The organism is Streptomyces sp. NPDC052225, from assembly GCF_040679615.1.
GTDB lineage: Bacteria > Actinomycetota > Actinomycetes > Streptomycetales > Streptomycetaceae > Streptomyces.
Genome location: NZ_JBFAVD010000040.1, coordinates 1 through 55,155, shown reverse-complemented (window position 1 = coordinate 55,155; position 55,155 = coordinate 1). Strand labels below are relative to the sequence as shown.

The window sequence follows — 55,155 nt, the reverse complement described above, 5'->3', positions numbered from 1 at the left end:
TTCACGCCGAGCGTCCCGCTCTCCGTCGGTACCTGCGCCTCGCTGCGCGAACTGGCGCACCTGCCCTCGTGCACGGACGGCGACGTCTTCCGGGTGACCGGGAGCGACGACCCCGAACTCGACGCCCGGCTGAAGAAACTCGCCCCGGCCGGCGCCCGCCTCAGCGTCGACGACGCGAGCGACTACGACCCCGACGCCCCGGCCCCGACCCGGTGGACGCTCCCCGAGAACGCCCGGCACGCCGAGGCGCGGCGCGACCCGGGCGGCACGTTCTTCGGCGGCATCCTGGCCACGCCCGCCGCGTTCGACGTGAAGACGGTGCACAACGCGTCGACGTCGACGCAGATCCAGGTCGACGAGAGCGTGCCGGACGCCTTCGAGCACGTACGCAACACCGCCTACCGGATCGATCCGAGCATGCGCGTGTGGACGTACCGGGCCACCGAGCGCGACACCGAGTACGCGAGCATCCGCCGGGGCCTGTTCACCGCCGCGGCCCTGACCATGGCGCTCATCGCGGCGTCCATGCTCGTCTCGCAGATCGAGCAACTCCGTGAGCGCAGGCGCCTGTTGTCGGTCCTCGTCGCTTACGGGACCCGCCGCTCGACGCTGGCCTGGTCGGTGCTGTGGCAGACGGCGATCCCGGTCGCCCTCGGACTCGCGGTCGCGATCACGGGCGGACTCGGCCTCGGCTGGCTGATGCTGCGCATGGTCCACAAGCCGGTGACCGACTGGCTGCTGTTCCTGCCGCTGACCGGGGTGGGCGCGGCGGCGATCGCGGCCGTCACCCTGCTGAGCCTGCCGCCGCTGTACCGCCTGATGCGGCCGGAGGGCCTGCGCACGGAGTAGCGCGGGCTCCCCGGCCGGTTCACGGGTGACGGGTCACGGATCAGAGGCTGTACTCCCGTACGACACGGCGCACCTGGGCGACCAGCATGCCCACGTTCACCGACTTGCGGCACACCGTCACGGCGACGATGTCCTGCTGCTCGGTCAGGCGGACGAACAAGTGGGTGATGTTGTCGCTGTTGACGAGGATCTCCTGGAAGAAGTGGTTCTCGTGCTCCTGGCCGCGCCGCTCCTTCCAGACGTCCTCGATCATCAGGACGGTGCGGCCCTGGAAGAGGTCCAGGGTCGCGCCGGCCAGCAGGTCGAGGACCTCGGCCGGATGGTTGTCGACGGTCTCGTAGGCGAGGAGCATGCCGGTCGACATGTCGACGACACCGGAGGCGACGCAGTCGGGGGCCTCGGTGCGCAAGGACTTGACCATGCTGACGACCTGGTCGGAGAAGCTGGCGTTCAGGCGCTTGGTGGCCATGCGGTCACACTCCCTCGGGGGTCTTCGCGGCGAGGATCGCCTCGATCCGGTCGAGGGCGGGGCGGGCCGCCGCGTGCAGGCGCTCCACGTCCAGGCCCTCGTCGCCGAGCACGACCATGAGGGCGGTGTCGCCGACCGCGTAGAAGGCGGCGCAGCCCTGGCTGCCGTACGTCACCGTCCGGCGCAGCGAGCCGCGGGAGGTCAGCTCGGCGGTGCGCCGGGCGAGGCCGAGCCCGGCCGCGGCGACGGCGGCGAGGCCTTCCTGGTCGATGGAGTCGGCGGTGTCGGCCGCGATGAGCAGCCCGTCCGCCGCCGCCACCGCGGTGTCGGTGATACCGGGCACCTGCTCGCGCAGGCCGCGCATTTCGAGCGCGAGTGCGTTGTGGTCCATGAGCTCAACCCCCCGGATGCGCGAGGCATCCGATCGTCACTGTGTGTTCGGACTCTTGTGCTCAACTCGCCCGGCCGGGGCGCGTGTTGAGGGTGTCGTTGATGCCACTGGCGCCGGGGCTCCGGCGCGGCAGGTCGTCCGGTTCCTCCCTGGGCACGGGCAGCGCCCGCAGGCGGCGCCGCACCACCCCGGGACGTACGCCCGGCAGCCGGACCGGCGCGGGCGCGGGAGCGCACTCCAGGAGCCCCTCGGCCAGCATCCGGGCCATCTCGACCGTGACGGCGTACACGCCGCGTCCGGTGCGGAAGGCGAGGTCGCGGGCGGTGCGGCGGCCGTCGGCGTGGGCGAGCAGTTCGCGCCGCAGCGGGGTGAGCCCGGCGGCGCCCGCGACCGGCCGCGGGCGCTCCCGGTCGGGGCGGACGGAGTACGGGAGTTCGGTGAGGGCGAGCACCTGCCCCGCCGCGTCCTGCAACAGGCGTCCGGGCACCTCGCCCACCGGCGACGGGGCGGCGGGGTCGGCCGCGCCGGCGCGCTCGCAGTCCGCGACGCGGCCCGCGATGATCGCGAACGCCGCGTCCCGCATCGCGAGCAGGCAGACCACCCGCAGTTGTGCGGCCCCGGCGTACCCGTGGGCGATCAGTTCGGCGGCCGGCCAGCGCGATCCACCGGCCTCACCGACGAGTCCGGCCCACTGCCCGTCGCTCACCCGGCCGGAGCGCAGCAGCAGCGTCTCGGGCCCGGGGGCGCCCGGGCTCTCCACCGCGACGACCAGTCCGCCGCGCAGATACAGGGTGCCGCCGGGACTCCCGGCGACCCGTACCCGCCCGGTGAACTCCTCGTGCCCGCAGGCGATCAGGGTCTGGGCCAGCAGATCGCAGCCGGCCTGGCCGAGCGGCCCCCATCCGTCCCACCGCATGCCCGGCATCGCACCCCCCGGCATTTCGTACTGACGCCTGATGCGTCGCACTCAAGGGGCATGTTGTATCAGCCACGGCACGCGGTTTCGTGGCGCATTTCCTACCTGCCTCTACCTGACGCGAGTTGTCTCTCCGCACAGCACAACTGCCAGTGTCCGGGGCATATTTGACCGCTTGTCAGATGCTCGCCGAGCCGCCGGACAGCACCCGCACGGGCAGCGGCCGCAACGCCTCGCGCAGCGCCTCGGCCAGCTCTTCGTACTCCGTGGCCCGCGCGGCGCCGGTCCGCATGGCGAGGGCGACCCGGCGCGTGGGCGCGGGCTCGGCGAAGGAACCGGTGAGCAGCTGGGAGCTGCGGGCCGTCTCGACACGCAGCGCCGTACGGGGCAGCAGCGTGCACCCGAGCCCGCCCGCGACGAGCTGCACCAGCGTGGAGAGCCCGGCCGCGGTCGTCGTCACGTCGACGTCGTCGCGCCCCGCCTCGCGGCAGATGTCGAGCGCCTGGTCGCGCAGGCAGTGCCCCTCGTCGAGGAGCAGCAGGTTCAGCTCGCGCAGCGCCTCGCGCGGGATGCCCTCCCGGCCGCCGAGCCAGTGGTCGAGCGGCGTGACGAGCACGAAGTCCTCGTCGAACAAAGGGAGTTCGGTGACGCCGGGCACCCCGAGCGGCACCGCGAGCAGCAGCAGGTCGAGCCGTCCGGCGCCGAGCCCCTCGATCAGCGACGAGGTCTGCTCCTCGTGCACCTGGAGATCCAGATCGGGGTACTTCTCGTGGACGAGGCGCAGCACGGTCGGCAGCAGATACGGCGCGACGGTCGGGATCACCCCGAGCCGCAGCGCCCCGGTGAACGGCGCGCGCACCGCCTCGGCCTCGTCCATGAGCGCGCCGACCTCGCCGAGCACGGCCTTGGCCCGCACCGCGATCCTGGCCCCGGCGGGCGAGAGCAGCACTTTTCTCGTCGTACGCTCGACAAGGGTCACCCCGAGCGCGTCCTCCAGGGCCGAGACGGCGCCCGACAGGGCGGGCTGGCTCATCCCGATCGCGGCGGCGGCATCGCGGAAGTGCAGATGCTCCGCGACCGCGGCGAACGCCCGCAACTGCGCCAGGCTCGGCTGCCTGCGCCGCCCGCCTGCGGGCTTCCCACTCTGTACGGCCACTGATAGCCACCTCCGATCAACACGACCGAGTCTAGCTATTTCCGTAATCAATGCACTCTGTGCCACGATCACTCACAGTCCAACCCAAGGAAAGACCCCCCAAAAGGGGATGTTTCCAAGCTGCAAGGAGTGCGTGTGCTCACTGTCGGTGACAAGTTCCCCGAGTTCGACCTGACTGCCTGTGTCTCGCTGGAGAAGGGCAAGGAGTTCGAGCAGATCAACCACAAGACCTACGAGGGCAAGTGGAAGATCGTCTTCGCGTGGCCCAAGGACTTCACCTTCGTGTGCCCCACCGAGATCGCCGCGTTCGGCAAGCTGAACGAGGAGTTCGCCGACCGTGACGCGCAGATCCTCGGCTTCTCCGGCGACTCCGAGTTCGTGCACCACGCCTGGCGCAAGGACCACCCGGACCTGACCGACCTGCCCTTCCCGATGCTGGCCGACTCGAAGCACGAGCTCATGCGTGACCTCGGCATCGAGGGCGAGGACGGCTTCGCGCAGCGCGCCGTCTTCATCGTCGACCAGAACAACGAGATCCAGTTCACGATGGTGACCGCCGGCTCCGTCGGCCGTAACCCCAAGGAGGTCCTCCGGGTCCTCGACGCGCTGCAGACGGACGAGCTCTGCCCGTGCAACTGGAGCAAGGGCGACGAGACCCTCGACCCGGTCGCGCTGCTCTCCGGCGAGTGAACGGAGCCTTCTGACATGGCACTTGACGAACTGAAGTCCGCGATACCGGACTACGCCAAGGACCTGAAGCTCAACCTGGGCTCGGTCATCGGCAACTCGGACCTCCCGGCGCAGCAGCTGTGGGGCACGGTCCTCGCGACCGCCATCGCCTCCCGCTCGCCGCGCGTCCTGCGCGAGCTGGCGCCCGAGGCCGAGGCGAACCTGTCGCCGGAGGCGTTCAAGGCCGCGAAGTCGGCCGCCGCCATCATGTCGATGAACAACGTCTTCTACCGCACGCGTCACCTGCTCTCCGACGAGGAGTACGGGACGATGCGCGCGGGTCTGCGGATGAACGTCATCGGCAACCCGGGCGTCGACAAGGTCGACTTCGAGCTGTGGTCGTTCGCGGTCTCCGCGATCAACGGCTGCGGGATGTGCCTCGACTCGCACGAGCAGGTGCTCCGCAAGGCCGGCGTCGAGCGTGACGTCGTCCAGGAGGCGTTCAAGATCGCCTCCGTCATCCAGGCCGTCGCCGTCACGGTCGACGCGGAGGATGTCCTGGCGTAAGCCGCACATGCGAAAGCCGGGGCCGATTCGTTCGGCCCCGGCTTTCGCATGTCCCCAGGGCTTTGCCCCGGACCCCGCTCCTCAATCTCCGGAGGGGCTTGAGTGTGGATCCACCGGCGCCACGTCCACGGCGGTCGCCCCCCGAGGGGCCGGCGCCTGCCTGATGGACGCCTCCCGCGACCAGGCCCGCAGATACACGACCACCGTGTTGGTCACGGCGACGAGCGGCACCGCCACCACCGCCCCGCCGATCCCCGACACCATCCCGCCCGCGGCGACGGACAGGACCACCGCGAGCGGATGCACCCGCACCGCGCGGCCGAGGATGAACGGCTGGAGGATGTGCCCCTCGATCTGCTGCACGGCGAGCACGACGACGAGCACCATGACCGCCGCGAACACCCCCTGCGTCACCAGCGCGACGACGACGGCGAGCGCCCCGGAGACCACGGCACCGACCAGCGGGATGAACGCGAACAGGAAGATGAAGACGGCCAGCGGTACGGCCATGGGGACACCGAGGAAGAAGATCCCGAGCCCGATGAAGATGGCGTCGATCAGCGCCACTATCACCGTCCCCCGGACGTACGCCGTCAGCGTGCGCCAGGCCCGCGGCCCCGCGCCCGCGATGCCCGGACGGGCCTGCGCGGGGACGAGCTTGAGCGTCCACTCCCAGATGCGCCGGCCGTCGTAGAGCAGGAAGAGGGTCGAGAACATCGTCAGGAGGATGCCCGTCATCGCCTCGACGATGACGGTGACGCCCTCCAGGCCCGCGGACGTGATCGAGTCCGTGTTGGCGCCGATCGCCTCGCGCAGCGACTTCGCGATGTCGTTGATCTGGTTGTCGGTGACGTGGAACGGGCTGTTGAGGAGCCACTTCCTGAGCTCGTCGATGCCGTCCTGGACCTGGTCGGAGAGGTTGTCGATGTTCTCCTGGACCTGCCAGACGACGAACCAGCCGACGAGCCCCATGATGACGAAGCCGAGGATGGCGGTCAGTGCCGTCGCGAGGCCCCGGGGCACACCGCGGCGGCGCAGCCTGGCCACCGTCGGCTGCAACAGCGCGGTGATGAGCAGCGCCGCGACGAACGCGAACACCACCAGCTGCACCGAGCTGATGATTTTCATCAGGACCCAGACGGTGCCCGCGAGGACGAGCAGACGCCAGCCGGCCTCGGCGGCGACCCGAAGTCCCCACGGCACGGCGGCGACCGGCTCGGGCCGGGGCGCCACGGCCGGTGCGTACGCGGGCGGCGCCGGCACGTGGTCCTGCGCCGACTCGTCCGAACTCATCCGGCCCGCCTCCACGTCGGACTCGTCGTCCTCTGCGCGGCGCTCCTCGAGGCGCTCGCCCACCTTGCTGATCCCGGCGCCGACTCGGCCGAGCCAGCCTGGAACACGCGACATGATCCGTCCTCTTCGTTCCCCCGTGCGCACTCACCACTCCCCCCGGAGCCGTGGACAAGACCGTACATCGAGAAGCGGCGAAAGCCCCCCACCGTAGGACGGTGAGGGGCTTCGCAAGGTTGAGAACCGAGCCGGCTCAGTACCAGTGGTTGGCCTGCCAGAAGGACCAGGCCTCGCACGGGCTGCCGTAGCGGCTGTCCATGTAGTTGAGGCCCCACTTGATCTGGGTGGCCGGGTTGGTCTGCCAGTCGGCGCCCGCCGTCGAGTACTTGGAGGCGGGCAGTGCCTGGAAGAGACCGTACGCACCGGAGGAGGCGTTGACCGCCTTGTAGTTCCAGCTGGACTCGTGGTCCACGATGTTGCTGAAGCACTGGAACTGACCGGACGGCACCATCTGGCGCGCCATCGCCTGGATCTGCGAGACGGAGTACGAGGACTGCGTCGAGAAGCTGGAGGCGTCGCGCGTCGCGGAACGGCTCGCGGCTTCCTTCTTCGCCTCTGCGCGCTCCTTGGCCTCACGCTCCGCCTTCTCCTTGGCGGCCTGCGCGTCCTTCTGCTTGGCGATCGCGTCCTCGGCGGCCTTCTTACGGGCTGCTTCCTCGGCGGACTTCTGGGCCGCGTTGTCGGCCGCGATGGCCTGCGTCTGTGCCTGCTGAGTCAGCGACGCGGTCTGAACCTGCGCCTGCTGACCGGCAGGTATGTCGGCGAGGAGGGTCGCGTCGCCTGCCGTGGCCTCTGCCTCGTTCGAGGGCTGAGCGGTGCTGCCCGAGGCAACACCCACGACGGCGCCGACTGTGGTGACCGCGGTGGCCGAAGCCACTGCGAATCCCCGGACCGAAATCCGGCTCACACGGTTTCCTTCCAGCATCGCCCGCTCTGGTGTGACCCCTCGCGGACGCAATCGTGCCCCTGACACTGGCCTCCCAACTGACGGGTCACGGGAGGCACGGGCCCGGTGGGCAACTCCCGCTGGGAGAGCGCCGCGTGGTGCTCGGGCGGCATACGACGACCTCTATGAAGTTCAGATGCAACCGGGGCTGCGGTGGTGCATGTCCGCTGAGGGGACACAAGTGTCGTATGCGGGGCCTGACAGGACCGTGACTCTGCCGCATGCGAACGCCGCAAGGCAATTCTGCGCTGCGTGGGATACGTCACACCCCGTTTGCCCCAAGGGATTTGAGGAAACGAGCACGCGCCAAGACGCCGCCCGGCTAAGCTCTCTCGCTTTGCCGGACGGCGCCAATTCGGATGAAACGGCCTAGATTTGGCCGTCTTCCAGCATTTCGGTCACCAGGGCCGCGATCTGCGACCGCTCCGACCGCGTGAGCGTGACGTGCGCGAACAGCGGATGCCCCTTCAGCTTCTCGACGACCGCGACGACACCGTCGTAGCGGCCGACCCGAAGGTTGTCGCGCTGGGCGACGTCATGGGTGAGGACAACCCGGGAGTTCGCCCCGATACGGGACAGAACGGTCAACAGGACGTTCCGCTCCAGGGATTGGGCCTCGTCCACGATCACGAAGGCGTCGTGCAGCGAACGCCCCCGGATGTGCGTGAGGGGCAGCACCTCCAGCATCCCGCGCGCGGTGATCTCCTCGATCACCTCGCGCGACGTGACGGACGACAGGGTGTCGAAGACCGCCTGCGCCCACGGCCCCATCTTCTCGGCCTCGCTGCCCGGCAGATAGCCGAGCTCCTGCCCGCCCACCGCGTACAGCGGACGGAAGACCATCACCTTCTGGTGCTGGCGTCGCTCCAACACCGCTTCCAGGCCCGCGCAGAGCGCGAGCGCGGACTTTCCGGTGCCGGCCCTGCCGCCCATCGAGATGATGCCGACGTCCGGGTCGAGGAGCAGATCCAGCGCGATCCGCTGCTCGGCGCTGCGCCCCTTGAGGCCGAACGCCTCCCGATCGCCGCGCACCAGGCGGACGTTGCCCTCCGGCGTGACACGGCCGAGGGCCTTGCCGCGCTCGGAGTGGATCGTCAGGCCCGTGTGCACGGGAAGCTCGGCGGCCTCCGGTACGTACACGCTGTCTTCCTCGAAGAGGAGGTCGACCTGTTCGGCGGGGAGGGTCAGTTCGGACATTCCGGTCCAGCCGGAGTCCGTGATGGCCAGTTCGGCGCGGTACTCCTCGGCGAGGAGACCGACCGACGAGGCCTTGATCCTGAGCGGCAGATCCTTCGACACGACGGTGACGTCGTATCCCTCGGCCTGCAGATTGCGCGCGACCGCGAGGATGCGCGAATCGTTGTCGCCCAGGCGGTAACCCGAGGGCAGGACGCTGGGGTCGGAGTGGTTGAGCTCGACGCGCAGCGTGCCACCCAGCTCCCCGGTGGGGATCGGGGCGTCCAGACGTCCGAAGCGGATGCGGTAGTCGTCGAGCAGGCGCAGGGCCTGCCGGGCGAAGTACCCCAGCTCCGGATGATGCCGCTTGGCCTCCAACTCCGTGACGACGACGACAGGAAGGACCACTTCGTGTTCGTCGAATCGGGTCATGGCGTTCGGATCGGCCAGCAGGACGCTGGTGTCGAGAACATAGGTGCGCCGGTCGGGCTGGCGCTTGTTGCTGGTCACCACGGAAGGACGTACCCCCTCGGATGAGGTCGGGGAGCGACGGAGGGTTCTGGGCCGGTCAACGGCCCCCGTGCGCGGGCCGAGAACCGGCCCTCCAAGTCGTCATCCGTACCCGTCGGCGTACGGTCGTCCTGGTGCAAAGGGCCTCCCGGGCGGACGGCCCCGAGCCGCCCGCTGAGATCCGGCATCCGTGGTTCGGACACCGGCCTGGAAGGCTTATTCCCTCGAACACGCGCAGCCATGCCAGGGCATATGACGACGCGTGCGTTAACTCCTGATGACCAGTGTTCCGCGGTGACTCGGCGTCAGCCGCTCGTCAGCCGCCGAATCTGCGGCCGCGGGCCGCGTAGTCGCGCAGCGCGCGCAGGAAGTCGACCTTCCGGAAGGCCGGCCAGAAGACGTCGCAGAAGTAGTACTCGGAGTGGGCCGTCTGCCACAGCATGAAGCCCGAGAGGCGCTGCTCGCCGCTGGTGCGGATGACGAGGTCCGGGTCCGGCTGCGCGCTGGTGTAGAGGTGCTTGCCGATGAGGTCGATGTCGACGGCCTCGGCGACCGCTTCGAGGGACTCGCCCTTGTCGGCGGCGTCGAGGAGCATCGAGCGGACGGCGTCGGCGATCTCCTGGCGGCCGCCGTAGCCGATCGCGACGTTGACGAGTATCCCGTCGACGTGGGCGGTGGCCTCGTCGGCCTCCTTGAGGACGGTCTGGAGCCCCGACGGGAGGATGTCGGTGGCGCCGACGTGGTGCACGCGCCAGCGGCCGTCGGCGGCCAGCGAGCGGACGGTGTCCTCGATGATGCGCAGCAGCGGGACCAGCTCCTCCTGGGGCCGATCGAAGTTGTCCGTCGAGAGCAGCCAGAGCGTGACGACCTCGACGTCCGTCTCGCTGCACCAGCCGAGGAACTCCTCGATCTTGTCCGCGCCCGCCTGGTGGCCCTGGGCGGTGGTGGATCCGGCGGCCTTCGCCCAGCGCCGGTTGCCATCCATGATGACCCCGATGTGCTTGGGCACCTGGTCATGGTCCAGGTGGCCTTCCACCCGGCGCGCGTACAGCCTGACCAGCAGGCCGCGCAGCCTGTCGCGCAGGTTCACGGTCTTTTTGCCCCTCCGTGCAGATGGCGGTCCCCGAAGGCGAAAGCCTACCGCCGTGAGACGGGGCCTCGGCTGTGGGGTGTCAGTGCACTGACGTAGCTTCGTACCCATGAACGACACCTCTCCTTATGTCGCCGCCTCCGACCGGTACGACTCCATGGAGTACCGGCGCACCGGCCGCAGCGGCCTGAAGCTGCCCGCGATCTCGCTCGGCCTGTGGCACAACTTCGGGGACGACCGCACCCTCGGCTCCCAGCGCGCGATCCTGCGCCGCGCCTTCGACCTGGGCGTCACCCACTTCGACCTGGCGAACAACTACGGACCGCCGCCCGGTTCGGCCGAGTTGAACTTCGGCAAGATCTTCGCCCAGGACTTCGCCCCGTACCGGGACGAGCTGATCCTCTCGACGAAGGCCGGCTACCTGATGCACCCCGGCCCGTACGGCGAGTGGGGCAGCCGCAAGTACCTGATGTCGTCGCTCGACGCGTCGCTGAAGCGCATGGGTGTGGACTACGTCGACATCTTCTACTCGCACCGCTTCGACCCCGAGACGCCGCTCGAGGAGACGATGGGAGCGCTCGCATCGGCGGTCCAGCAGGGCAAGGCGCTGTACGTGGGTGTGTCCTCGTACACCAGTGAGCAGACGGCCGAGGCGGCCCGCCTGCTGAAGGAGATGGGCGTTCCGGCCCTCATCCACCAGCCCTCGTACTCGATGATCAACCGCTGGACCGAGGACGACGGGCTGCTCGACACCCTGGAGGCGGCCGGCATGGGCTGCATCTCCTTCGTGCCGCTCGCGCAGGGCCTGCTCACGGGCAAGTACCTGAAGGGCATCCCGGAGGGCTCGCGCGCGACGCAGGGCAAGTCCCTCGACCCCAACCTGCTGAGCGACGAGGTCGTGCGCCGGCTGAACGGCCTGAACGACATCGCCGAGCGGCGCGGCCAGTCCCTCGCGCAGCTCGCGCTCACCTGGGTGCTGCGGGACGAGCGGATGACGTCGGCCCTGATCGGCGCCTCCAGCGTGCAGCAGCTGGAGGAGAACGTGGCGGCGCTCGCGGCCCCGAAGCTGACCGCCGATGAGCTGACCGAAATCGACTCGTTCGCCGTCTCGACGCCCGGCACGAACATCTGGGCCGGGCGGAGCTGATCCACAGATCAGGCGGCAGCCCCGCGACCGGGGCTTTGTACGGACAAAAAAACGGGCCGGTCCGTGGGGGGGAGACGGACCGGCCCGAGGGGGGGTTTCCACCATAACCCTTCGTAAGTGATGCTGCGCGCATCGGCGTGCCACAACTACTCTCCGGAATCGCCCGGCGACTCCGGGAGGTAGGTTTCCGGCCGCCTCACAGCGGGCCCACAGGCAGCTTCGGCCTCGTGTTCACGGCGGCGCCGCCGGGGGTCCGGCATCCCTCTCCCGTGTCATGCACGCGGTTGACGCACCGCTTCACCCGTGCGGCGCGGCCGCAGATATGGCGCATTCGATTCGGGCCCGAACGGGCGGGACGGCGTGCGGCACCGCGCAGCCCCCTCCACTGCGCGGTACCGCCGCGCAGCTTTGCTCACGCGAATTGCCGTTGGTCTGAACTTACGTGAGGTTTACGTGCGGATCGAGTGCGCATCGATAACGATGCGGAATCGGTTGCCCAGGGCTGCCACCCGGGTGCGGGCGGTCACCCCGTCCAGGCGCGCTCGCGCAGCAGCCGCAGGCCGTTGAGGCCCACCAGGACGGTGGAGCCCTCGTGCCCGGCGACGCCAAGCGGCAGCGGAAGGTGTCCGGCCAGGTCCCAGACCACCAGGCCGGCGATGAAGACCCCGGCGATGACGAGGTTCTGCACGACGAGCCTGCGGGCCCGGCGGGAGAGGGCGACCGTCCGCTCCAGGGCGGGCAGTTCGTCGCGCACGAGGACGGCGTCCGCGGTCTCCAGGGCCAGGTCGGAGCCGCCGCGGCCCATGGCCACACCGGTGTGCGCCGCGGCGAGCGCGGGGGCGTCGTTGACCCCGTCGCCGACCAGCAGGACGTGGTGGCCGCGAGCGGCGAGACCTTGGACGAGCTCGGCCTTGTCGTGGGGCAGCAGGCCCGCGTGGACGTCGCCGGGGGCGATGCCGGTGGCCCGGGCGACGGCGTGCGCGGCCGGTGCGTTGTCGCCGGTCAGCAGGAGCGGGGCCGTGGTGGTGAGGGACGTGAGGGCGCGGGTCGCCTCGGCCGCCGTCGGGCGGAGGCGGTCGGTGAGGGTGAGGTGGCCGGCGGGGACGCCGTCGACCGTGACGGCCACGTGGGTGCCGGGGGCGTCCGGGGCGGGAAGTCCCAGCTGGTGCGGGGAGCCCGCCGTGACCTCGTACGCCGTGTCGCCGTCGGCCAGGACGGTCGCGGTGACGCCCTTGCCGGGGAGCGACGCGAAGGTCTTCACGGGGTGCGGGGCGAGGCCCCGCTCCCCCGCCGCCGCCAGGATCGCCCGGCCCACGGGGTGCTCGCTGCGCTGTTCCGCCGAGGCGGCCAGGGTCAGCAACTCGGTCTCGCCGTACGGGGATTGCGGGGCGACCGTCGCCACGCGCGGGGCGCCCTCGGTCAGGGTGCCCGTCTTGTCGAAGGCGACGGTGTCGGTGCGGCCGATGCGTTCCATCACCACGGCCGACTTGATCAGGACTCCGTGGCGGCCCGCGTTCGCGATCGCCGACAGCAACGGCGGCATCGTCGCGAGCACGACGGCGCACGGCGAGGCCACGATCATGAAGGTCATCGCGCGCAGCAGGGCGTCCGTGAGCGCGTCGCCGAGGGCGAGCGGGACGAGGAAGACGGCGAGGGTGGCGGCGACCATGCCGAGGGCGTAGCGCTGCTCGATCCGCTCGATGAAGAGCTGGGTCGGCGCCTTGGTGCGGGTCGCCTCCTCGACGAGGGCGACGATGCGGGCGATGACGGTGTCGGCGGGGTCGCGCTCGACGCGGACGCGCAGCGCGCCGGTGCCGTTGAGCGTGCCGGCGAAGACCTCGTCGCCCTCGGCCTTGGGTACGGGCAGGGGTTCGCCGGTGATCGTGGCCTGGTCGACGTCGCCGGCACCGTCGAGGACGCGGGCATCCGCGCCGACGCGCTCGCCGGGGCGGATCAACAGGACGTCGCCGATGGCGAGTTCGGACGTGTCGACCGTCTCCTCGGAGCCGTCGGGGCGCAGCCGGACGGCCGTCGGCGGGGCCAGGTCGAGCAGTCCGCGGACGCTGTCCTCGGTGCGGGCGGTGGCGAGGGCCTCCAGGGCGCCGGAGGTCGCGAAGATCACGATGAGCAGGGCGCCGTCCATGACCTGGCCGATGGCGGCGGCGCCGAGGGCGGCCACGATCATCAGCAGGTCGACGTCGAGGGTCTTCTCGCGCAGCGCCTTCAGGCCTTCGAGGGCGGGCTCCCAGCCGCCGGCCGCGTACGCGATCACGTACAGCGGGCCCCACAACCAGGCGGTGGCGCCGAGGAGTTGGAGCGGGAGCGCCAGGAGGAAGGCGACTGTCGCGGCCGCCGCCCAGCGGGCTTCGGGGAGGGCGAGCAGCGGGGTGCGGGCGCGGCGCGCGGGAGTCGCGGGCGCCTGGACCTGCGGGGCGGACGGGGCGGGCGGGGTGACAGGCGTGCGGACGGACATGCGGCCACGATACAGGAACACATGAAGACCTCTTCATGCATGCCATGAGAGAGGGGTCCGTGCTGGCTACGATGGGGTCATGGGTCACGGGATCGACGAGAAGAGCAGCACCCGCGAGCGGCTCGAGGCCGTGGGCGCGGCCGACGTCGCCGCCACACTCCAGGCGCTCGCCACGCCGTCGCGGCTGCGGATCCTGGCCCGGCTCCAGGAAGGCCCCTGCGCGGTCGGCGAACTCGCCGAGGCCGCCGGGCTCGAACAGTCCGCGTGCTCGCACCAGCTGCGGCTGCTGCGCAACCTCGGCCTGGTCAGCGGTGAGCGCAAGGGCCGCTCGATCGTCTACGCGCTGTACGACCACCACGTCGCGCAACTCCTCGACCAGGCACTGTTCCATGTGGAGCACCTGCGGCTCGGGCTGCGCGACGACACGTAGTTCCCTCTTCCGCGTTCTACGAGAGGGGCTTGCGGGCCTCGATCAGGTGGCGGGTGCTGTGCGCCACGAACGGGCCCTCCTTCTCCATCTGCGCGTGCAGGGCGCGGAGTTGGGGCTCGTACGCCTCGACGGTGAAGCCCGGGACCATCCAGACGACCTTGCGCAGGAAGTGGACGACGGCCCCGATGTCGTAGAACTCGATGCGCAGCCGCTCGGCGCGCAGGTCGACGATCTCCAGGCCCGCCTCCTCGGCCCTCGCGCGCTCGGCCCGCGGGTCGCGGCCGCGGCGCACCTCCTCCGGCTGCGGGCCGAGGAAGTACTCGACGACCTCGAACACGCTGCTGGGGCCCACGTGTTGGGCGACGTACGTGCCGCCGGGGCGCAGCACGCGCGCGATCTCCGGGAACGGGGGCTTGACCGGGTGGCGGGCCGTGACCAGGTCGAAGGCGCCCTCGGCGAAGGGCAGCGGGGCGTCGGACGGGGACGCGACGACGACCACGCCGCGCGGGGCGAGCAGACGCGTGGCCTTCTCGACGTTCGGGGGCCAGCCCTCGGTCGCGGCCATCAGGGGCGGCAGCTTCGGGGCGAGGTTCAGGACCTCGCCGCCGCCGGTGTCGAGGTCGAGCGCGGAGTGCACGCGGCCGAGGCGCTCCCCCATCAGGCGCGCGTAGCCCCATGAGGGGCGCTGTTCGGTGGCGCGGCCCTCGAACCAGGAGAAGTCCCAGCCGTCCGTGGGTGCGGCGACGGCTTCGGCGACGAGGTCCTCGTAGGGGCGGCCGGTGTGGGTGGGGCGATGCTCGGGGGTGGGGTGATCGGCGCTGGTCATGGGGGAAATGGTGACAGGGGGGCGGGGCCGGGTTCATCTCCTTTTGCGACGGGCGCCGGCGCGGGCGTTGTCCGTGGGCGCTGCTACTTTTCATGGGACCGGATCATGCGGAACGACGGGGGAGACAGCATGGGCACGGAGCGGATCAGGCACGTCCCGTACAAGGGCGGCGAGAAGGAGAGCCTGCACGTCGCGCTCGACCGGCACCGGGACGTCGCCGTATGGAAGCTGGCCGGCCTCGACGAGGAGCAGGCGCGGCGCCCGCTGACCCCGTCGGGGACGAACCTGCTCGGTCTGGTGAAGCATCTGGCGACGGTCGAGTACGGCTGGTTCTGCGAGGCGTTCGGGCGGGAGAGCGAGCCCTTGTGGTTCGACCCGTACGAGGGTGAGGACATGGCCCCCGCGGACGGCGAGACCACGGCGGACATCCTGGCCTTCTTCGCCCGGGCGCGCGCCGCGGCCGACCTGGCCGTGGCCGAACTCGACCTGGAGACGGTCGGCACGGCGTGGGACGGGCGGAAGGTGTCGCTGCGCTGGGTGCTGGTGCACATGGTGGAGGAGACCGCACGGCACGCGGGCCACATGGACATCCTGCGCGAGCTGATCGACGGGGCCACGGGGGGCTTCCCGGAGCGCGCCTAGGGCAGCCCTGGGGGTGGCCCCCGGGTCGATTCGGGGGAAGTCCCCTCTTCCGTAGACCCCAGGGGGCGCACGTACCCTTGGCGGACCCCACGCCCCGCTCAGCTTTCCCCTCCCCCACGCAAGACCCGTCCGTCCCACCGCCCCACCGCAGAAATGCGAGCACATGTCCGTACGTTCCGCGATAGCGACCTGGCTGACCCGTCTCTACTTCTCCCGGCTGCGGAAGAAGGGGGGAAGCCTCGACCTGTCCGTCCTCTCGAAGCTGCCCGACGGGGCGCTGCTGCCCCTGCGCCGGGAAGGCGTCGACCCGGTTCCCGAGATCGGCGCGCTGCGCGACCGTGAGCCCGTCAGCAAGCTGCCGATCCCCGGCATGACGGTGTGGCTGGTGTCCGGGTACGACCAGGCGAAGGACGTCCTGGGCAACGCCAAGGCGTTCAGCAACGACTTCCGGCACCTCGTCGGCGTGGGCGGCGCGGGCGCCGACCAGAACCCCGGCGGCCTCGGCTTCTGCGACCCGCCGGACCACACGCGGCTGCGCCGCCTGCTGACCCCCGAGTTCACGATGCGCCGCCTGTCGCGCCTCACGCCGCGGATCCACGCGATCATCGAGGAGCAGCTGGTCCACCTGGAGAAGGCGGCCCACGAGTCGCCCGACGGCACGGCCGACTTCGTCGAGCACTTCGCGATGCCGGTGCCGGCCCTGGTCATCTGCGAGCTGCTGGGTGTCCCCTACGAGGAGCGCGACGCCTTCCAGCAGTTCTCGGTCGCCCGGTTCGACGTGCTCGGCGGCGCGGGCGCGTCGTTCGGCGCGGTGTCGCAGTCGCTCGACTATCTGCGCGGCGTCGTCGCCGAGCAGCGCCGCAACCCCGGCGAGGGCCTGCTCGGCATGCTCGTACGGGAGCACGGCGACACCATCACGGACGAGGAGCTCACCGGCCTCGCGGACGGTGTCCTGACCGGCGGTCTGGAGACCACGGCGAGCATGATCGCGCTCGGCACGATGATCATGCTCAAGGACCGCGAGCACTTCGAGGCGCTGCGCGACGCGGCGGACCCGGCGGCGGTCGCGGCCCCCTTCGTCGACGAACTCCTGCGTCACCTGACCGTCGTACAGACGGCGTTCCCGCGGTTCGCGCGCGAGGACATCGAGATCGGCGGGGTGCCGATCGCGGCCGGCGACATCGTGATCGTCTCCCTGAGCGCCGCCGACCGGGACCCGCGGCTCGGCCCCGACATGGACGCCTTCGACCCCTCGCGGCCGCCCGCCGCCTCCCACCTGGCCTTCGGCTACGGCATCCACCGCTGCATCGGGGCGGAGCTCGGCAAGATGGAGCTGCGCGCCGCGTTCCCCCAACTGGTGAGCCGTTTCCCGGAGTTGAGCCTGGCGGTAGAGCCGTCCGAGCTGGAGTTCCGGAAGCTGTCGATCGTGTACGGGGTGGAGCGGCTGCCGGTGCGGGTGAGCTGACCGAGTCGCGCGGCCGGCGATTGCTTAGGCTGGCTGCTGCCGTCGGCGGTTGACCGTTGAACGGCCAGGGGTGGGCACGGGGAAGGGTGGGGAGCGCCGGTGAACGACGCGAGTGGGGTGTTCAAGCCGCTGCAGGCGGACGATCCGACGGTGGTGGCCGGGTACCGGATCGCCGCCCGGCTCGGCGCCGGTGGCATGGGCCGGGTCTATCTGTCGCACACGCAGGGCGGCCGCCCCGTTGCGATCAAGGTCGTACGGCCCGAGATCGCCGACGACCCCGACTTCCGGCGGCGTTTCCGCCGCGAGATGGAGGCGGCCCGCCGCGTCCGCGGCGCGTACACGGCCGAGCTGATCGACGGCGACGCGGACGGCACACCGCCCTGGCTCGCCACCCTCTACGTCCCCGGCCCCTCGCTCGCCGAGGCCGTCGCCCGGCGCGGACCGATGCCGGTGCCCGCCGTGCTGTGGCTCATGGCGGGGGTCGCCGAGGCGCTCCAGGCCATCCACGGCGCCGGAATCGTGCACCGCGACCTCAAGCCGTCGAACGTGCTGCTCGCCTCCGACGGTCCGCGCGTCATCGACTTCGGCATCTCGCTGGCCTCCGGCATCAGTTCGCACACGGTGACGGGCACGTCCATCGGTACGCCGCAGTTCATGGCGCCGGAGCAGGCGGCCGCGGGGGCCGCCGGGGCGGTCACGGCGGCGACCGACGTGTTCTCCCTCGGCCAGACGGCGGCGTTCGCGGCGCTCGGTGAACCGCTGTACGGGGACGGCCCCGCGGTCAGCGTGCTGTACCGGATCGTGCACGACGAGCCCGATCTGTCCCGGCTCCCGGCGCGGCTGCGGCCGCTGATGGCCCGGTGCCTGGCCGCCGATCCGGCGGACCGGGCCGGGCTCGCGGAGATCGTGGAGTGGTGCCGCAGGGAGCTGGGCCCGGACGCCGACGCGGGGGCGGGGCCGGCGGTGTGGCGGGAGGCGATGGGGCCGGAGGTGACGGTGCCGGGGCCGGTGCCCTCAGCCGGTTCCGCGCCGGTGACGCCGTCCGCGCCTTCGCCGACCCGGGCGTACGTCACTGAACCGCTGTCGCCGTGGCGGGCGCCGGACGCGGGGATCACCGGCCCGACGTGGGCGCCGGACCCGGCGGAGCAGCGGGCCCGAAGACGGCGGAACGCGCTGATCGGGGTCGCGGGTGTGACGGCGGGGCTGCTGATGCTGACGGGGCTGGGGTGGACGCTGTACCAGGGGCTTGAGGGGAATGGCGGCGGCTCGGGCGGGGCGGCGTCGCAGTCTTCGTCTTCGGGTTCGGGTTCGTCGGGGACTGACGGAAGCGGGGGGACGGCCGGCGGTACGGGTGGCTCGGACGGGTCGGGCTCCGGCTCCGGCTCCGGCTCCGACGGCTCAAGCGGGTCCGGATCGGGCTCGGGCTCGGGGTCAGCAGGTTCAGGGGCGGACTCCGAGTCCCCGCGTGCCCTCGCGTACCCCATGCAGATGCTGAACGGGAAGAACTCCCTGAGCCTCGACACGGGCAAGACGCCCATCAACCGCAAGCAGGACATCCGTTTCACCTGCGCCAAGGAGACGAGCTGCGCCCTGGAGAGCGACAAGACCATGATCGCGCCGGCGTGGTCACGCCCGAAGGGCGAGTCCCCCCTCGACAGCTGCCGCGCCTACCTGAAGGGCACAGGCGCCGACAAGCGCATGCCGCTGGCGGCGATCACGACGGGCAGCGAGATCTGCTTCGGGCGGCCCGACGGCACGGTCGGCATGCTCGTGGTCGAGACGAAATCGACCGCGATGCCCGACATCGCTTTCCTGACCGGCAACCTGACACTGTGGCCGGCATCGTCCTGATGGCTCGTCCTTATCGCTCGTCCTGATCGCTCGTCCTGATCGCTCGTCCTGATCGCTCGTCCTGATCGCTCAGCGCTCGCTGCCGCGCAGCCCGCGCCGCACCTCACGGTGAACGGCCCACGCGTCGGCGACCGGACCGACATGCCCCAGCTTGTCGGGGTTGATGACGGACCGGATCGCCTGGACGCGCCCCTCCACGATGTCGAGCGTCATGGCGTTGATGACCTTGCCGTCGCGGTCGCGGAAGATCGCGCCCGGCTGGCCGTTGACCTCGTGCTGCTCGAAGGACACGTCGGCCCGGGCCATCCCGGGGAAGGCGGAGGCGAGGAGCCGCGCCACCTTGTCGGCGCCGATGATCGCGCGGGCGAGCTGCGGGGCCTTGCCGCCGCCGTCGCCGACCATGGACACGTCGGCGGCGAGGAGTTCCTGGAGCCCGAGGACGTTCCCGTCGCGCAGGGCGTCGAAGAACTGCGTGGCGAGTTCCTCGCGTTCGCTCCGGTCGGCCTCGAAGCGGGGCCGGCCGTCGGCCATGTGCTTGCGCGCCCGCGCCGCGAGCTGCCGGCACGCGGCCTCCGAACGCCCCACGGCCTCGGCGACCTCCGGGAACCCGAAGTCGAACACCTCGCGCAGCACGAACACGGCCCGCTCCAACGGGCTCAGCCGCTCCAGCAACAGCAGCGCGGCCATCGACACCGAGTCCGCCAACTCGGCGGCGCGCGCCGGGTCTTCGTACGGATCGGCGAGCAGCGGCTCGGGGAACCACGTCCCCACGTACTGCTCCCGCCGCACCCGCGCCGAGCGCAGCACGTCGATCGAGATCCGGGTCACCGTCGCCGACAGGAACGCCTTCACCGAGCGCGGCACGGTCGCCGACGCCTCGAACCGCAGCCAGCTCTCCTGCACCGCGTCCTCTGCCTCGCTGACACTGCCGAGGATCCGGTACGCGATGGAGAACAGCAGCGGCCGCAACTCCTCGAACTCATCGATCCTGCTGCCCACTTCGGCCCCCCGCCTAGATCAACTCCGCGCCCACGATAAGCGCCGCGAGCGCGAGATAGACGGAATTCAGCGCAACGAGCTTCATCTCGCCGCGCCGCCCGTGCGTGACCATGGCCCCGATCATCAGAACGACCCAGCAGCCTGCGGTCACCGGCACCATCACGGTCCCGACCCCGACGAGGGCAGGCAGCACGAGCCCGACAGCGGCGAGCAGTTCGAGCACCCCGAGCCCCCGCACGAACCCGCCCGGCACCTCCCCGGTCCACCCGCCCCCGTGAGCGGCGGCCAGCTTCTCGACGGGCACGAACGTCTTGCTGATCCCACCGGCGAGCGCCACGAGGGCGAGCAGAGCGGTGCAGATCCAGAGTGCGAGATTCACGGGTGATCCCTCCTCGGCCGAAGCCCGGGTCCGGGTCGGTTTCGCTGACGTCCCCTGGGACGAGACAGCGGGCCGGCCTGTGACATCCCCGACAGGATTCGCTGCCGGTTGCGATCGGGAAATCGGCGGTGTGAGGATGCTGGGCATGGAGGGGAACGGGGGAAGCGAAGAGTCGCGTGAGGGCTTGCGCCGTTCGGTGTTCGCGGAGTACGCGGAGTACGCGGATGCGGACGCGGCGGAGACCGCGGGGGCAGAGACCGACGGGGCAGGGGCCGACGCCCCGCACTCTCGCCCCGTCGAGGACGCCGAAGTGGCGGCCGGGCGGCCGGAGTTCGCGGTGTCGGCATTCTCGGACGAGCAGGCGCCGGCCCGCTGGGCGCAGGCGCGTGGTGCGTACCGGCGCGAGTGGACGTATCGGACAGTGCTGGGCGCGAAACTCCTGGATGTCGCGGTGCCGGCGGCGGGGGTGCCGTGCGGCGTGGCGCTGGACTGCGCGGACGCTCCGGAGGGCGGGACGGTGTTCCCGCCGGTGAAGGGGATCGTGCCGGACGCGGCCGCGGTCGACATCGACGTGATCGACGTAAGAGACGTACGCGAGGGGGATGACGCATGACCGGCGGGGGCGGCGGGAGCGGGAAGGACCTCAAGGCGGAGGGCCTGGCCCTGATCACCAAGGGGTTGACCGAAGCGCTGGGCGAGCTCAAGGAGCTCGGCATGGTCGGCGAGGCGGGGGCCGGGCGCGGGTTCGGCGACATCGCGCTGTCCGGGCTGGAGTCGGGCGTGGAGAACGTGACCGCGTCGTTCGGCTCGTTCTGCGAGCGGTGGGAGTGGGGGGTGCGCTCGCTGATCAACGAGGGGAACGCCTTCGCGGAGGGGGTGGGCCTGTCGGCGGGCACGTACTACGAGACGGACCAGTACGTGGAGGGCGCGCTGAAGGTCGGGGCGAACTCCCTGATCGGCAACCCGTACGCCACCGAGGACGAGGTCACCCAGCAGGGCTGGCGCGACATCGCCACGTCCGGGGCGCTGGGCGGCGCGGACTACAGCAAGGAGTCGTGGGACAAGGCCAACGAGAACGTGGTGCAGGGCTACAAGGACGCGGGCCGCGACATCATGACCTCGCGCACCGTGGGCCCGTTGGGCCTCAACCCGCAGAACCTGCACGGCGCGGCCGGTGTCTCGGACGCCGAGTACGACGCGTGGCTGGACGACACCTTCGGCCCCTCCCCCGAGGAACGTGCCAAGGCGGCCGGGCAGCAGGGCGGGGGTGAAGGCTGATGGGCATCATCGGCGACCTCAAGGACGGGATCAACGGCGGTCTGAAGGCCGGCGAGGATCTGATCGACTCGGGCAAGAAGAAGCTCGGCGAGGCCATCGACTACGGCAGCGACAAGCTGGGGGACGGGCTCGACTACGTCGGTCTGGACAAGGCCGGGGACGTCGTCCACAACGTCGGCGACCATCTCGCGGCCGGTCTCGGGGCCACCCCGTCCGAGCAGGGCCTGGGCCACACGGACGTCGCCACCGAACTCGTCCACGGCAACCCCGGCAAGATCCGCGAGTCCGTCAAGCACCTGAAGGACTTCCACACGGCCTTCGACCACGTCGCGTCCGGCATGAAGAAGGTGCACAGCTCCGGCTGGACCGGCCAGGGCGGGGACGCCTTCCGCCGCAAGTTCGAGATGCACCCCACCAAGTGGGCGCAGGCCGCCGACGCGTGCGAGGACGCGGCGAAGGCCCTCGAGGCGTACGCGGAGACGGTCAAGTGGGCGCAGGACAAGGCGCAGGACGCCATCGACCTGTGGAAGAAGGCCGAGCACACCAGCAAGAACGCGGTCGACGCGTACAACAAGAAGGTCGACGCCTACAACGCCAAGATCAAGGCGGACAAGGACCCCGGCCCCAAACCCGAACCGTTCCACGACCCCGGCGACGCGCAGCGCAAGGCGGCCGAGGACCTCCTGGCCGATGCCCGCCGCGCCCGCAACGAGGCCTCCGAGAAGGCGGACACGGCGATCAGGGCGGCCCTGGCGCACGCCCCGGCCGAGCCGCCGCCGCTGAGCCGCCTGAAGAACACCGCCCTGGACATCAACACGGCCCTCGACGTCGAGACGAGCCACCTGGTCGGCGGTGTCATCAAGGGCAGCGCGGGCCTGGTCAACTTCGCCCGCGGCCTCAACCCCACCGACCCGTACAACCTCACGCACCCGGCCGCGTACTACCAGAACGTCAACATGACCCTGGCCGGTCTGGCTTCCACCGCGTCCCATCCCGACCGCATCGTGACGGCGGCGGTCGACGGGTTCAAGAAGGATCCGTCGGAGTTCTTCGGCCGGCTGATCCCGGAGCTGATCGGCACCAAGGGCGCAGGGCTCGCGAAGAGCGGGCTGCGGATGGGGGCCCGGGCCAGCGAGAAGGCCGCGCTGCGGGAGGGGGAGAGCGCGGCGCGCGCAGGTGTGCGCGACAAGCCGAACGGTCACACCGAGGAGCCCAGGGATCGCGTGGAGAACGATCCGAGCGATCCGATCGACCTGGTCAGCGGCAAGATGTACCTGCCGCAGACCGACATCGCCCTCCCCGGCACCCTGCCTCTCGTCTTCACCCGCCGCGTCGAGTCCGGCTCCCGACTGGGCCAATGGTTCGGACCGTCCTGGACCTCCACTCTCGACGAGCGTCTGGAGATCGACGCCGAAGGCGTCATCTTCGTCACCGCCGACGGCCTGCTCCTCACCTACCCGCACCCGGCCCCCAGCGTCCCCACCCTGCCCGAGCACGGCAGCCGACGCTGGCCGCTGAACCGTGTGGACGGCGGCTACGAGATCAACAACCCGCTCACCGGGCGCACTTGGCACTTCGCCGACCGCTCCGACGACCGGGCGGTCCTGGAACAGATCGACGACCGCAACGGCAACTGGATCGCCTTCGAGTACGACGCGGACGGCACCCCGCTCGGCATCGCCTCCTCCGCCGGATACCACCTCAAGGTCACCACGGAAGGCGGCCGGGTCACCGCCCTGCACCTTGCGGGCGCGGGCGCGGACGGCCGCGACGAGCAGATCAAGGGCTACGGGTACTCTCCCGACGGGCACCTGACCGCGGTCACCAATTCCTCCGGCCTGCCACTGCAGTTCACGTACGACGAGCGCGGCCGCGTCACCTCCTGGACCGACACCAACGACCGTTCGTACACGTACGAGTACGACGACCAGGACCGGTGCACGGCCGAGGGTGGCGCGGCCGGGCACATGTCGCTGCGCCTGTCGTACGACGGCGTGGACGAGGCGACGGGCCACCGTGTCACCACGGCGACGACCGGGGACGGCCACAGCCGCCGCTACCTCATCGACCGCAACCATCAAGTGGTCACCGAGATCGACCCGTTGGGCGCGGCCACCCGGTTCACTCGAGACCGCTACAACCGGCTGCTGACCCGGACCGACCCGCTCGGCAACCTCACTCGCTACCAGTACGACGACGCGGGCAACCCCACGACCGTCACTCGTGCCGACGGCCGCGAAATCACGGTGGAATACGGCGAGTTCGGGCTGCCGACCCGTATCCGCGGAGCGGACGGCAACACAACCCACCACACGTACGACGCCCGCGGCAACCGCACATCCACCACCAGCGCCTCCGGCCGGACCAGCCGCTTCACGTACGACGAGGCGGGCCGCCTCACATCGGTCACCGATCCGCTGGGCCACGTGACCACGGTCCGCTGCGACCGGGCGGGGCTGCCCGTGGACATCACGGACCCGCTCGGCGCTGTGACCCGCTACGAGCGCGACGCGTTCGGCCGGCCGCTTTCCCTCACCGATCCCACCGGCGCGACCACCCGCCTGGAATGGACCGTCGAAGGGCACCTGGCCCGCCGTGTCGCGCCGGACGGCTCCAGCGAGTCCTGGACCTACGACGGCGAGGGCAACTGCACGACCCACACCGACCCGCTCGGCGGGGTCACGCGTTTCGAGTACACCCACTTCGACCTGCTCACCGCCCGCACGACCCCTGATGGCGTGCGCCACGAGTTCTCCCACGACAGCGAGCTGCACCTCACCAAGGTCACCAACCCTCAAGGCCTGGAGTGGAGTTACACCTACGACCCGGCCGGCCGCCTGATATCCGAGACGGACTTCGACGGCCGCACCCTGGCCTATCACCACGATGCGGCCGGACGTCTCGCCTCGCGCACCAACGCCCTCGGTCAGACCACCGCCTTCGAGCGCAACCCACTCGGCCAGATCATCCGCAAGGACGCGGCCGGTCAGGTCACGACCTACGCCTACGACCTGACCGACCAGCTCGCCCAGGCCACCGGCCCGGACGGAACCCAACTGACGCTCCTGCGCGACCGCCACGGCCGCCTCCGCTCCGAAACGGTCGACGGCCGCGAACTGACGTACACCTACGATGAGTTGGGCCGACGGGTCGGTCGCATCACGCCGACCGGGGCGACGACCACCTGGTCGTACGACGCGGCAGGCCGCCGCACCGAACTGGTGGCCTCGGGCCGCCCCATCGACATCACGTACGACGCGTCAGGCCGGGAACTCACCCGACGCATAGGCGAGTTCGCGACCTTTGCCAACACCTTCGACCCGCTGGGACGCCTAGCCGCACAATCGGTCACGGACACCGACGGCCACACCCTCCAGCACCGCGCCTACACCTACCGCGCCGACGGCAACCTCACCGCCCTCGACGACCACCTCAACGGCCCCCGGCAGTTCGACCTGGACGCCGTCGGCCGTGTCACCGCCGTACGGGCGGCCGACTGGACCGAGACCTACGCCTACGACGCAGCGGGCAACCAGTCCTCGGCCGCCTGGCCCGCCGACCACCCCGGCCACGAGGCGACCGGCGACCGCACCTACACGGGCACCCGCATCACCCGCGCCGGCAACGTCCGCTACGAACACGACGCCCTCGGCCGCATCACGCTCCGCCAGAAAACCCGCCTCTCCCGCAAGCCGGACACCTGGCGCTACGAGTGGGACGCCGAGGACCGACTCACCCGCACCACCACGCCCGACGGCACCGTATGGCACTACACGTACGACCCACTGGGCCGCCGCACGGCGAAGCTGCGCATGGCTTCGGACGGCACCACGGTGGTCGAGCGCACCACCTTCACCTGGGACGGCACCACCCTCTGCGAACAGACCACGCACACCGCCGAGCTGCCGAACCCGGTCACCCTCACCTGGGACCACCAAGGCCTTCAGCCGATCGCCCAGACCGAACGCATCACCGCACCCGATACGCCCCAAGATGAGATCGACTCCCGCTTCTTCGCCATCGTCACCGACCTGGTGGGCACGCCGCGAGAACTCATCGCGGAGGACGGCGACATCGCCTGGCGCACCCGGAGCACGCTCTGGGGAACCACGACCTGGAGCACGGACTCCACGGCCTACACGCCTCTGCGTTTTCCTGGGCAGTACTTCGACCCCGAGACGGGGCTTCACTACAACTACTTCCGGCACTACGACTCCGAAACCGCCCGCTACGTGACCCCCGACCCGCTCGGACTCACCCCTGCCCCGAATCCTGTGTCGTACGTGGCAAATCCCCACGCCTGGGTTGATCCGCTAGGGCTCAGCCCGTACCCCCCGCGCGTCAAGGACGGGGGATGGGACGTGAGGGGACACAGCCCGCTCAGCATCATTCCGGATGACGCCGAGATGCGCGTACTGAAGCCGGATCCCAACGGCGGCGCCCAAAACGGAGTCGAGTACAAGTGGAAGGATCCCGAGACAGGGAACACCGTCCGCCTGCGCGTTCATGACGCCGACGGAAACGCGCCGGCTGGATCGAATGCCGCAAATGGTGACGTCTACCGGATTTCCATTGGAGGGAAGTATCAGGACGAGGCAGGGAATCTCTACCATCGTAATGTCCATAACCCGAACAGTCCACATCACGATCCGGATGCCGCCAACTCGACACATATCCCCTGGCGAATCCCGTTTCGACTCCCCTACTAAACCCGATCGGCGGTTTCCCGGAATTGAACTCTGAACACCTCATGAAACTCATCCAGCAGATCACTGCGACAACCCCCAACGCGCGTTCACTCGGAGCAGATCAGGCGACTGACTGGATCAGCTCCTATCTCCCCGCCGAGGCAAGCACTCTAGCCACCATCCTCTCCGTAAGCGCAGCCCAAGAGACAGAGACCTCTGTGCTCGAAGCACAGCTGCACGCCATCTTGGAACTCACTTCGACCGGACACGTAAAGGCAGAGAATATTACATATCTTGAGGAGGTCAGCCGAGAATCCCTACCGGCAGAGCTTGACGAATATCTACAAGATCTCCTGGAAGATTGAGCGATCCGGACCTGCGGATCCAGAAATAGGATGGGGCGTGCCGCCATTGGACGAGGCCGTGGCGACTGCAGGGACATTTCTGAAGGGGGTCGCATATCCGGACCGAGCCGGTTCCGCGGCGATGCCGCCAGATACAGCGAATTGAAGCAGAGCATGGGCAGTGAAATCGAAGCGCGGTTGCGGCAGGCTGGACTCGACGTTATCGAATCCGCCGTGATCCATGCGCCGCCCTCGACGCGCGAGGCATTTCAAGTGGTCGTCGGATTCGAAACTGTTCCGTCAGGCAAGGTCGCGAAGCGGTCCGGCGAGGCGATCCAGAAGATCCAGGACATGTGGATTTCGCGAGCCCGCGCGAACGGCATCATCTCTGGCGACGACACCTTCCTTGTCTCGGGAAGTATTGACGGGGATTGGATCAAGGCACGTCTGACTCCATCCTTCTCCCTTGCAGCCCTCAAAGATTCCCAGGGCGATATCGAGTTCATCGCCCGTTCTCGTTCAGGAGATCGGATCTGCGCGGTGAGCACCGACGAAGGCGATTACTGGTTGATCGATGAGCCCTTCCTCCGCCCAAAGCAGCGCTCCTGGTCACGGCCCGAGGACGTAGCGCCGAACACTCACACCGCGCAGCTCCTCTCATTCATCGATACGTACGCCGCCGGGACCTGCAACACGCAGGACTTCGCGCACGGCTGGTGGGGCGCCCGCCGCGCGGCCCAGGCCCACGGGGAACGGGTTCACGGGCGACTGTCCGAGCTCCTCGACCGGGTGTTCATGGCGTTGGAGGAGTATTCGGTCGACCCGAACCTCCGAGAACCTGGCGATCTCACCGATCACGAACTGCGGCAGGCCGTGCGGGCTATTGCTGATCACCACGGATTCAAGGAAGCCAACTGAACCTGCAGATAGGTGCGCCATAAATGCTGACCAAGGATGAGGCCGTGACACTCGCGGAGAAGTTCCTGAAGAATCTCGCGTATCCAGAGCGAGCCGCTTCCGTGGTAATGCTGCCGGATACGGCGAACGACTTCCCGTATGCCTGGACCGTGCAATTCGACTTCCAGGAGCATATCGACTCAGGAGATGTCGCCCAGGCTCCCTTCAGCGCGCTGATCGTCGTCCCTCCCGACGGCTCACCGGCGCACTTCGCGCCGACGTTCCCACCAGCGGAGGAGTACCTGGCCCTACAGGCAGCCGGTAACTGGCCTCCGAGCAAGGCGGGAACGTGAGTCAAGCTGAACGCAGCAAGCTGCAGATCGTCACGGTGGAGGACCGGGACTCCACCGGAGTGATCTGCGTCGTACGTTGCACTGCGGGAACGGTTCGCGTGGGGCAGCATTTCGCGATCGAATCCCCGCCCCTGGCAGAAGGCGTTTCCGCGGCGAAAAAGTGGACACTTTCGTCCATCACCAGGTACGGCCGCGAGGTAGATTTTTTCGACCCGCCACACGGAGCACGAATCTCCTTGTTCGGACCGGAGACAAATCTCCTGCAGGCGCGATTCGACCTGGTTTCCATAGCCTCATGATCCCGAAGAGACTTCCCGTGCGGAGCGGAATCGGGAAGACAATTGACTGCCTATGACGATAGTTTCTGAACCAGTCGAAGCCGCGTGGCACAAGATTCTGACCGCTGCGGGCGAGCCTCGCCTGCCGGAGGAATCGCCGCTCTCGGCTCCGTTCGCCGAGCTGGTGTTGGCGGCTCATGCCGAGCCGCTGCTTCGTCGGCTCTTCCCCTGGACCGGCATGTGGGAGCTGCACTTCAGCAGGTGCACAGAGGCCCGCCTCACCTGGGACATCCCCTATGTCCGAACGCTGGGAGACGGGCGGTACACCGTCGAAGGGCCGAGCCGAAGCAGCCCGCGGATCGCTGAGACGGACAGCGCCCGGGCCGCAGTAGCGACGGTCGTCGATCGCCTGCCGCCGCACTGCGGTCCGGCCTTCATCGGCAATGCAGAGGAACTGGCCGCCTTTGAGCGGCGCGGGGAGGCAGGCGATGGTGGGCACTGACGTCCCTCGGATGTTGCGCTGCGGCTTCTGGAACGGAACTGGCCCGCGTTTCAGCGATTGCGGCGCAGCGGACACCAACTCTCCCTGGATATTGGTGGGTTCTGTGATCACGGAGCGCGGCTCACGCTGTCGCCCGAGCAGGTGTCCCGACTCGCCCGCCTGGACATTCCGGTCACCTTTACGCCCAACCTGAACGACAGATAGCGATGCCGAAGAAGCGAACTGAATGGGCTGACCTCCGTACCGCCCTCGTTATCGCGAAAGACGGGATGGACGCGTGCGCGGTCAGTCGTGCGCTGGAGCTTCCGCCGCCGGGCCATGGGAGGACCTCGTACGGTCCCGGACAGTGGGCTCACTCGTTCACCCACGAAGACGCGCCGCGCCTCTCCGATCAGATCGACTTCCTCGCTCTGATCGTGCTGCCGCGCATCGCCGTCCTCGAGAACCTGCGATCAGAGGGGTACGTCGTCGAGGTCGCCGTCTCCGGGGTCGCCGCCACCGGATGCCAACTGCCGCTCACACGCGCGGCGTTGGAACAGCTCCGCGCGATGACGTTGCCGGTCTCGTTCACCGTGCTGACACCGGACAATCGACCTGCCGAGGACCCGCTCTCGTGGCTGGTCTGAGGCAGGAAGGAGCAGGGAGCAGGAGATGAGAATCGACGTGGCTGTCCGCCGGCTCGATCAGAGTCTGCAACGGCTCGCCTGGCAGGCCGACCGTCAGGTCGAGCACGTGGCACGGTGGCGAGTGGGCCCCGACGAGCTGGCCCTGGAGTTCGACGACGCCTTCCGCGTCGCTCTCGGCCTCGTCGCGCAGGGGCTGCTCCCCGAATCCGTCGGGACGCTCCTGCGGCCGGTGGACCAGATCCTCGCCGAGATGACAGAGGGCTCCGCGGAGGCATGGACGACGGACGCGGTAGCGCACTCCCCGGCGTGGGAACGACTGCGCAGCACGGCTCGGGAGGCACTCGGCACGTTGCGTGGTCTCGGTTTGAGCTCTTCCGCGCAAGACTCCACAGCAGGCCCATAGTGGGTCTATGGCTACGACGACGATCCAGGTGTCTCGCGAAGTCCGCGACCACCTCGCCGAGCTGGCTCGGGAGCGGGGGCTGAGTCTGGGACACCTGGTCGAGGCGCTTGCCGCTGAGCAGCCGACCGCAGCCCAGCGGGCCGAGCGGCTGGCCGCGGACCGTGAGGTCGTTCGCCGCGTGATCATCCTCAGCACCAGCGCCACCCTGGCCCTCTCGGCCGGCCACATCAACTCCCCCGGCATGCTCGGCTTTCACTGACCGAACGGAACGCGCGCCCGCGGCGTCCGAGGTGTATGACACTGTCGCGTCGTGCCGCCGTCCTGCTGTTGAGCGCCGGGCTGTAGGTCTCCGGGTGTTCGTCGTCGTCCGACGGTCCGGAAGAACAGGCCGGGCGCCCAGGGCCCACGCTGCCCGCCCGTACCGTCAAGCACGGCAAGATCCAGAAGGGGCCCGCGAAGCCCCGGGAGCACAAGCCGTATCCGTATGACATCTATACGCATTGCGGGATCAAGTGGGCCCAGTTCGGCGGGCGTTGGTGGGTGCTCGACTCCGTGCACCTCGGTAGCGATCAGGTCCAAGGGGAGCGGCCACCGGGGTACGGGTACGGCCGATGGATCCCCGGGTACATGACCTTGATCGGTCCCGACGCCGCAGACTTCGACGCCGCCGGGATGCCGACCCTACAGTTCGTGCCGAGCGAGCAGGATCCGCCGGGGTGCGACTGAAACCGCGCCCGCGACGCCTGGCGCGGCCTAGGGCGCGCAGAATGTGCGAAAGCTTCAGGAGTCAAGTCTGTGGTCCGTCACCGCGGTTGGACGGAGAGGAATGCGGAGGCGTAGCGGTGGATGATCTCGTGCAATGGCTCGGCGAGCAGCTCGACGTGGACGCCGAGCTTGCGGACTGCGCCACGCGGGAGGGGAGATGGCGCGAGATGGGCCAGTCGATCCTCAGCGACGACAACATGGAGGTCGTCACGTTGTGCGCTCTTGAATTTGCTGACCACATCGCCACCCACGATCCGGCGCGGGTACTCAGCGAGATCGACGCCAAGCGGCGCATCGTCGCCCGGTACGTCGAGGCCAAGGCCGAGCGCATCCGTATCCGCGAGCGCTACCGTGAGGCCTTCTCGGACGGGGACGACGGCCGCAGCGAACGTTGCCGGCGCGAGCTGCATGAGGCGACCCTCCGGCTCCAGATCCACAACGCCGCCGTGGCCGACCTGGCGAGCGTGTACGCGGACCGTCCCGGCTACCGCGAGGAGTGGCGGCCGTAGCCGCACGCCCCTCGGCGGGGTCCCGCGGTTCCGGTCGGGGCCGGTCGCATCACGCCGACCGGCGCGACGACCACCTGGTCGTACGACGCGGCAGTTGGAGCAGTTCTTCGCCGAAGGGTCATGCGTGGTCGACTGGGAAGGATCATGATCCCGTGGGATTTCGTAGGGGAGCTCGATGTCTAACGATCACGCTCGCCTGAAGCAGGCGCTCTCAAGGTTCGACACCATCGCCTGGTTTGGAGCACCCTCGCAGCGGCACCCCTTGTATGGCTACCTTCAAGTCCCTTTCGTTCGATGGCGCTTCAGCAATCCTCAGGAGTCCTGGAAGGGTGCGTTCTCCTCAGTTGTCCGCGATGCACCGTCTGACACTGAGTGGACCTTCAAAGTCGCCAAGAACTGGATGATCGTGCCCACTCGCCTCGTCACAGAGTCAGGGCCCGAAGGTCACCTGTTCAGCGAAGCAGTGCTTTCCATTTCTCGGGACGATGAGGAGTTTTGCGCCAAGGCACAGACCGACATGACACGTATCATCGGCGCGCTCGAGCAATGCGTCCGAGAATAGACTCCTCACGCGAAGCGACGGCAGCGAAGCGCTCATTCAGGATCACGGATACGGGCATTATTACGGTAAATGGAGAATCGAGTCGGCATGCGTTGGACGTCATTGCTGCATAACCCTGAAGGAATCAACGCCCTATATCAGGGTAACCCGCCGGAACTCTGCGGGGTTCGTGTACACGAAGTGACCCTCCAGACTCAAGGCCCGACATTGAAGCTCCGTCTCGATCTTCCCGAATATCCTGCCCAACCGCCACGGAAATGGGCGGACCAGAAGTTCAATACTGTGCAAGTCGAGGTCTCGTTCAGCGGCCTCCGCTCTGCCTCTTTGACCGGATTTAAACGTGACATCTCAGCCGACGTATCCCTGACCGAAGGGGACGGAGTCGGGGTGAGCGTGACAGCTCCCGGAGTGCACCTTCAGGCGAATGCCGCGACGGCCTTCATTTCGACACTGACCGCTTACGTCGACGAAGCCTGACGTTGAGGGGAAGTCGCCCTCGCAGTGATCGGCATCCCGACGCCGCCGACTTCGACGCCGTCAGGATGCCGATGAGTCCCGGGCCCGCAGTGACTCAGGCCTCGCCCGCCGTCTCCCTGCATCTGCCGCAGCCGCATGGGAGCGCCGTCTGTGCGCGGGGTGCCGGGTCGCCGGGGCTTGCCAGTACCTCTTGGACGGTTCCTCGGTCTCCGATGCGGCGGCCCTGCGCGTCCACCCGGTAGACGGTCAGCGTCAAACGGCTGGTGCGGCGCGGGAGTTGAGGGCGTTCTGGCTCTCGGTGGGCTTCGTCGAGGAGTTTCAGGGCGTCCGTCATCGGCGGGTAGTGCGGGGCGCAGTCCTGGCACGCGTAGACGTTGAAGCCGGGGCCCGTCGGGGCGTGGACCTCGTGGACCAGGACTGGGGCCTCCGTTGTGCACTGGCAGCGTGCACACATGCGCATCGTCATCGCGCTCCCCCGTGGATCAGCTCCGGACGCGGTCCTACGTCGATGCCGAGTGTCGCCAGGTAGAGGGCTCGGCGGCGGTCCCGTTGCTGGCGGCGGCGGTGTTCGTGTTCCGTCGGCGTCAGGACGTAGGGGCGTACGAGGTGGGAGGCGGCGCCGTCGAGGCGTTCCGTGAAGCGGGGCGGCGGGGGCGGGGTGGGCGTGCCTGTTGCGCGGTGCCGGCCGGGCGGGGTCGGCGTACAGATCCGTAGGACCCAGGCCAGGGCCCTGAGAGTAGGGTCGAGCACGTTGACGCTCCTTGCAGCGTTGGCCATGCCCCGGGGCGGTCCCAACTACCGTCGCCGGGGTCTTTCTTCCACCTGGCACGGTAGTGGGTGCATGGGCTTGGCGTATAGCGGTTGGGCACACTCCAAAGGTCGGTGCAGCTCAGCGGTGTCGTACATTGTTCGAATGGCAGAAGACTCAGCCCGCAACAGGCCGCCGATCGACCCGAACAAGATCGCGTACGTCTACATGCAGATGGCCGACCACATCGCCGAGCGCATCGCCAAGGGCGAGCTGCGCCCCGGAGCGCGCCTGCCGGGCGAGCGGGACCTGTCCGCCGAGTACGGCGTCGCCCACCTGACCGCCCGCCGCGCCACCCGCGAACTCCGTGAACGCGGCCTCGTCGTCACTCTCCCTGCCAAGGGCACCTTCGTCGCCTATCCGGAGACGGAAGCCGAGACGCCCGACGAAGGCTGATTCGCAGTCCACGCCCAGTGGGCAAAGGCTGAGAGGTCGCCGACTCCCTGGGGAGTTGTCCGGTCGCCCGTCGTCAGGCTGTGTCGGACCGGCAGGGGTGGGTGGCAGGAGTGGGTAGTCCGACTCCCAGCGCGCTGCCGACGAGAAGGCCCACACCGTGGTTGTTGGCGAGGAGGCAGAGGACGAAGCCCGCGGCGGGGATGACGAGAGCCACTCGCCGCAGGGCGACGACGTTGCCCCGCACCGCGTAGGCCGTGGCGAGCGCGCCGACGAGGCCGCAGATGGCCACAGAGTCCCCGCCGCCCTGGGGGCTCCAGCCGGCCATGCTCACCGCCTGCGCCGTCACCCCGCTTGCCATGAAGACCAGCAACATCCGCCAGGAGCCGAACTGCCGCTCGGCGAGCGGTGCGACGACCGCGAGCGCGGCCAGGTTGAACAGGAGTTGGAACCAGCCCGAGGACTGCACCATCAAGGCGGTCACGGCTCGCCACCACGCGCCATGAGGGTGCCGCTCAAGCGCATCGATCATGGCGGGGGCAGCCAACTGGGCCACGCCAAGCACCACCATGGTGGCCCCCAGCCCCGTGGCGGCTATCGGGAGAGGCTGCCGCCACGCCCGCAACAAGGCCAGCGGGGGCGGGAGCCCTTCGCCGTCCTTCGTGGCGAGCGCCGCCAGGAGTTGGATGCCCGACACGATGACGGCCACCGCGCACCCGTAGAGCAACACGCTGTGCATGTTCATGATCGAATCCTGGCAGACGGTGCGGCTACGCCGACAGGCATTGTCGTGCGAGCGACGAACCTATCGAACCCACCGTGCCGTGCAACCTCCTTCCGTAGCTGCTTCTTTGAGGCCATGTAATTCGATGGAAGGTGCCCACCAGGCGTCAGTCGCTCTTCGGGAACGAGACTTCTACTCGGCGGTTCTTCCTTCGGCCCTGTTCCGAGGTGTTGTCCGCGATCGGGTAGTCCTCGCTGTAGCCGCGTACCTGGAACGTGATGTTCGCTCCGTCCGGGCCGAGGGCCGCCGTCAGTTCGTCGTGGACGGCTTCCGCGCGCTTCTTGGAGAGGGTCAGGCCGTGGGCGTACGAGCCCAGGTTGTCCGTGAAGCCGAACACCCTTACCGTGCTTGCCTTTTGGGTGTTGATCTCGTCCGCGATCGCCTGGATTCGGGACTTCGCGTCCGGGTTCAGTTTGGAGCTGTCCTTGGGGAACAGGACCTCTGCCTGGAGGGCGAACGTGACGTCCTCGTTGGTGTCTGTTCGGCGTTCGTCGCCGGAGAGGTCCTCTACGACCGACTTGATGTCCAGGACCTTCGCGGGGGCCAGGGTTGCGCCGTCGGCGAGCTTGAGGCCGGGGCTGTTGGCGTCCACCTTTGGGGGTGCGGGTGTCGTGGTGCTGCCGGGTGGGGCCGAGGGTTTGTCGTCCTCGGCGTGGGCCGTGGTGACGGTCAGGACCAGGACGGTGGCCGTCAGGGCGGCGGTTGTCAGGGGGCGTCGGGGCATGTCATTCGCCCTCGGTGATGTCGATCGGGGCGGGGGGCATGGAGCCGACCTGGAAGGTGACCTTGGATGTGCCTTCCGGCGGGGCCGGGAATTGGGCGTACCAGGATGCCGATTGCCCCGGCTGAACCTGCCCGTTGAACTTGGTGCAAAGGCACTTGCCTTCGGTGTCGCGGAGGATCAGGTACTTCTTCTTGCCCGCCTCATCTACCAGGCTGGCACCGGCCAACGAACCGCCGTTCTTGCGGAGTTCCTGCTCGTCGCTCCGCCAGTTCTCGCCAAGCCACGCCTTGCCTCCGTCGTTCCGCACGGATCCGGACACGGTGACGTAGCCGCCCGCGTCCCGTGTGGCCGAGTTGATCGTGACCGTGATGTCGCCGTCCTTCGACTCCGCCAGAACCTTGTCGCTCGGCGTGGCAGACTCCGACTCCTGAGTGCCACCCTTGTCTGCGGAGGCCGATGTCGCAGAGGTCTTTGGCTTAGCGCCGCCGTCTCCCTCTCCGCCACCCCCGCAGCCGGCCACGGCGAGGACCAGGCCAGTCGTGATCGCCACCGCGGTCATTGCCCGGCGGGCCGTCGTAGTGCGCCGAAGGTTCGTCACTGCGGCTTCCCTCTCTCGTCGTTCACTCGTCAATCGGCCAGGTGGACAGCGAACAAGGCCGACGCGTCGGGCAGGTCGTCCAGGTCGAAGTCATCGGGATCGAAGTCGAATTGCTTTCCGTCGCAGGTGAGTTGGACAGCCTTCTTCGGGTCGGCATCCGCCGGTACCTTGCAACGAGGTTCGATCACCGCTGTGGCGTGCGCCTTCGCCTTCTTGTTCTCAGTTCCGGGAATGATCGTGTCCCCGACCGTGTAGCGGGTCCGCACCTCTACCCAAAAGCCAGGGAAGCTGTTGACCTCAGCCGCGCTCGGGCCGCCGACGACATCTGCGTCGTTCTCAGCCGCCAGTTGAGCAGCCGCCGTCTGAGCGTCCGCGCCCTCGAAGCCCTGCCCGTCCAGCCAGCCGAGCCAATCGTCGCCATCACCCAGGGCCTGCCCCAAGCCGTCCATCAACTCGTCGCGAGCGGACTGTGCCGCCGCCAACGCGGCTGCGTCGGCAGCCGATTGGGCACTGTTGCGGGCAGAGGCCGCTTGGGCGAAGGCGAAGAAGGCAAACGCGGCGAAGAGCAGAATGCCCGTCAGCCAGATGTAGAGGGGAAGCGTGCTTCCCCGATCGCTCCGGAGAGCAGCGGTCAGCCGCCGATGACGTCGTTCACGGCTGTGCCGATCGCATTCGAGATCAACCCGTCCAACCCCAACTGGTCGATCAACGTAAAAATCCCCGCGATCAAAATCATCAACCCCGCATACTCCACGAACCCCGCCCCGGCGTCCCCCCGGACCCTCTCCCCCACCGAAGTTGTCCACTTCACCCACACCCCGAGCAGTCGGTCCTTGATCACGGGAGCCCCCTTCCGCCATGGCAACCAGAACAACACACGCAACGTACGCGAGGTGCGACCGTGTGCACTCGGTTTCGGCAATTAAGGGGGCAGGCTTGACCGGAAGTTGTCGGCTCGTTGGCTCGTCGTACGACATCCGTCTCCCCCGCTGTCGCCGCCTGATTCGCTCGCGCTAAGCACTCGGTGTGACTGACGTTCGGTTGCCGTTCGGTCACTATAGCCAGCCGGGGGCGGCCGGAGGAGGGGAATAACGTGCCATTGTGGGAGGGGAGTTCGCTTACGCCAATGGGTGCGGGTCAGTGCGCCGCGAACTGGGCCCCCGTGCGTTGCACCGTGTTCGGGCTCAGCGCGATTCCGGTGACGGTGAGCTGTTCGCCGTAGATGTCCGTGAGGCGGATCGATGAGGTGCCGCAGCCGTTGCCGTCCTCGGCGAGGAAGTAGTTGTAGTCGGTGCGCGGGAGGCTGCGCCAGCCGGAGGCGGTGCGGACTTCGAGGCGGGCGAGGGGGTTGCGGTGGTCCAACGCCTGGATTCCGCACCAGTGTTGGGAGGAGCCCGTTTTGTAGCGGAGGGCGATCGGTTTCGTCGAGGACGGGCTCACCAAGGACCAGGTGATGGGGATCTGGCCCTTGACCGGTGCCGCGAGTTGCGCGAACGCCTCGGCGCTCAGGTCGAGTTGGCCAGGTGCGCACGGTGCCGGGCATTCGTTGGTGATGCGGACCGTGATGGTCGCGCCCGATGACGCGCGGACTCGTACGTACGCTCCGCAGGCTTTCGACGTCTCGTAGTCGAGGGTGTTCATCGCGGCCGTCATCGTCGTGCCGGCGGGGCCGTACGTGCAGGCTCCGTCGCCGTCCTGGGCGTCGTAGAACGTCGCTGTGCCCTTGTACGTCGCGCCGGGGCGGATGCGGCCCGCGAGTGCCCCCGTCTGCGAGTGGACGGCCGCGGACGGCGGCGTGGAGCTGGGCTTCGGTGCGTTGGTCGTGGGCTTGCGCTTGGTGGGGGTGGGGGTTGCTCGCTTGTGCTTATTGGGCGGCTTGCTCGGGGAGGCGGATGCCGTCGTCTCGCGGTGGGTGGGGGGCGGTGTCGTCGCCGGCTCGGAGGTTGCCGTGGCCACCGTTGCGGCCTTGCCGCCGTCGCCCCCGTTCAGGGCTACGAGGAGGGTGGCGAGGAGGACCACCACGGCGCCCACCGCCAGGAGCGCGTACGGGGTCAGTGCCGCGCGCGGGCTGCGTCGGTGCGAGCGTAGGCGTCCTGCCACTGGGTTCCTCACAGAGTGTCGTACGGGGGTGCCGTCTCTCTGTCGTCGCCGGTGCGCGAAAGGTTGCCGTGGAGAACCGGGAGAATTCAGCGGCCCAGGATCGAGCCGAAGTCCGAGCCCGAGCCGAGGAACATGCCCGTCGCGATCAGGATCATCGTGGCCGGGAGCATGAAGACGAGGGTGACCATCGTGGCCTTGGGGATGGTTTTCGCGGCTCGGCGGCGGGAGTTCTGGGCGTCGGTGCGGCGCATGTCCGTGGCCAGTTGGATGAGGGTGTCGGCGATGGGTGAGCCGAGTTCCTCTCCTTGCTGGAGGGCCGAGACGAATTGGGCGACCTGCTCGGAGGCGTTGCGGCGGCGGAGTTCGTCGAAGGCCTGGCGGCGCGGGACGCCCATGTCCATCTGGCGCAGGGTGATGCGGAGTTCGTCCGCCCAGGGGCCTTCGTATTTTTCCGATACGCGGTCCAACGCTTGGCGGAAGCCCAGGCCTGCCGAGACGACGACCGCGAGGACGTCGAGGAAGTCCGGGAGCGTGCGGTCGATGACGTCCTTGCGGTCCCTGACCGCCTGCCAGATGAGGGCGTCCGCCGCCGCCGCGCCGAAGGCGAGGGTCAGGAGGGCGAAGAGTGGCTGGCCGTTCGTGAGGAAGACCAGGGCCATGACCACGCCGAAGATGCCGTAGACCGCTCTGCGGGCCGCGTAACGGTCGATCGTGAGGCCGCCTGGGTTGCCCGCCATGTCGATCTTGCGGCGCTTGGCGTCGACGCGGCGCGGGCCCATGAGGCGCAGGACGAGGGGCGCGAACCGCATGCCCAGGCGGTCGACCGCCGAGGACGGGGCCGAGACGCGGGTGGCGCCGACTTCCAGGGCGAGCGCGAGGTCGTCGGGGACCTTGGCGTCGGCGCGGTACATGCGGACGCCCGTGAGGATGCCGAGGACCGCCAGGCCGGAGAGGGCGGCGAGCAGGACGCCGAGGAGTGTCGTCGACATGACTCTCACACCTCGATCTTGCCGAGGCGGCGGATCACGAAGAAGCCGATCGCGTAGAGGCCCAGGGAGATGAGGATCAGGGTCTGGCCCAGGCCTGATCCTGTCACTCGGGCCAACGCCCCTTCGTTCGACGAGTTGATCAGGAGGAGTGAGCCCAGGCCCAGGAGCGGGACCGTGAAGGCGGTGGCGTTGACCTCGGAAAGCATCGTGCGGATCTCGCGGCGGGTCTCCTTGCGGTCCTCAAGGGTCTGGGTGAGGTTGCGGAGGGAGGAGACGACTGTGCCGCCTGCCTTGTTGGCCAGGACCAATGTGGTTACGAGGACGATGAGTTCGCGGGACGGGAGGCGGGCCGCCAGTTCGTCGAGGGCGTCGTCGACCGAGCGGCCCAGCGCCAACTGGTCCGACACCCGGGAGAGTTCCTCGCCCGCGGGGGCTTCCAGTTCCTCCGCCGCCATCGCGAGGGACGTGCGCAGGGCCAGGCCGGCTGCCGTCGCGTTCGCCAGGAGGCGGGCGACGTCCGGGAGTTGGTTGATGAATGCCTCGATGCGTTTCTGGCGCTGCCAGTTGAGGAAGATGACCGCCGCCCAGATCGCCACCGCGCCCGCGATCGGGCCGAAGAACGGGGCCAGTGTCGTCGCCGCGAGGATCCAGAGTGCGGCGACGAGGGCAGTGACGTAGACGGAGAATTCGCCTGCTGTCAGGTCGAGGCCGGTGGCCGAGAGGCGCAGGTGGACCGCCTTGCCCAGGCGGGTGCGGCGCAGGCGGCGGTCGACGCCGGTGAAGCGGCGGGACCGGCCGCCGCCCGCGCCCGACGGGCCGTAGCCGCCGGCCGGGTAGCTGTCGAGGCGGTCGACGAGGGCCTGGCGCCGGGCGCGGCCCGAGGCGAGGGCGTGGACGGCGGCCACCGCGACCACGCAGGTCAGGACGGTGGCGCCGAGCGCGATGAGGGCCGGGTTCGTCATGTCCTCTCAACTTCCGCGACAGGTGCGTGCGTTGGGCTTGCGGCGGGGTCCGGAGTCATCCCGTCGCCTCTCTTGTGTTGCTTACGTCGACGGACTCGACGACGCCGAACGCCGGCGGGACCGCCTCCCCCGCCACGTACAGCCGGTCGGCGACCCGGCGCGGCAGCGGGAGGTGCTCGTAGTAGCCGTGGACCCGGCGCTGTTCGAGGTCGGTGGCGCCCGTGACGTACGGCTGCGCGACGAAGCGGGAGACGGTGGCGATCGTGAACTGTTCGCGGCCGTGCGAGACCAGCAGGGCGATCTCGCTGACGCGGCGGGAGCCGTCGGCGTGCCGGGTGAGCTGGACGAGGACGTCGACGGCCGAGTTGATCTGGTCGCGCAGCGCCTCGAAGGGGACGTCGACCTCCGACATGGAGCCGAGGGTCTGGAGGCGGGTGAGGGCGTCCTCGGCGGTGTTCGCGTGGACCGTGGCGAGGGAGCCGTCGTGGCCCGTCGACATGGCCTGGAGCATGTCGAGCGTCTCGCCGCCGCGGACCTCGCCGACGATGATGCGGTCGGGGCGCATGCGCAGGCTGTTGCGGACGAGGTCGCGGATGGTGACCTGGCCTTTGCCCTCCACGTTCGCGGGGCGCGATTCGAGGCGGATGACGTGGTCCTGCTGGAGCTGGAGTTCGGCCGAGTCCTCGATCGTGATGATGCGTTCATGGGGCGGGATGAGGGCGGAGAGGGCGTTGAGGAGGGTTGTCTTGCCGCTGCCCGTGCCGCCGCTCACGATGATGTTGAAGCGGGCGCGGACGCAGGCCGCGAGGAGCATCAGCATGTGCTCGTCGAGCGAGCCGAGTTCGAGGAGTTCGGTGAGGCTGTACGCGCGCGGGAAGCGGCGGATCGTGAGGGTCGCGCCGGTCAGGGCGAGCGGCGGGATGATCACGTTGACGCGTTCGCCGGTGGGGAGGCGGGCGTCGACCATGGGGTTGGACTCGTCGACGCGTCGGTTGACCGTCGACACGATGCGTTCGATCGTCTGCATGAGTTGTTCGGGGGACGCGAAGCGGAGGGGGAGCTGTTCGACGCGTCCTGATCGCTCCACGAAGATGGCGTCGGGGCCGTTGACCATGATCTCGGTGATGGAGGCGTCCGCGAGGAGGGGTTCGAGGATGCCCAGGCCGAGGGCCTCGTCGACCACGCGGCGGATGAGCTGGGCGCGCTCCGTGGAGGAGAGGACGGGGCCCTCTCGGCTGATGATGTGGCCGAGGACGCGCTCCAGGCGGACCCGGCGGTCCGCGGCTTGGAGGGACGACATTTCGGCCAGGTCGATCTCTTCGAGGAGCTTGGCTCTGTAGACGGCTACGAGGCTGTCGTCTCGGGAGGGTTCGCCTGCGGCGGGGTCGCGGGTGGCGACCACCCGGGATCGTAGGCTCATGGTCAACTCCCGTCGTCTGTCTTGTCGTTGGGCATCGTCGCCGTGCGGTGGATGTCCCAGCCGTCGAAGAGGGGGATGATCGCGGGGACGTGGACCGTGACTTCTGCGGTGACCGTGTCTCCCGTGCCGATCGCTGCCGCTGGGTCGAGCCAGGTGCTGGTGGAGGCGGTTGCTGCGGCTTGGCCTGTGCCGGGGGTGAGGGATTCTGCCCGTGCCGCGGCTCGGGCTGCGCTGCCGGCCTGGTTCGCGCCGTAGCCGACGAGGCCCAGTTGGATTGCGGCCATGCCGATGATGAGGAGGAAGGGAAGGAAGCCGGCGAACTCCAGCATGGAGACGCCCTGGTCGCCCTGGGGGCGCCTTTTCGCCGTTGGGGGGTGGGGTTCGGTTCGCGGGTGCGGCTTTCGCCGTGGCTGGTCGCGCAGTTCCCCGCGCCCCTGGCGGGGCTGATCTTCCCCGGCGAGTTCTGGCGTGCCAATGTGGACGCCGCGGGTCGGCAATTCAAGCCCCTGCGGCGATTGAGCAGCGGGGGCCGGGGCGGAGCCCCGTGGCCCGAGCCGTGTCACCGGTCCGCCTCCGTCGCCGCTCCCGCTTCGCCCGTGACGGTCCAGCCCGGGTTCACCCCCGGGAAGAACAGGGGGACCTTGACCTCGACCGTGGCCTTGGTGACGACCCCGGTGTCCGTGCAGCCGATCTGCGCCCCCTGCCAGGCCGACGGGAGGTGGGACCTGCCCGCTGTCGTGCAGGCGCCCTGCGCGTCCCCGTTGCCGGCGGCCGCCGACACCGCCGCCCGCGCCGCCTCGTCCGCCGCGTTCCCGGCCAGGGAGTACGTGTAGCCGTACAGGACGCACTGCCACATCAGCGCCAGGACGACGAGGACCAGGGGGAACATCGCCGCGAATTCGAGGGTGACGGCGCCCTTGTCGCCGCGGCGGCGGGCCCGGCGGCCGGTCTCGGGGGCGGGGGGCGCCACCAGGCCCAGTTCGGCGGCCAGGGTCCACAGGGCCTGTTTGACCGTCGAGCGGTTGTCGAGGTCCTGCATGCGGCCCGCGTCGACCGCGGCCTGGAGTTCCTTGTACGCGGCCGGGATCGAGGTGCCCGCCGTCTTCGTGCCGGTGACCTTCTCGACGAGGGACGGCTGGATCTCGGCCGAGCGGGCGTGCCGGTTGACGACCGTGAGGGTCTCCTCGGCCTTGCGGATCTGGAGGCGGTCCCAGAGGCGGACCATGCGCTTGGCCGCGCGGACCGCGACGACGTCCGGAGTGACCAACAGGGCCGCCTGGTCGGCGAGTTCGACCGCTGCTGCGTTGGCCGCGCCCATCTGCGTACCGCAGTCGACGACCACGACCTCGTAGCGGGCGCGCAGGGACTGGATGACCTGGCGGGCCACGCGGTCGGTGATTTCCTCGCCGCGCTCGCCCTCGGCGGGGGCGAGCAGGAGGTCCATGCCGGTCTCGTGGGTGAAGACGGCGTCCTGGAGGACGCGTGGTGTGATGTCGCGGATCGCGGCGAGGTCGGCGACCGAGCGGCGGAACTGGACGTCCAGGTACGAGGCCACGTCGCCGGACTGGAGGTCCAGGTCGAGCAGGGCCACGGACCGTCCCGACGCCCGCGCTGCCAGAGCGAGTTGGACCGCGCAGAGTGTCGTGCCCACACCGCCCTTCGCTCCCGTCACCGCCACGACGTGGCCGCCGCCGACCGCCGGAAGCAGCTCCGCGCCCGCCGTTCCCGCCAGGTGGCGGCGCATCCCCGACGACCAGGACGCGGCGGCGTGCACGCGCTCCGCGAGGGCGTCGTAGCCGAGCGGGAACGCGACGATGCCGCGCGCGCCGCTGTCCATCGCGGCGGTGAGCAGGGCCGGGCTGGTGTCGGCCGTGACGAGGACGACGCCGACCGCTGGGAAGCGCAGGACGAGGTCGCGGATCAGGTCCAACGCCGGTATGGGGCCGATGCGTTCGTGGACGAGGACGACCTCGGGGAGCTCGTCGAGGGACTCGGCGGCGAGGCGGGCCAAGGTGTCCAGGAGCGATGTGGAGTCGGTGACCGGTGGGGCGGGTTCGGTGTCGGGCAGCTGGGAGAGCAGGGTGACCAGGGCGCGGGCAGCCTCCGGCTCGGATACGGCGGGGAGGATCCTTGTGGTCATCGGCGTACTCCCTTCAGGGGCGCATGCGCACAGGTTGCGGGGCTCTGCCCCGGACCCCGCTCCTCAAACGCCGGAGGGGCTGGGACAGCCGGGCGGGCTTGATTCGCGGCCATCACTTGTCCTCGTCCAAGGTGTACGAGCGGTCGCCGGGTGCGATCGTCCCGTGGTCACCCGGCGCCACCAGGGCGAGGCGTACGTGGGAGGCGAACGACTCGGCGTACGCGACCCGTTGGGCATCCGCGGCGCCCAGGGCGAACGTGATCGGCACGGCCTCGCCCTGGCGGCGCACCGAGCCGCGGTCGTTGCCGCCCTGCTCGTCGATCGGGGTGAGCTTGCCGACGTCGATGACCTCGGCGTTCTCCACGATGACCTTGGACTGGTCCTTCTGCTTGTCGTTCTCGGCCTTGAAGGTGGCGTAGATGTTCACCTTCGAGCCCGGGTCGATCTTCCCGGCGACGCCCGTCTCCGCGTCGATCATGATGGCGATCTCCTGCTGCCCCGCCTTGAGTTCGGGCCGCTCGACGATCATGTCGCTCTGGAGCAGCGAGCCCTTCTTGAGCTGCGTGACGGCGATCTTCCCGCGGATGGCGCTCAGGTCGCGCACGGTGGTGGTCGACATCCACCGCTCGGGCATCTCGACCTTCTCGAACTGGTCCCGCGTCAGCTCCTTGTACGGCGCGATGTCCGTCCTCAGGCGGTACGCGGTCTTCTCCGGGCCCACCTTGGACTGCACGTCCCTGATGACCGACAGGACGCCCGCGAACGCGCCCACGGCGCACAGGGCCGAGACGACCAGGAGGATGACGCCGCGACGCTGACGTGAATTCATGGACCGGACAACCTCGTTGATAGGCGGACGGGAGAGTCGGGAGGTGCGGCGGACGGGGTCACTGCGGGGCCCGGGGCAGGGCCGCGCGGCCCGCTCCGACGGCCGGGGTCAGGGCGGCGCGGCCGCCGGGCAGGCGGTCGGGTGGGGCCTCGGCGGCCAGCGGTGCGTTGCAGAACCCGCAGCGGTCGCCGAGGAGTTCGAGCCCGCACCAGCGGCACTCCTCGCGCCGTACGGACGAGACGAGCTGGTAGAGCACGGAGATGTCGGGGATAGCGGCGGCGAACTCGGCGATGCGGCCCGCGCTCGTGCCCTTGCCGGTGGCCCACCAGCGCGGCGACTCGGCGGGCAGCCGCGCCTCGGTGACCCCCTGCACCCGCCAGGCCGGGGCGAGGACCTCGGTGACCCAGGCGGTGGACTGCTGGCCCGCGGCGTAGAACATCCGCGTGCCGAAGGCGGGCCCGCCGGGCGTCTCGTCGCCGGTGATCCGCAGGACCTGCGGCTGCGGCGAGGCGAGGACGGCGAACTGCGCGCCCGGCGACCACGACTTGGCGTGCGCGCGCAGCGACACGGGGACCCGGTCGAGCTTGGCGACGGAGCCGACGAGGGCGCCCGCGTAGATGTAGTGGGCGAGCAGCCGGGCGGCGGAGGCGAGGACGCCGGGGCTAAAGTCGCAGACCGACAACTGGCGCAATTGCAGCGCCAGGACGGCGAGTCCGAGCGGCGGGAGTTCGGGCCGCAGGATCGCTATTCGGTCGCTTTCGAGCATGGAACGTACGGAATGCAGCCGGTGCACGACCGCGTCCGGCACGGACTGCGGGCAGAGGGCGATCACATAGCCGTGCTGTTCGATCAGCGTGTGTACGTCGACGATCGCGCGGTCCAGCGGATACGCGTCCGGCGCATCGGCCACGGGCAGCACGGCGGCGCTCGGGGTGTGCCGGTCGGGCGAGGTCAGGACCAGATCGGGGTCGGTCACGGCTATGGCGGTCGGCACGCGTGAACCCCCCGGTCGCTCTGTGCACGTACGGTCACCGCGACATCTGGACGCCGCGGCCCTTCTGCCTGAGCACCATATCCACGCGAGCGCCCGGCAACACCCAACTTCGCACTGTTCACGGGGCGATGGGCGGGGCGCCGGCCCGAGTTGGCGCGGAAGCATCGGTGCCAGGACCGGCGTCCGGCCGGGTGCCCTGCTCCCCCGCCGCGGCCTGCGCGCCCGCGATCTCCTTCTCGGCCCACTCGCTCCACTCGGCCTGCATCGCCGCGAACCGCTTGCCCCACTCCAGGGTCAGCCGCCCGTAGACGGAGAGCGGGTCGTCGCCCCAGTCCATCGCGGCGTCCAGTTCCCGCAGGCCGGCCAGGCGTGCGGTCATCACCTCGCCGCGCTCGCGCAGGAAGGCGCGGGCCTCGTGCCACTCCACGGCGCCGAGCAGGAAGACCCGCAGCAGGACGTCGTTGCGTCGGTAGCCGGACGGGGTGGTCTCCAGGAGCCAGTGGCGCAGTTCGGTGCGGCCCTCGTCGGTGATCTCGTACGTCTTGCGGCCGCGCGGGCCCTCGGCCGCGACGCGGATCAGGGCGGCGGCGTCGAGCTTGGTCAACTCGGTATAGATCTGGCTCTGGTTGGCGGGCCAGACGTTCGCCAGGGTGGTGCGGAACGTGCCCAGCAGGTCGTAACCGCTCGCCGGGCCGCCCGCGAGGAGACCGAGGAGTGCGTGTCGAAGGCTCATGGGACCACCGTACCCCTGACGTTCCACTATTGACATGTCGAGATGCGACCTTCTAACTTTGACATGTCAGTTCAGGAATGACTGCCGGGAACGGCTTCCAGGAACACCGACGCAGGGGGATCAGGATCATGGCTTACGTACGGAACTTCTTCCCGTGGATCGCTGTCAGCGTGCTGATCGGCGTCATCGACGTCCGGTACGCGCTGACCGTCGGCCTGGTCCTGGCGGTCGCGCTGGCCGTGGGTCAGCGGCGGGCCGGGTGGGGATGGGACGCGCTGATCATCGAAGTGTGCGCCGCCGTGTACTTCGGGGCGTGCGCGGGCGCCGCGTTCGCCGTGTCCGACACCGCGTTCCTGGAGCGGTACGCGGCGGCCGGCGCCTCGCTGTGGCTGGCCGCCGTGGCCTGGGTCTCGCTGGCGGCACGGCGGCCGTTCACGCTGGGGATCGCGCGGATGCAGGTGGAGCGTGAGCACTGGGACAGCCCGGTCTTCCGGCGGATCAACACCGTGATCACCATGGTGTGGGCGGCGGCGTTCACCGTCGAGGGCGCGGGTTCGGTCTGGCTGCACCACTCGCTGCCGGACGACAGCGGCCTGCGCACGGGCTTCACCGTGGCCTGCATCGTCGTACCGACCCTGTTCACGGTGCGCTACCCGGAGGTCGCGCGGGCCCGCGCCGTCGCCGCCGCCACCAAGGCCGCCTAGAAGACCCTGGAAAAACCTGGAAGAACCTAGAAGAACTCCGACCAGGGCTGGTCCCAGATCTGCTTCACGCACAGGACCACGAAGAGCAGGCCGGCGACGGTGAGCATGCCGTTGCTCAGCCAGCCGTTGCGCCAACTGGCTGGAGTCCGCGACGAGTTGAGCAGCCAGACCAGGGTCAGCGCCAGGAACGGCATGAAGGCCGCGCCGAGAACCCCGTAGAGGATCACGAGGCGGAACGGCTGGCCCTGGAAGAGCAAAATGATCGGCGGGAACGTCAGCCAGAGCAGGTACGCCCGGAACGGCCAGCCCTTCTCGCGCTCGCCGCGCGCCACCTCCTCGCCCGTGACGCGCGCGGCGCGGTAGCGCTCGACGAAGTCGGCGAACATCAGGCTCACGCCGTGCCAGACACCGATGAGGGAGGTGAAGGACGTGGCGAAGAAGCCGACCAGGAACAGTTTGGCGGTCGCCGTGCCGTACTCGTCCGCGAGGATCGCGGAGAGGTCGACAAGTCCCTTGTCACCGGCGGCGATCGACGTGTGCGAGGCGTGGAGCAGTTCGGCGCCGACGAAGAGCATCGCGACGACGAAGACGCCGGTGGTGATGTACGCGACCCGGTTGTCGAGCCGCATCACCTTCATCCAGGAGGCGTTGGTCCAGCCCTTGGCGTTGACCCAATACCCGTACGCGGCAAGGGTGATGGTGCCGCCGACGCCGCCGATCAGGCCGAGCGTGTTGAGGATCGAGTCCTTCTCGTCGGGCAGGACGGGCAGCAGTCCCGCGAAGGCGTCGCCGAGGTTCGGGGTGACCCGGATCGCGAGGTAGACGGTCACCAGGAACATGACGCCGACGAGGACCGTCATGACCTTCTCGAAGACCGCGTACTTGTTGAACCAGACGAAGACGAGGCCGACGATGCCGCAGATGATCGCCCACGGCTTGATCGACCAGTCGGCCGGGAAGACGTCGGGCCACAGCGCCTGGAGCGGCAGCGCGCTCGACGACATCGCGGCAGCGCCGTAGACGAAGCCCCAGATCACCACGTAGACGACGAAGAAGTACGTCGTCCAGCGGCCGAGGCTCGCCCAGCCGTCGAAGAGGGTGCGGCCGGTGGCCAGGTGCCAGCGGCCCGCCGCCTCCGCCAGGCTGATCTTGACGACGCAGCCGATGACCGCGGCCCACAGCAGGGTGTAGCCGAAGTTGCTGCCGGCGATCAGTGTCGCGACGAGGTCGCCCGCCCCGACACCCGTCGCGGCGACGACGATGCCGGGGCCGATGTACTTCCAGCTGGACTTGCGGGGTCGGTCGGGTTCGGTGGTTACTGAGGTGCCCGTGGTGTCCGCCATGAACACCAAGGGTGCGTAAAGCGGCCCGTCTGGCAAGGGGGCCTGCGCGAACTCAGTCCTCGAAGTAGGCGTCCAGCGCCTTGTCGAGGGTCTCGGACCACTCCTTGAGGCGGGCCTTGTCGGGGGCCTCGACGTCGTTCGGGTACCAGCGGCTGTTGGGCGTGTGGACCGTCACGATCAGGCGCTTGCGCGCCGTGCCGACCTCGACCGCGCTGATCTCGTCCCAGGTGAAGTCGGCCTCCTGGTCGTCCAGCGTGAAGCGGACGCCGGTGTGGTCGACGGTGATGGAGCCCCGGCGGTCCTTGGCCTCGAGGACCGGCCCGTCGACCTCGGCGTCGGCTGCTGCCTTTTCCTTCGGCTTCGGCGTCGACTCCTTGTCGAGTACGGGTTCGAGTACGGGTTCGAGTACGGGCTTCTGCGCGGACTCCTTCTCCGTCTCCGGCGGCGTCACCTCCTTCGCCACCTCGTCGACGGGCTCCGTGACCGTGTCCTCGACGGGCGCCTCCGGTCCGGGAGACGTCAGGCCGGGGACGTACGCCGGGTCGAAACCGGCACCGGTGACGGGCGTGACCTTCTGACTCTCCATACGCTGCTCCACGGGCCGAAGTATGGCGGACGAGCCTGTGCGGCGCCTCCCCCGGGCTCTCACACCTTGGTCACGAAGCGGTCGGCAGGGTCCGGCGGCGGCGCCGATCGCGAGGGCGCCCTTGGAGAGGGGCGCCGCCGTGGCCCCGGTCGTGGCGCTGCCGGTGCCGCGCCGTGTGGGCGCACCCAGTCCCCCGTGTCAGCCCTGTGCCAGCCCCGTGCCGTCGCCGCGGGCACCATGCCACAGATGCTCTGCGCTGGTCAGCGGGGTTCGCGGATGCCGTCGACGATGCGGGTCCAGTTGTCGCCGCCGTGCCCGTCCTCGATGGCGCGCCGGTAGTGGGCCTGCACGGCCAGCGGGAGCGCGAGGTCGAGGCCGAGCGCCGTACTGGTGTCGACGATGTGGTCGGCCGTCGCGCCCATCATGGTGACGGTGCTGAGGTCGCCGGGGTGCTCTCCGGCATCGAGCGCGGCGCCGGGGGTCTCCTCGCCGGCCCGCAGGATGGCGCCGATCGCGTCGGCGGAGGCGAGCAGCTCCGGCAGCGCCCGTGCCGCCTTCATCCCGGCGCTGCCGAGCATCGCCGTGGCGTGCATCAGGGACGACAACGTGGTGAGGAACACGGTGAGTTGGGCCTGGTACATCATCTGTGCCAGCCCCGGGTCCGCGCCGAGGTACTTCGGTGCGCCGAGCCGCGCCAGCGTCGTGCGGTGGTTCGCCAGCACGTCTTCGGGGCCGCTGTAGTAGACGTGGGCCGCGTCGGTGCCGACCATCGGCGCCGGGACCATGACCCCGCCGGTGAGGAAGGCGGCGTCGTGCTCCGCCGCCCAGGCCGCCGCCTCGCGCGTCCGGTCGGGGGTGTCCGAACTCAGGTTGACCAGGGTGCGGCCGGCCAGCGATGGCGTGGCCGCGCCGAGGATGTCGTACATCGCCCGGTAGTCGGTGAGGCTGAGGATCACGAGGTCACCGGCCTCGACCGCCTCGCCGGGTGTCGGCGCGAGCCGCGCGCCGGCGGCGACGACGTCGTCCGCCCGGGCGGCGGTGCGGTTCCAGACGGTGACGGGGTGTCCGGCGGCGAGGAGCGTGCGGGTCATCGCCCGGCCCATCGGGCCGAGCCCGATCACGGTGACGGCGGGGCTGTTGCTGGTGGTGTGGTGCCGAGGTCCGTTCATGCCTCGATGATCAGAGAGCGCCGTTAATCTCGGAAGTACGCACTGTTTTCTGCGGTACTCACCTTTTGGTAAGCGGTACTGACGCATCAGCAAGGGGGCGGGGATGGCCAGGGCACCGAGGAACGGGCCGTACATCTGCGGCATCGACGCCGCGCTCGACGTGGTCAGCGGCAAGTGGAAAGGGCTGATCCTCTGGGAGCTCGACGCCCATGGGGTGCGCCGCTTCGCCGAACTGCGGCGGGGGCTGCCCGGGGTGAGCGAGAAGATGCTCACCCAGCACCTGCGCGAGATGGAGGAGGACGGCCTCGTGCACCGGAAGGTGTACGCCGAGGTGCCGCCGCGCGTGGAGTACTCCCTGACCGAGCCGGGACGCACGCTCAACCAGGCGCTCGGGGCGCTCGGCGCCTGGGGCACCGAGCGGATCCGCCGCGAAGGCTTCGCGAGGGCCGACGCGGGGGACGTGGCCGAGGCGGCACGGGGATAGCCGCCCGGTGGCCTGACGGGTGTGCGCCGCCCCGCGAGAGGACGGCGCACAGGACGCCGCTAGACGAACAGGCTGACCACCGCCGCGACCGCGAACCCGGCCACGGAGAGCACCGATTCGAGGACGGTCCAGGTGCGCAGGGTGTCGCGCTCGGAGATGCCGAAGTACTTGGACACCATCCAGAAGCCGCCGTCGTTGACGTGCGAGGCGAAGATCGAGCCCGCCGAGATCGCCATGATGACGAGGGCGGTGAAGGCCTGCGAGTAGTCGCCCTCGGACAGGAGCGGTGCGACGATGCCGGCCGTGGTGACGATCGCGACCGTCGCCGAGCCCTGGGCGACCCGCAGGACGAGCGAGATCAGGTAGGCCAGGACGATCACCGGGAGGCCCACGTCGTTGAAGGTGTCCGACAAGGCCTGCGCGATGCCGCTCGCCTTGAGGACGGCACCGAAGACACCGCCCGCACCGACCACCAGGAGGATGTTGCCGACCGGCTTGAGCGAGGCCGTCGACACCGTCTCCAGGGACTTGCGGGACCAGCCGCGGCGGATGCCGAGCAGGTAGTACGCCATCAGCAGCGCGATGGTCAGCGCCACGAACGGGTGGCCGAAGAACTCGATGACCGAGCGGCCCGTGGACGGGTCGAAGGCGATCGAGGAGAACGTCGCGAGGAGGATCAGGATCAGGGGCGTACCGATGATCGTGAAGACGGTGGTGAGCGGGACCGGCTTCTCGGTGGGGGTCACCCCCGCGGCACGCTGCTCCGCCTCAAGGGCGGCCTTGGCCTCGTCGGCGGCCTCGACCATGTCCTGCGGTACGGGGACGAAGATCCGCTTGCCGATCCAGGCGGCCCAGCCCCAGGCGGCGAGCACGGCGGGGATGCCGCAGACGATGCCCATGAGGATGACCCAGCCCAGGTCGACCTTGAGCAGGCCTGCCGCGGCGACCGGGCCCGGGTGCGGAGGCAGGAACGCGTGGGTCATCGACAGACCCGCGAGCAGCGGCATGCAGTAGAGGACGATCGACTTGCCGCCGCGCTTGGCGGCCGCGTACACGATCGGCGCGAGGACGAAGATGCCGACGTCGAAGAAGACCGGGATACCGAAGATCAGGCCGGTCAGGCCCATCGCGAGGGGCGCGCGCTTCTCGCCGAAGAGGTTCAGGAGGCGGGAGGCCAGCACCTCGGCGCCGCCGGAGACTTCGAGGACCGCGCCCAGCATGGTGCCGAGGCCGATGATGATCGCGACGTGTCCGAGGGTGCCGCCCATGCCGGACTCGATGGTGGAGACGGCGTCGGACTTCTGGACGGTGCCGAAGAGTTCGGTGACCGAGAGCCCGGCGCCCAGGCCGACGGCTATGGAGACCGCGAGCAGCGCCACGAAGGGCTGTATGCGCGCCTTGATGATCAGGAAGAGCAGCAGGACTATGCCGAGGAACGCGACGGTCAGCAGACCTGCGGTGCCGTCGACGATCGTGAGGATGCCGCCGGTGTGGGGTGGTGGTGACACAGGGGCGGCGGACGCGAGCGGAGCGAACGGGGACATCGTTGACCTCGTAAGTGCATGGTGCTTTCGGGCAGGGGGGATCGCGGCACGGCGACCCCCACTGCGAGGGGGTCGCCGCACCGTGACGACGTACGGGTGGAACCAGAGGCAGAACGCGCTCAGCTCAGGACTGCGAGCGCGTCGATCTCGATGAGCAGGCCCGCCGGGAGACCGACGTAGACCGTCGTGCGGGCGGAGGCGGGAGCCTTCAGGCCCTGCTCCTCGAAGTACTCGTTGTAGATGGCGTTCATCTCGGCGAAGTGGTCGACGTCCGTGAGGTAGACGCGCATCATCATGACGTCGTCCCAGGTGGCGCCGCCCTCTTCGAGGATCGCCTTGACGTTGGCGAAGGTCTGGAGGGTCTGCTCGCGCAGCGTCGGGCCTGCCGGGGTGGGCGCCTTGCCCTCCTCGGCCGGGAGGAAGCCGACCTGGCCGGCGACCTGGAGGATGTTGCCCTTCTTGACGCCGTGCGAGAACTTCGCGGGCGGCGTGGTGTGCGTGGCGGGGGTGAGCGCGATCTTCTCGGTGCTGGAGGTCATGAGTCTGAACTGGCTTCCTTGGTAGGGGTGTTACCGGCTGCCGTGCCGGTACCTGAGTAGTCCCTGCTGATGGCTTCCGCCGTGCGGCGCACCAGCGGGAGCAGGGTGAGGAGTTCCTCGGCGGTGACGACGACGTTCGGCGCGGAGACCGACATGGCGGCGACGACCCGGCCGTCGGCGCCCCGGACGGGCGCGCCGACGCAGTTGATGGACTCCTCGTGGCCGCCGAGGTCGGTGGCCCAGCCCTGTTCGCGCACCGTGGCCAACTCCCGCAGGAACGCGGGGGCGTTGGGGGTGGAACGGGCCGTGTACATGGGGTAGTCGAGCTTCTCCGCGACGGCGCGGCGCTCGGGTTCGGTGAGGTCGGCGAGGAGGAGCTTGGCGACCGCGGCGACCGTGATGGCCACGGGCTTGCCGATGCGCGAGTACATGCGCACCGGGTAGCGGCTCTCGACCTTGTCGATGTAGAGGACCTCGCCCTCCTCGTAAACGGCGAGATGGACGGTGTGGCCGACCTTCTCGTTGAGTTCGACGAGGTGGGGGTGGGCGATCTCGCGGACGTCGAGGTTCTCGACGGCTTCCTGGGCGAGGGCGAAGAGGCGGGCGCCGAGCCGGTAGCGCTGGTCGGACTGGCGGAAGACCAGGCCGTGCTCGTGCAGGGTGCGCAGCAGGCGCAGCGCGGTGGACTTGTGGACGCCGAGGCGGTCGGCGACCTGGCCCAGGTCGGCAGGGCCCTCGGCGAGCAGCGGCAGGATGCTGAGCGCGCGGTCGACGGTCTGGCTCATGGCGTACGTACCTCCTCGGCGGGCCTCTCCGGGAGGGGTTCGGTCGCAGTCCACCCGGGGCCGAGGTGCAGTGTCTCCCACGCGGCGGGCTCCAGTGCGGCCAGGCGGTCGGCGTGGGCGCGGCTCGGTGGCACGGCGAGGTCGCCGGGGACGGTGAGGGTGGACGCGGCCCACAGGTGGCCGTGGCGCAGGCGGGCGGCGACGGGCAGGGCGCGCAGGGTGGCGGAGAGGAACCCGGCGGCGAAGGCGTCGCCCGCGCCGACGGCGGCGACGACGTCGACGCGCGGGGCGGGCTCCTCGTACCGGCCGCCCTCGGCGTCGTACGCGACAGCCCCCTCGGCGCCCCGCTTCACGACGAGCAGGGCCGGCTCGGGAAGCGCGGCGCGGATCGCGTCGGGGCCGCCGGTGATCCCGAACGCCTCCTCGGCCTCGTCCTCGCCGACGAAGACGAGGTCGGCGCTGCGGGCGAGGTCGAGCAGGACGCGCGCGTCGGCCGGGTCCGCCCACAGGCCGGGCCGGAAGTTGACGTCGAAGGAGACGACGGGGGCCGTCCCCATCACCCTACGGAGCAGGTCGAGGCAGTCGGGCGACAGGGCGGCGGTGATGCCGGACAGGTGCAGGACGCGTCCTGAGCGCAGCGCGTCGAGGTCCGTGTTCGCGGCCGACATGGCGGAGGCGGCGGACCCGGCGCGGTAGTAGGCGACCTCGTGGGCGTCGGTGGCGCGGTCCCCCGCGGTGCGGAAGTAGATGCCGGTGGGGCGGGCGGGGTCGCGGCGGACGTGGCTCACGTCGACGCCGTACGCGCCGATCGCCTCCACCAGGTGGTCGCCGAACCCGTCGGCGCCGACCCGGCTGACCCAGCGGGCGCGGTGCCCGGCGGCGGCGAGGACGCAGGCCACGTTGGACTCGGCGCCGCCGATGCCGCGGTCGAAGGAGGCCACATCGGCGAGGCGGCCGGCCGTGGCGGGCAGGAACGTGACCATGGACTCGCCGAGTGCGACGACGTCCGTCGGTGCCTGTTCGCTGCTGGTCACGGTGGGGTGTCCTCCTCGCGGCTGGGGGTCAACGGCTCCGTTGACCCGGCGTCGGCTCGGATGTTAGACAGCAGTAAGCGACATACGCAATGACCGTTGCACATGCTGCAACCGTCGGCCTGGAGGAGGCTCCATGACTCTTGAGGACCTGGCGCGGGAGCGGGTGGACTTCCGCTTCAAGGGACTGCCGCCCGAGGCCGAAGGACTGACGGTCGCCGAACTCGCGGCCCGCCGCCTGAACCTCTTCACGGACGGCTTCACCACGCCCGTCCTCGCGCTCTCCGCCGAGCGCCTGGAGCACAACCTCGCGCTCATGGAGACGTACTCCGCCCGGCACGGCCTGGACTTCGCGCCGCACGGCAAGACGTCCATGGCCCCGCAGCTCTTCCAGCGCCAGATCGAGCACGGCGCGTGGGGCATCACCCTCGCGGTCCCCCACCAGGTGCGCGTGGCAAGGGAGTTCGGCATCGAGCGGATCTTCCTCGCGAACGAGCTGGTGGATGCGGCGGCGCTGCGCTGGCTCGCGGAAGAACTGGACTCCCACCCGGACTTCCGGTTCATCTGTTACGTCGATTCCGTACGAGGCGCGCGGTTGATGGACGCGGCGCTGACCGCCGCGGGCGCCTCCCGGCCGGTCGACGTCGTCGTCGAACTCGGCGCGGGCGAGGGTGCGCGCACCGGCGTCCGCACGGAGGAGGAGTGCGGGGCCGTCGCGGACGCGGTGGCGTCGGCGCCGGCACTCCGCCTCGTGGGCGTCGCCGGGTACGAGGGCGAGGTCCCGCAGGCCGACACCGAGCGCGTACGGGCCTGGCTGCGCCGGCTCGTCGCGCTGGCGGCCGACTTCGACAAGGCGGGGCGCTTCGCGGGGCTCGACGAGATCGTGGTCAGTGCGGGGGGCTCCGCGTGGTTCGACGCGGTGGCCGACGTCTTCGCCGAGATCCCTGAACTGTCGCTGCCCGTACGGAAGTTGCTGCGGTCCGGCGCGTACGTCTCGCACGACGACGGCCACTACCGGCATCTGACGCCGTTCAACCGGGTGCCGGAGGAGGGCGCGCTGCATCCGGCGTTCCGGCTGTGGGCGCAGGTGGTCTCGCGCCCGGCACCGGACCAGGCGTTCACGAACGCGGGCAAGCGCGATGCGGCGTACGACCTGGATCTTCCTGAGGCCCAGGTGGTGCGGGGCGCGGACGGGGAGCGGCCGGCTGAGGGGATCTCGGTGACGGGCCTTTCCGACCAGCACGGGTGGCTCCGCCTGGAGGCGGGGGCCGAGGTCGAGGTGGGCGACTGGGTCGGCATGGGCCTGTCGCATCCGTGCACGTCGTTCGACAAGTGGCAGCTGATTCCGGTGGTCGAGGCGGACGGCACGGTCGTGGACTACGTCCGGACCTTCTTCTAGGCGCCGTGGGACATCGGTTCGCGGAAGGCCGCGGACCGGTGGGGGCTGGTCGCGCAGTTCCCCGCGCCCCTGGGGAGGCTGCGCGCAGCGCATGCCTCAGGGGCGCGGGGAACT

59 protein-coding genes (1 of these 59 only partly in view) are annotated in these 55,155 nt (G+C 69.7%); 25 read left to right on the top strand and 34 right to left on the bottom strand.

Features of this window, described 5'->3' with window-relative positions:
- Positions 1-849, top strand: partial view of an FtsX-like permease family protein gene (locus tag AB0L37_RS35720; RefSeq protein WP_365515359.1) — the 3' portion only. The gene continues 1,488 nt to the left of window position 1, outside the view; 849 of the gene's 2,337 nt are visible here — the last part of the coding sequence; the start codon falls outside the window, past its left edge; it ends in the stop codon at positions 847-849.
- Between the two features lie 40 nt (positions 850-889).
- Here AB0L37_RS35720 and AB0L37_RS35715 read toward each other — a convergent pair whose 3' ends face one another.
- From AB0L37_RS35715 to AB0L37_RS35700, 4 genes are all read right to left on the bottom strand, one after another.
- On the bottom strand, positions 890-1,318 hold the full coding sequence (locus tag AB0L37_RS35715; RefSeq protein WP_365515356.1) for a hypothetical protein: 429 nt from the start codon (positions 1,316-1,318) through the stop codon (positions 890-892).
- A 4-nt stretch (positions 1,319-1,322) separates the two neighbouring features.
- Positions 1,323-1,709: a roadblock/LC7 domain-containing protein gene (locus AB0L37_RS35710; RefSeq protein ID WP_365515353.1), complete on the bottom strand. Its 387-nt coding sequence runs from the start codon at positions 1,707-1,709 to the stop codon at positions 1,323-1,325.
- Positions 1,710-1,770: 61 nt separating this feature from the next.
- Positions 1,771-2,625 (bottom strand): MarR family transcriptional regulator, encoded by an 855-nt coding sequence (locus AB0L37_RS35705; protein WP_365515350.1) that lies wholly within the window; start codon positions 2,623-2,625, stop codon positions 1,771-1,773.
- 178 nt (positions 2,626-2,803) lie between these two features.
- A complete protein-coding gene (locus AB0L37_RS35700; protein WP_365515347.1) occupies positions 2,804-3,781 on the bottom strand; it encodes a LysR substrate-binding domain-containing protein in 978 nt (325 codons plus the stop codon).
- 135 nt (positions 3,782-3,916) lie between these two features.
- On the opposite strand from AB0L37_RS35700, the gene AB0L37_RS35695 reads away from it, so the two are divergent.
- Both AB0L37_RS35695 and AB0L37_RS35690 read left to right on the top strand, forming a co-directional pair.
- Positions 3,917-4,471: a peroxiredoxin gene (locus AB0L37_RS35695; RefSeq protein WP_030265371.1), complete on the top strand. Its 555-nt coding sequence runs from the start codon at positions 3,917-3,919 to the stop codon at positions 4,469-4,471.
- 15 nt (positions 4,472-4,486) lie between these two features.
- A complete protein-coding gene (locus tag AB0L37_RS35690) occupies positions 4,487-5,017 on the top strand; it encodes an alkyl hydroperoxide reductase (RefSeq protein WP_365515344.1) in 531 nt (176 codons plus the stop codon).
- An 81-nt stretch (positions 5,018-5,098) separates the two neighbouring features.
- On the opposite strand, the gene AB0L37_RS35685 is transcribed toward AB0L37_RS35690, so the two are convergent.
- From AB0L37_RS35685 to AB0L37_RS35670, 4 genes are all read right to left on the bottom strand, one after another.
- A complete protein-coding gene (locus tag AB0L37_RS35685; protein WP_365515341.1) occupies positions 5,099-6,424 on the bottom strand; it encodes an AI-2E family transporter in 1,326 nt (441 codons plus the stop codon).
- 136 nt (positions 6,425-6,560) lie between these two features.
- Positions 6,561-7,292, bottom strand: a complete 732-nt coding sequence (locus tag AB0L37_RS35680) for a lytic transglycosylase domain-containing protein (protein ID WP_365515339.1) — start codon at positions 7,290-7,292, stop codon at positions 6,561-6,563.
- A 390-nt stretch (positions 7,293-7,682) separates the two neighbouring features.
- Positions 7,683-9,002: a PhoH family protein gene (locus AB0L37_RS35675; protein ID WP_365515336.1), complete on the bottom strand. Its 1,320-nt coding sequence runs from the start codon at positions 9,000-9,002 to the stop codon at positions 7,683-7,685.
- 313 nt (positions 9,003-9,315) lie between these two features.
- Positions 9,316-10,089 (bottom strand): isoprenyl transferase, encoded by a 774-nt coding sequence (locus AB0L37_RS35670; protein ID WP_365515333.1) that lies wholly within the window; start codon positions 10,087-10,089, stop codon positions 9,316-9,318.
- A 109-nt stretch (positions 10,090-10,198) separates the two neighbouring features.
- Here AB0L37_RS35670 and mgrA point away from each other — a divergent pair, with 109 nt between their 5' ends.
- A complete protein-coding gene (gene mgrA / locus AB0L37_RS35665) occupies positions 10,199-11,236 on the top strand; it encodes an L-glyceraldehyde 3-phosphate reductase (protein WP_365515330.1) in 1,038 nt (345 codons plus the stop codon).
- 523 nt (positions 11,237-11,759) lie between these two features.
- Here mgrA and AB0L37_RS35660 read toward each other — a convergent pair.
- A complete protein-coding gene (locus tag AB0L37_RS35660) occupies positions 11,760-13,709 on the bottom strand; it encodes a heavy metal translocating P-type ATPase (RefSeq protein ID WP_365515327.1) in 1,950 nt (649 codons plus the stop codon).
- Between the two features lie 79 nt (positions 13,710-13,788).
- On the opposite strand from AB0L37_RS35660, the gene AB0L37_RS35655 reads away from it, so the two are divergent.
- The gene (locus tag AB0L37_RS35655) at positions 13,789-14,139 is read left to right on the top strand and encodes a metalloregulator ArsR/SmtB family transcription factor (protein ID WP_365515324.1); all 351 of its coding nucleotides are present in this window, start codon (positions 13,789-13,791) and stop codon (positions 14,137-14,139) included.
- 16 nt (positions 14,140-14,155) lie between these two features.
- On the opposite strand, the gene AB0L37_RS35650 is transcribed toward AB0L37_RS35655, so the two are convergent.
- Positions 14,156-14,965 (bottom strand): class I SAM-dependent methyltransferase, encoded by an 810-nt coding sequence (locus AB0L37_RS35650; RefSeq protein ID WP_365515321.1) that lies wholly within the window; start codon positions 14,963-14,965, stop codon positions 14,156-14,158.
- Positions 14,966-15,094: 129 nt separating this feature from the next.
- Here AB0L37_RS35650 and AB0L37_RS35645 point away from each other — a divergent pair, with 129 nt between their 5' ends.
- The 3 genes from AB0L37_RS35645 (at position 15,095) to AB0L37_RS35635 (ending at position 18,923) form a co-directional block, all read left to right on the top strand.
- Positions 15,095-15,607 carry a DinB family protein gene (locus AB0L37_RS35645; protein WP_365515319.1) on the top strand — a complete coding sequence of 171 codons (513 nt, stop codon included), beginning with the start codon at positions 15,095-15,097 and terminating at the stop codon, positions 15,605-15,607.
- 163 nt (positions 15,608-15,770) lie between these two features.
- Positions 15,771-17,072: a cytochrome P450 gene (locus AB0L37_RS35640; RefSeq protein WP_365515316.1), complete on the top strand. Its 1,302-nt coding sequence runs from the start codon at positions 15,771-15,773 to the stop codon at positions 17,070-17,072.
- A 99-nt stretch (positions 17,073-17,171) separates the two neighbouring features.
- Positions 17,172-18,923 carry a serine/threonine-protein kinase gene (locus AB0L37_RS35635; RefSeq protein WP_365515313.1) on the top strand — a complete coding sequence of 584 codons (1,752 nt, stop codon included), beginning with the start codon at positions 17,172-17,174 and terminating at the stop codon, positions 18,921-18,923.
- Between the two features lie 69 nt (positions 18,924-18,992).
- Here the strand turns inward: AB0L37_RS35635 and AB0L37_RS35630 are convergent, their stop codons facing one another.
- The gene (locus AB0L37_RS35630; RefSeq protein WP_365515310.1) at positions 18,993-19,922 is read right to left on the bottom strand and encodes an RNA polymerase sigma-70 factor; all 930 of its coding nucleotides are present in this window, start codon (positions 19,920-19,922) and stop codon (positions 18,993-18,995) included.
- A gap of 13 nt (positions 19,923-19,935) precedes the next feature.
- Positions 19,936-20,301: a DoxX family protein gene (locus AB0L37_RS35625; RefSeq protein WP_365515308.1), complete on the bottom strand. Its 366-nt coding sequence runs from the start codon at positions 20,299-20,301 to the stop codon at positions 19,936-19,938.
- A 184-nt stretch (positions 20,302-20,485) separates the two neighbouring features.
- On the opposite strand from AB0L37_RS35625, the gene AB0L37_RS35620 reads away from it, so the two are divergent.
- The 13 genes from AB0L37_RS35620 to AB0L37_RS35560 all read left to right on the top strand — a co-directional run bounded on the left by AB0L37_RS35620 (position 20,486) and on the right by AB0L37_RS35560 (position 31,983).
- Positions 20,486-20,914 carry a hypothetical protein gene (locus AB0L37_RS35620; RefSeq protein WP_365515305.1) on the top strand — a complete coding sequence of 143 codons (429 nt, stop codon included), beginning with the start codon at positions 20,486-20,488 and terminating at the stop codon, positions 20,912-20,914.
- On the top strand, positions 20,911-21,579 hold the full coding sequence (locus tag AB0L37_RS35615) for a hypothetical protein (RefSeq protein WP_365515302.1): 669 nt from the start codon (positions 20,911-20,913) through the stop codon (positions 21,577-21,579). The genes AB0L37_RS35620 and AB0L37_RS35615 overlap by 4 nt, the downstream gene beginning before the upstream one ends.
- Positions 21,579-26,288, top strand: a complete 4,710-nt coding sequence (locus tag AB0L37_RS35610; protein WP_365515299.1) for a putative T7SS-secreted protein — start codon at positions 21,579-21,581, stop codon at positions 26,286-26,288. The genes AB0L37_RS35615 and AB0L37_RS35610 overlap by 1 nt, the downstream gene beginning before the upstream one ends.
- A gap of 41 nt (positions 26,289-26,329) precedes the next feature.
- A complete protein-coding gene (locus tag AB0L37_RS35605; protein WP_365515296.1) occupies positions 26,330-26,632 on the top strand; it encodes a hypothetical protein in 303 nt (100 codons plus the stop codon).
- A gap of 153 nt (positions 26,633-26,785) precedes the next feature.
- Positions 26,786-27,529 (top strand): colicin immunity domain-containing protein, encoded by a 744-nt coding sequence (locus AB0L37_RS35600; protein ID WP_365515293.1) that lies wholly within the window; start codon positions 26,786-26,788, stop codon positions 27,527-27,529.
- 23 nt (positions 27,530-27,552) lie between these two features.
- Entirely contained in the window at positions 27,553-27,861 is a 309-nt protein-coding gene (locus tag AB0L37_RS35595; protein ID WP_365515290.1) for a YrhB domain-containing protein, read from the top strand.
- A 351-nt stretch (positions 27,862-28,212) separates the two neighbouring features.
- Positions 28,213-28,641 carry a DUF6193 family natural product biosynthesis protein gene (locus AB0L37_RS35590; RefSeq protein ID WP_365515287.1) on the top strand — a complete coding sequence of 143 codons (429 nt, stop codon included), beginning with the start codon at positions 28,213-28,215 and terminating at the stop codon, positions 28,639-28,641.
- A gap of 206 nt (positions 28,642-28,847) precedes the next feature.
- Entirely contained in the window at positions 28,848-29,267 is a 420-nt protein-coding gene (locus tag AB0L37_RS35585; protein ID WP_365515285.1) for a hypothetical protein, read from the top strand.
- Between the two features lie 25 nt (positions 29,268-29,292).
- Entirely contained in the window at positions 29,293-29,670 is a 378-nt protein-coding gene (locus AB0L37_RS35580; protein ID WP_365515282.1) for a hypothetical protein, read from the top strand.
- 7 nt (positions 29,671-29,677) lie between these two features.
- Positions 29,678-29,929, top strand: a complete 252-nt coding sequence (locus AB0L37_RS35575) for a hypothetical protein (protein ID WP_365515279.1) — start codon at positions 29,678-29,680, stop codon at positions 29,927-29,929.
- A 583-nt stretch (positions 29,930-30,512) separates the two neighbouring features.
- Positions 30,513-30,944 carry a DUF6221 family protein gene (locus tag AB0L37_RS35570; RefSeq protein ID WP_365515277.1) on the top strand — a complete coding sequence of 144 codons (432 nt, stop codon included), beginning with the start codon at positions 30,513-30,515 and terminating at the stop codon, positions 30,942-30,944.
- 175 nt (positions 30,945-31,119) lie between these two features.
- Complete coding sequence (locus AB0L37_RS35565) at positions 31,120-31,506, top strand: hypothetical protein (RefSeq protein WP_365515274.1); 387 nt, start codon at positions 31,120-31,122, stop codon at positions 31,504-31,506.
- 69 nt (positions 31,507-31,575) lie between these two features.
- On the top strand, positions 31,576-31,983 hold the full coding sequence (locus tag AB0L37_RS35560; protein ID WP_365515272.1) for an Imm50 family immunity protein: 408 nt from the start codon (positions 31,576-31,578) through the stop codon (positions 31,981-31,983).
- A gap of 462 nt (positions 31,984-32,445) precedes the next feature.
- On the opposite strand, the gene AB0L37_RS35555 is transcribed toward AB0L37_RS35560, so the two are convergent.
- On the bottom strand, positions 32,446-32,733 hold the full coding sequence (locus AB0L37_RS35555) for a hypothetical protein (protein ID WP_365515270.1): 288 nt from the start codon (positions 32,731-32,733) through the stop codon (positions 32,446-32,448).
- 163 nt (positions 32,734-32,896) lie between these two features.
- Here AB0L37_RS35555 and AB0L37_RS35550 point away from each other — a divergent pair, with 163 nt between their 5' ends.
- Positions 32,897-33,187 carry a winged helix-turn-helix domain-containing protein gene (locus tag AB0L37_RS35550; RefSeq protein ID WP_365515267.1) on the top strand — a complete coding sequence of 97 codons (291 nt, stop codon included), beginning with the start codon at positions 32,897-32,899 and terminating at the stop codon, positions 33,185-33,187.
- 73 nt (positions 33,188-33,260) lie between these two features.
- Here the strand turns inward: AB0L37_RS35550 and AB0L37_RS35545 are convergent, their stop codons facing one another.
- From AB0L37_RS35545 to AB0L37_RS35480, 14 genes are all read right to left on the bottom strand, one after another.
- Entirely contained in the window at positions 33,261-33,929 is a 669-nt protein-coding gene (locus AB0L37_RS35545; RefSeq protein ID WP_365515264.1) for a rhomboid family intramembrane serine protease, read from the bottom strand.
- A gap of 145 nt (positions 33,930-34,074) precedes the next feature.
- Positions 34,075-34,692 (bottom strand): OmpA family protein, encoded by a 618-nt coding sequence (locus AB0L37_RS35540; protein WP_365515261.1) that lies wholly within the window; start codon positions 34,690-34,692, stop codon positions 34,075-34,077.
- A 1-nt stretch (position 34,693) separates the two neighbouring features.
- Positions 34,694-35,251, bottom strand: a complete 558-nt coding sequence (locus tag AB0L37_RS35535; protein WP_365515374.1) for a hypothetical protein — start codon at positions 35,249-35,251, stop codon at positions 34,694-34,696.
- Between the two features lie 68 nt (positions 35,252-35,319).
- Positions 35,320-35,925: a pilus assembly protein TadG-related protein gene (locus AB0L37_RS35530; RefSeq protein WP_365515371.1), complete on the bottom strand. Its 606-nt coding sequence runs from the start codon at positions 35,923-35,925 to the stop codon at positions 35,320-35,322.
- The gene (locus AB0L37_RS35525; RefSeq protein WP_365515368.1) at positions 35,922-36,116 is read right to left on the bottom strand and encodes a hypothetical protein; all 195 of its coding nucleotides are present in this window, start codon (positions 36,114-36,116) and stop codon (positions 35,922-35,924) included. The genes AB0L37_RS35530 and AB0L37_RS35525 overlap by 4 nt, the downstream gene beginning before the upstream one ends.
- Before the next feature lie 311 nt (positions 36,117-36,427).
- The gene (locus tag AB0L37_RS35520) at positions 36,428-37,390 is read right to left on the bottom strand and encodes an expansin EXLX1 family cellulose-binding protein (protein WP_365515258.1); all 963 of its coding nucleotides are present in this window, start codon (positions 37,388-37,390) and stop codon (positions 36,428-36,430) included.
- 86 nt (positions 37,391-37,476) lie between these two features.
- Positions 37,477-38,379 (bottom strand): DUF5936 domain-containing protein, encoded by a 903-nt coding sequence (locus AB0L37_RS35515; RefSeq protein ID WP_365515255.1) that lies wholly within the window; start codon positions 38,377-38,379, stop codon positions 37,477-37,479.
- A 5-nt stretch (positions 38,380-38,384) separates the two neighbouring features.
- Complete coding sequence (locus AB0L37_RS35510; protein ID WP_365515252.1) at positions 38,385-39,341, bottom strand: type II secretion system F family protein; 957 nt, start codon at positions 39,339-39,341, stop codon at positions 38,385-38,387.
- A 55-nt stretch (positions 39,342-39,396) separates the two neighbouring features.
- A complete protein-coding gene (locus tag AB0L37_RS35505; protein ID WP_365515249.1) occupies positions 39,397-40,761 on the bottom strand; it encodes a CpaF family protein in 1,365 nt (454 codons plus the stop codon).
- Between the two features lie 2 nt (positions 40,762-40,763).
- Positions 40,764-41,090 carry a TadE/TadG family type IV pilus assembly protein gene (locus tag AB0L37_RS35500; protein ID WP_365515246.1) on the bottom strand — a complete coding sequence of 109 codons (327 nt, stop codon included), beginning with the start codon at positions 41,088-41,090 and terminating at the stop codon, positions 40,764-40,766.
- Between the two features lie 230 nt (positions 41,091-41,320).
- Positions 41,321-42,901, bottom strand: a complete 1,581-nt coding sequence (locus AB0L37_RS35495) for an AAA family ATPase (RefSeq protein ID WP_365515243.1) — start codon at positions 42,899-42,901, stop codon at positions 41,321-41,323.
- Between the two features lie 112 nt (positions 42,902-43,013).
- Positions 43,014-43,730 (bottom strand): Flp pilus assembly protein CpaB, encoded by a 717-nt coding sequence (gene cpaB / locus AB0L37_RS35490; RefSeq protein ID WP_365515240.1) that lies wholly within the window; start codon positions 43,728-43,730, stop codon positions 43,014-43,016.
- A gap of 58 nt (positions 43,731-43,788) precedes the next feature.
- Positions 43,789-44,724: a hypothetical protein gene (locus AB0L37_RS35485; protein WP_365515237.1), complete on the bottom strand. Its 936-nt coding sequence runs from the start codon at positions 44,722-44,724 to the stop codon at positions 43,789-43,791.
- Positions 44,725-44,842: 118 nt separating this feature from the next.
- Complete coding sequence (locus tag AB0L37_RS35480) at positions 44,843-45,457, bottom strand: PadR family transcriptional regulator (protein ID WP_365515234.1); 615 nt, start codon at positions 45,455-45,457, stop codon at positions 44,843-44,845.
- 128 nt (positions 45,458-45,585) lie between these two features.
- On the opposite strand from AB0L37_RS35480, the gene AB0L37_RS35475 reads away from it, so the two are divergent.
- Complete coding sequence (locus AB0L37_RS35475; RefSeq protein WP_365515231.1) at positions 45,586-46,161, top strand: hypothetical protein; 576 nt, start codon at positions 45,586-45,588, stop codon at positions 46,159-46,161.
- 26 nt (positions 46,162-46,187) lie between these two features.
- Here AB0L37_RS35475 and AB0L37_RS35470 read toward each other — a convergent pair whose 3' ends face one another.
- From AB0L37_RS35470 to AB0L37_RS35460, 3 genes are all read right to left on the bottom strand, one after another.
- Entirely contained in the window at positions 46,188-47,504 is a 1,317-nt protein-coding gene (locus AB0L37_RS35470; RefSeq protein ID WP_365515228.1) for an Nramp family divalent metal transporter, read from the bottom strand.
- 52 nt (positions 47,505-47,556) lie between these two features.
- Positions 47,557-48,090 (bottom strand): hypothetical protein, encoded by a 534-nt coding sequence (locus AB0L37_RS35465; RefSeq protein ID WP_365515225.1) that lies wholly within the window; start codon positions 48,088-48,090, stop codon positions 47,557-47,559.
- A 260-nt stretch (positions 48,091-48,350) separates the two neighbouring features.
- Positions 48,351-49,259: an NAD(P)-binding domain-containing protein gene (locus tag AB0L37_RS35460; protein WP_365515222.1), complete on the bottom strand. Its 909-nt coding sequence runs from the start codon at positions 49,257-49,259 to the stop codon at positions 48,351-48,353.
- A gap of 103 nt (positions 49,260-49,362) precedes the next feature.
- On the opposite strand from AB0L37_RS35460, the gene AB0L37_RS35455 reads away from it, so the two are divergent.
- Complete coding sequence (locus AB0L37_RS35455; protein ID WP_365515220.1) at positions 49,363-49,743, top strand: helix-turn-helix domain-containing protein; 381 nt, start codon at positions 49,363-49,365, stop codon at positions 49,741-49,743.
- A gap of 59 nt (positions 49,744-49,802) precedes the next feature.
- Here AB0L37_RS35455 and AB0L37_RS35450 read toward each other — a convergent pair whose 3' ends face one another.
- The 4 genes from AB0L37_RS35450 to AB0L37_RS35435 form a co-directional block, all read right to left on the bottom strand.
- Positions 49,803-51,287, bottom strand: coding sequence for a gluconate:H+ symporter (locus tag AB0L37_RS35450; RefSeq protein ID WP_365515217.1), 1,485 nt, complete (start codon positions 51,285-51,287; stop codon positions 49,803-49,805).
- Between the two features lie 119 nt (positions 51,288-51,406).
- A complete protein-coding gene (locus tag AB0L37_RS35445; protein WP_365515215.1) occupies positions 51,407-51,826 on the bottom strand; it encodes a RidA family protein in 420 nt (139 codons plus the stop codon).
- Positions 51,823-52,611, bottom strand: a complete 789-nt coding sequence (locus AB0L37_RS35440) for an IclR family transcriptional regulator (RefSeq protein ID WP_365515212.1) — start codon at positions 52,609-52,611, stop codon at positions 51,823-51,825. Before AB0L37_RS35440 ends, AB0L37_RS35445 begins: the two co-directional genes overlap by 4 nt.
- Positions 52,608-53,645 (bottom strand): sugar kinase, encoded by a 1,038-nt coding sequence (locus tag AB0L37_RS35435; RefSeq protein ID WP_365515209.1) that lies wholly within the window; start codon positions 53,643-53,645, stop codon positions 52,608-52,610. Before AB0L37_RS35435 ends, AB0L37_RS35440 begins: the two co-directional genes overlap by 4 nt.
- A gap of 133 nt (positions 53,646-53,778) precedes the next feature.
- Here AB0L37_RS35435 and AB0L37_RS35430 point away from each other — a divergent pair, with 133 nt between their 5' ends.
- Entirely contained in the window at positions 53,779-55,041 is a 1,263-nt protein-coding gene (locus AB0L37_RS35430; RefSeq protein WP_365515206.1) for an amino acid deaminase, read from the top strand.
- The last annotated feature ends 114 nt before the right edge of the window (positions 55,042-55,155 follow it).

What these genes read in the sequence shown, in the direction of transcription:
- mgrA (WP_365515330.1), top strand. Translation starts at nt 10,199, where the DNA reads ATGAACGACACCTCTCCTTATGTCGCCGCCTCCGACCGGTACGACTCC.
- AB0L37_RS35710 (WP_365515353.1), bottom strand. Translation starts at nt 1,709, where the DNA reads ATGGACCACAACGCACTCGCGCTCGAAATGCGCGGCCTGCGCGAGCAG.
- AB0L37_RS35580 (WP_365515282.1), top strand. Translation starts at nt 29,293, where the DNA reads ATGAGAATCGACGTGGCTGTCCGCCGGCTCGATCAGAGTCTGCAACGG.
- AB0L37_RS35460 (WP_365515222.1), bottom strand. Translation starts at nt 49,259, where the DNA reads ATGAACGGACCTCGGCACCACACCACCAGCAACAGCCCCGCCGTCACC.
- AB0L37_RS35560 (WP_365515272.1), top strand. Translation starts at nt 31,576, where the DNA reads ATGGAGAATCGAGTCGGCATGCGTTGGACGTCATTGCTGCATAACCCT.
- AB0L37_RS35495 (WP_365515243.1), bottom strand. Translation starts at nt 42,901, where the DNA reads ATGACCACAAGGATCCTCCCCGCCGTATCCGAGCCGGAGGCTGCCCGC.
- AB0L37_RS35655 (WP_365515324.1), top strand. Translation starts at nt 13,789, where the DNA reads ATGGGTCACGGGATCGACGAGAAGAGCAGCACCCGCGAGCGGCTCGAG.
- AB0L37_RS35450 (WP_365515217.1), bottom strand. Translation starts at nt 51,287, where the DNA reads ATGTCCCCGTTCGCTCCGCTCGCGTCCGCCGCCCCTGTGTCACCACCA.
- AB0L37_RS35455 (WP_365515220.1), top strand. Translation starts at nt 49,363, where the DNA reads ATGGCCAGGGCACCGAGGAACGGGCCGTACATCTGCGGCATCGACGCC.
- AB0L37_RS35615 (WP_365515302.1), top strand. Translation starts at nt 20,911, where the DNA reads ATGACCGGCGGGGGCGGCGGGAGCGGGAAGGACCTCAAGGCGGAGGGC.
- AB0L37_RS35715 (WP_365515356.1), bottom strand. Translation starts at nt 1,318, where the DNA reads ATGGCCACCAAGCGCCTGAACGCCAGCTTCTCCGACCAGGTCGTCAGC.
- AB0L37_RS35690 (WP_365515344.1), top strand. Translation starts at nt 4,487, where the DNA reads ATGGCACTTGACGAACTGAAGTCCGCGATACCGGACTACGCCAAGGAC.
- AB0L37_RS35500 (WP_365515246.1), bottom strand. Translation starts at nt 41,090, where the DNA reads ATGCTGGAGTTCGCCGGCTTCCTTCCCTTCCTCCTCATCATCGGCATG.
- AB0L37_RS35505 (WP_365515249.1), bottom strand. Translation starts at nt 40,761, where the DNA reads ATGAGCCTACGATCCCGGGTGGTCGCCACCCGCGACCCCGCCGCAGGC.
- AB0L37_RS35545 (WP_365515264.1), bottom strand. Translation starts at nt 33,929, where the DNA reads ATGAACATGCACAGCGTGTTGCTCTACGGGTGCGCGGTGGCCGTCATC.
- AB0L37_RS35430 (WP_365515206.1), top strand. Translation starts at nt 53,779, where the DNA reads ATGACTCTTGAGGACCTGGCGCGGGAGCGGGTGGACTTCCGCTTCAAG.
- AB0L37_RS35445 (WP_365515215.1), bottom strand. Translation starts at nt 51,826, where the DNA reads ATGACCTCCAGCACCGAGAAGATCGCGCTCACCCCCGCCACGCACACC.
- AB0L37_RS35685 (WP_365515341.1), bottom strand. Translation starts at nt 6,424, where the DNA reads ATGTCGCGTGTTCCAGGCTGGCTCGGCCGAGTCGGCGCCGGGATCAGC.
- AB0L37_RS35480 (WP_365515234.1), bottom strand. Translation starts at nt 45,457, where the DNA reads ATGAGCCTTCGACACGCACTCCTCGGTCTCCTCGCGGGCGGCCCGGCG.
- AB0L37_RS35605 (WP_365515296.1), top strand. Translation starts at nt 26,330, where the DNA reads ATGAAACTCATCCAGCAGATCACTGCGACAACCCCCAACGCGCGTTCA.
- AB0L37_RS35645 (WP_365515319.1), top strand. Translation starts at nt 15,095, where the DNA reads ATGGGCACGGAGCGGATCAGGCACGTCCCGTACAAGGGCGGCGAGAAG.
- AB0L37_RS35705 (WP_365515350.1), bottom strand. Translation starts at nt 2,625, where the DNA reads ATGCGGTGGGACGGATGGGGGCCGCTCGGCCAGGCCGGCTGCGATCTG.
- AB0L37_RS35510 (WP_365515252.1), bottom strand. Translation starts at nt 39,341, where the DNA reads ATGACGAACCCGGCCCTCATCGCGCTCGGCGCCACCGTCCTGACCTGC.
- AB0L37_RS35515 (WP_365515255.1), bottom strand. Translation starts at nt 38,379, where the DNA reads ATGTCGACGACACTCCTCGGCGTCCTGCTCGCCGCCCTCTCCGGCCTG.
- AB0L37_RS35590 (WP_365515287.1), top strand. Translation starts at nt 28,213, where the DNA reads ATGACGATAGTTTCTGAACCAGTCGAAGCCGCGTGGCACAAGATTCTG.
- AB0L37_RS35595 (WP_365515290.1), top strand. Translation starts at nt 27,553, where the DNA reads ATGCTGACCAAGGATGAGGCCGTGACACTCGCGGAGAAGTTCCTGAAG.
- AB0L37_RS35440 (WP_365515212.1), bottom strand. Translation starts at nt 52,611, where the DNA reads ATGAGCCAGACCGTCGACCGCGCGCTCAGCATCCTGCCGCTGCTCGCC.
- AB0L37_RS35550 (WP_365515267.1), top strand. Translation starts at nt 32,897, where the DNA reads ATGGCAGAAGACTCAGCCCGCAACAGGCCGCCGATCGACCCGAACAAG.
- AB0L37_RS35535 (WP_365515374.1), bottom strand. Translation starts at nt 35,251, where the DNA reads ATGACCGCGGTGGCGATCACGACTGGCCTGGTCCTCGCCGTGGCCGGC.
- AB0L37_RS35650 (WP_365515321.1), bottom strand. Translation starts at nt 14,965, where the DNA reads ATGACCAGCGCCGATCACCCCACCCCCGAGCATCGCCCCACCCACACC.
- AB0L37_RS35540 (WP_365515261.1), bottom strand. Translation starts at nt 34,692, where the DNA reads ATGCCCCGACGCCCCCTGACAACCGCCGCCCTGACGGCCACCGTCCTG.
- AB0L37_RS35465 (WP_365515225.1), bottom strand. Translation starts at nt 48,090, where the DNA reads ATGGAGAGTCAGAAGGTCACGCCCGTCACCGGTGCCGGTTTCGACCCG.
- AB0L37_RS35600 (WP_365515293.1), top strand. Translation starts at nt 26,786, where the DNA reads ATGGGCAGTGAAATCGAAGCGCGGTTGCGGCAGGCTGGACTCGACGTT.
- AB0L37_RS35585 (WP_365515285.1), top strand. Translation starts at nt 28,848, where the DNA reads ATGCCGAAGAAGCGAACTGAATGGGCTGACCTCCGTACCGCCCTCGTT.
- AB0L37_RS35475 (WP_365515231.1), top strand. Translation starts at nt 45,586, where the DNA reads ATGGCTTACGTACGGAACTTCTTCCCGTGGATCGCTGTCAGCGTGCTG.
- AB0L37_RS35610 (WP_365515299.1), top strand. Translation starts at nt 21,579, where the DNA reads ATGGGCATCATCGGCGACCTCAAGGACGGGATCAACGGCGGTCTGAAG.
- AB0L37_RS35640 (WP_365515316.1), top strand. Translation starts at nt 15,771, where the DNA reads ATGTCCGTACGTTCCGCGATAGCGACCTGGCTGACCCGTCTCTACTTC.
- AB0L37_RS35680 (WP_365515339.1), bottom strand. Translation starts at nt 7,292, where the DNA reads ATGCTGGAAGGAAACCGTGTGAGCCGGATTTCGGTCCGGGGATTCGCA.
- AB0L37_RS35565 (WP_365515274.1), top strand. Translation starts at nt 31,120, where the DNA reads ATGTCTAACGATCACGCTCGCCTGAAGCAGGCGCTCTCAAGGTTCGAC.
- cpaB (WP_365515240.1), bottom strand. Translation starts at nt 43,730, where the DNA reads ATGAATTCACGTCAGCGTCGCGGCGTCATCCTCCTGGTCGTCTCGGCC.
- AB0L37_RS35470 (WP_365515228.1), bottom strand. Translation starts at nt 47,504, where the DNA reads ATGGCGGACACCACGGGCACCTCAGTAACCACCGAACCCGACCGACCC.
- AB0L37_RS35575 (WP_365515279.1), top strand. Translation starts at nt 29,678, where the DNA reads ATGGCTACGACGACGATCCAGGTGTCTCGCGAAGTCCGCGACCACCTC.
- AB0L37_RS35660 (WP_365515327.1), bottom strand. Translation starts at nt 13,709, where the DNA reads ATGTCCGTCCGCACGCCTGTCACCCCGCCCGCCCCGTCCGCCCCGCAG.